We start from the raw sequence: 40,403 nt of genomic DNA, 5'->3' as shown, positions 1-40,403 counted from the left end.
GCCCGGCATTACGGAATTTCCGTCATATCTGCTTTATGCGCTACATCTGCCATTACAGATATATCCAACATATTTCCGCCATTATCGACATATCTGCCATTTCCGCCATATCCGCTACATCTACCGTTACCGACATATCTGCATTAACGCCGTATCTGTCATTACCGCCGTATCCGACATATCTGCATTAACGCCGTATCTGCTATTACCGCCGTATCTACCATTCCCGCCATTCCCGCCAATCCCGATACACCTGCCATTCCCGCCAATCCTCCCAGCCTCCCGCACAACTCCAGTTCATCCGAACAGCTAACCTGCCCGCTCCAGCCTCTCTTCACCCTCTATCCCTTAACCGCACCGCCCACCAGGCCTTTAATAATAAACCGCTGTACGAACAGGTACAGGAGGATGATCGGCAGCGCCACCAGCGCGGCACCGGCGAACATCTGCGGCCAGTTGGTGTTGTATTGGCTTTTGAAGGCCATCAGGCCGACGGGCAGCGTACGCATTTCCGGCGAGGACAGGTAGACCAGCGGGTTGAAGAAGTCGTTCCATGAGTTGATCGCCACCACAATCACGCAGGTAGCCGTAATCGGCAGGGTCAGCGGAAAAATAATCTGCACAAATGTCCGCCAAGGCCCGCAGCCGTCCACCAGCGCCGCCTCTTCAATCTCGGCCGGAACGGTTTTGAAGAAATTCACATACAGGAAGATCGGCAGGGCCAGCCCCGAAGCAATCTGGATCAGGGACAGCCCGATATGCGTATTGAGCAGATTCACCTGGCGCAGCACCAGAAATGCCGGAATCGTACCGGAGAAAGCCGGCAGAATGAGGCCCATCAGGAAAAAAGTTGACATGGCATCCGATTTGTAGCGTTTGCCGTGGTGCAGGCCGTAAGCGGCCAGTACCGAAACGCCGATAGCAGCGGCGGTGGTCATAACCAGTACGAGAATACTGTTACCGAAGTAGGGCAGCAGATTCCCGGTCTTGAAGGCCTCCGAATAATTGCTCCACTGCGGATCTTTAGGCAGACTAAGCGGATTAACCGTCGATGGGGTCTGAAGCGAGACGGAGACCATCACAGCCATCGGCACCAGCACGATAATCAGGGCGATAATGAGCACGGTATATATTGAGGTCTTTTGCAGGGTTGTTGTCAATTCGCCACCTCCATACGGCTGAGCAGTTTAATCTGTACATAGGTCACAGCCAGAATCATTACAGACAGAATCATTGCCATCGCGGTGCCGTAGCCCATTTGCGAGGTTTTGAAGGCATACTGGTAGATCATAATACCGAAGGTCTGGGTCGAGTTGGCCGGTCCGCCCTGGGTCATGATGAACACATGCTCGAACATTTTCATGCAGCCGATGACCGACAGCACGGTGTTCACAATAACGGAGGGAATCAGCAGCGGCAGGGTGACCCGCCAGAATTTGTTCCACGGCCCGGCACCGTCAATGCTCGCAGCCTCATAGATTTCACCCGAAACGGATTGCAGGCCCGCCAGATAGATCATCATCGAGTAGCCTGTGTACTGCCAGACCATGACGAGCGCAATGGCATAAATCGCTAAGGAAGGGTCACCCAGCCAGTCCAGCGCAGCCAGTCCGTGTAAACCGATTGCGTCAAAAAACTTCGGCAGAAACCCGACCATCGGCGCGTACATGTAGCTCCACACATACCCGATTACGACGGTGTTCAGAATGACCGGGAAGAAAATAACCGCCCGCATCCAGACAATCCCTTTAAGCTTCTGGTCAAGCAGCACGGCCAGCAGAATCGAAAAGCTGTGCTGCAGCACGATAACGACGACTGAGAGAATGAGCATATTTTTCAGCGCGGTGAGCAGCAGCGGATCACGGAAAGCCTCGCGGAAGTTCTCCAGCCCCACCCAATCCGCCTTAAAGGAAAAGCCGTTCCAGTCCGTGAATCCGTAATACAAGCCGCTGAAGATCGGTCCGGCAAAAAACAGCAGATAGATGAGAAGCGCCGGCAGAATGAACATTATATAGTTGCGGAAATTCATGAATTTCATGTTGCGCCTCCGTTTCTTACCCCAAAATGGGTAAAAAAAAGAAAAGCAGGCGAAAGACAGAGTCGTCCTTGTTCTGAGCCTTCGCCTATTCTTTTCTGTTTGTGTGTTGATTTCAGTTGTCTAAAAGACTCTAGATATCCTTATTCTGTGCAGCCTGCAGCTGCTCCAGCAGCTTGGACGTATCCACATCCTGCTTCAGCAGAATCTGCTGGAAGATCGGGAACATTACCGGCTCGATGGATGAGGTCATGCTCGGGAAAATCTGCGCTTCACTCGCATCCACCAGCGGCTGCAGCGATGATGCAAGCGGGCTGTAGGTTTCGGAGGTGCCTCCCTTGACAGTTACAGCCTGCTTCGTTTCATCGGACCAGATTTTGGCGATTTCCGGGTCAGCTACAAATTCCATGAACAGCTTGATCTCCTCCTGATGCTTACTCCAGGATACGCCGACCAGCAGATTGTCAGATACCAGACTCGTTACGAGCGGCTGATCGCCGCGGTTAACCGGAATCGGGAACGCACCCAGCTCAAAGGCGGAGAAGTCAGCATCAAAGTTCTCGCTGTAGCCCCATTCGCCCATCGGCCACATTGCCGCCTTGCCTTCCTTGAACACCTGAGCTACCTGGTCATAGCTTAGCCCGACGGAGTTCTCCAGCAGATAGCCTTTATCCGCCAGCTCCTTCATCCCGTCAAAATAAGTGCTGAACTCCGGATCGGTCCACTTCTTTTCCCCGCTGGCCACTTGTGCGAACACATCCGGATTATCGTGCTGGTATAAGCCGAATTGGGCGGTAGTGATGAACTGGGTAGCCCAGCCGTCCTTGCTGCCGATAACCATTGGTGCGGTACCGCTGCCCTTAATCTGTTCACTTACCGCGAGCAGTTCATCCCAGGTCTGCGGAATTTCAAGGCCCAGCTCACCGAACAGTGTTTTATTATAGAACATTACAATTGGCTGGCTGTTGTACGGAACCCCGTAGGTTTTTCCGTCCACCGTGCCGAGCTTCACTGCTGCTTCCAGATAATTATCCAGCCAAGGGCTGCCTGTAATATCCATCAGAACATCTTCTTTGGAGAACTCGGCTACCTGGTTAGGGAACAGCCAGAGCATATCCATATCGGACTTTGAGACAATCCGGGTACGGATGATCTCGCGGAATTGGTCATATACCTTGTCGTGCTCAATCGTGATGTAAGGATATTTCTCCTGGAATTTATCAACAACCGTCTGGCTGATCGGGTTCCAGGTTGTCAGCTTCAGCACAACCGGCTCTTTCTCGGAATCGCTGCCTGCGGCATTAGTTGCCGTTCCCCCTGCCGCGCCGTTGCTGTCCGATGCAGCATTGCTGCCGCAGCCGGCAAGTACGGCCAATAGACTGAGACTCCATACCGATGACCGCCAGAACCCTTTTTTTCTACTCATATGTTAGCCTCCCTGACATAAAGTAAATTTCTTAAGCCAATATTACCGTTTATGCGTCAGGTTAAATACCGTGCCAATTTGCTGCTTTATAGCTATTAATTGCTTACTTTATAGGATTCGGATGCTCTCCGGGCTAAATCCGGCGGAAAAATAGATGAAAATTGCTTTTTAACGCATAGATTTGCTATCCGTTGTTCAGCGGTTACTGGTTGCGGAACTCCAGCGGTGTCAACCCTGTGTCATCTTTGAATAATTTACTGAAATAATGCGGATTCGCATAACCCAGCTTTTCCGCCACCTCGTACACCTTGTCGTTGCTCTCACGCAGCAGCCTGCGGGCCAGCAGCATTTTTTTGCCTGTTACATATTCATTGAAATGCTGTCCGGTCTCCTTCAGAAACAGGCGGCTCAGGTGACTGACACTCACGTGTATCTGTTCCGCCGTACGGGCAAGCGTAAGATCCTCCAGCAGATGCTCATCAATAAAAGCCGTCGCCAGCCGGATTACTCCGCTAAGCCTTCCGCCGGTTTCAGGTTCCTGCGCGGCAGCAGCCCTGTACGCTTCCGGCAGCTCACGCGCTGTCCGGTGAATCCCGCTCCAGGTGTAGGCGAGGCGGATGCCGAGCATTTTATCCAGTCCCTGATGGAGCTGCTCCAGATCCTTGCGCATCGCCCCGGCATCCGCCTGCTCTGCATCCAGCGGCAGCAGCCAGACCAGCTCCCTGTCTTCCACGTTAAGCAGCTGGCCGCCCCATTCACGGGAGATGTATTCTTCCAGGTAATAACGGAAGGACATAAATCGGGCCAGGCCGGCCGGTTCTGCCGTATTCCCCTCAGCCATACGCAGCACAGCCAGCTGCCAGCCCCTGCTGTAACGCTGATCTAGCTGGGGCTGCTGCCATCTCCGGGCGCAATCAGCCGGTTGCTCGCCTGCTGTAAGCAGCTCCAGCAGCAGACTCTCACGGTCTTTGTCTGTATAGCCCTGCGGCTGCTCCTGCTGGTGCAGCTCCTCCAGCGTCGCCGCCGCTTTGCGCAGGGCAGCCGCAATCTCCTTCTCCGCCATCGTCGGCTTATGCAGATAATCGACGACTCCGATCCGTACAGCTTCTTTGACATAAGGGAAATCCTCAAAGCTGCTGAAAAAAATAATCTGCACCCTGCCGTACTGCTCTTTAATCCGGCGCGCCAGCTCAAGGCCGTCCATACCCGGCATGCGGATATCGGTCATTACGATATGGATCTCCTCCTCCGCAAGCACCTTGAGCGCTTCAAGGCCGTTCGAGGCCTCTGCCTTCCAGACGATCTCCAGCTCATCCCAGTTCAGCATATATCTAAGACCCAGCCGGACTATGGTCTCATCCTCCACCACAAGCAAATTCCACCTCATTGTCACTCCCCCAATCTGCTTAGATTGTTCTGCCCGTTCTCCGCCAGGTACGGCAGATGCAGCTCCGCCCTCGTTCCTGCTCCAGGTGTGCTCGTAAGCTTCAGCGTGTACGGCTCACCGTAGCGGAGCCGGATACGGTCGCGCACATTGGAGATGCCGATGCTGTCACCGGATCTGCCGGACGATGGCGGTACTCCCCCGCCGTTCAGCATATCCAGCGTTTCCGGCTCAATGCCTTGCCCGTTGTCACTGATCCAGATCAGCAGCTCCGTCCCCTCCGGATTCACTTCAGCTCCGACCTCAATCTGCAGCATTCCGCCGCCGCTGTGCAGAGACCCGTGAAAAATCGCATTCTCCGCCAGCGGCTGCAGAATCATCGGCGGCACCTTCGCTCCAAGCAGGTCCTCGTCCACCTTCCATTCCACCTCAAAACGGTTCGTATACCGAAGCTCCATAAGCCGCATATAATGCCGCAGCAGCTCAAGCTCTGCCTCCAGCGAAACCTGTTCACTGTCCAGCTTCATATTGGCCTGCAGCAGCTTGTTCAGTGACTGAAGCAGGCGGGCTATTCCTTCGGACTGCTGCAGCACAGCAAGCATACGGATGGAGTTAATCGTGTTGAACAGAAAATGCGGCGTAATCCGCGCCCGGAGTGCGTACAGCTCTGCTTCTCTTTTTTGCCGCTCCTTCTCTTCGATCGACTCGATCAGCATCCCCAGCCGTTTCACCATGGTTACGTAGCTGAGATGAAGCTGGCCGATCTCGCCCCGCATGGGCGGAGCAGCCGGAGCCACGAACAGCCCGCGTTCCACATCACGCATAGAGGAGATCAGGCTGCGGATCGGCTTCGCCAGCCCCCTGGCCAGCAGCAGCGACAGCAACCCCGCAAGCACAGTAATTATCAGCACCAGCACAATCGTAAAGTTCCGGATAACATTGGCATCGCCCAGCAGCTCGCCGCGGTCAATCAGCAAATAGCTGGTCCAGCCGAGATACTCGCTGTAGGCGTATACGCCGGTCGCCGCATCCAATCCGTCCCCTAGCGCAGGCACGGTAATCATGCCGCGCACCGCACCATTTTGCGCCGCCTGTCCGGCGGCAGCACTGAGGAACCGCTGATTGTCGGCGGACTTAGTCGAGTAGATCAGCTCCCCTTTTTCATCAGCCACCATCACATGCATGCTTTTCAGCTGAAAGGAACGGACGATCTTGTCCATAAAATCCGGCCGGATATCCACCGCCACCACACCCGCAGGCGTAAAATCATCATTCAGCAGTACGCGTGAAGCCGTAATCGTCTGAAAAGGGGCGCTGTTGAACTGCTTTTCCAGCCGCAATCCGGATATGGCGATTCCTCCGTCACGGCTCAGCGTCTCCCGGTACCACTCTTCATTCTCCGGACTGACTGCCTCATTGATGGAAGACCTGTCGCTGACCCTGTACCCGTAAGTGTTACCCGTGCTGCTGTAGAAGACGAGACCCTGAATCGTAGAAAAGATCGAAGGATATGTGACAAGAAGCTTGGCAAACTGCTGCTGGCTCTCAATCTCCTGATAGCTCCACTGGTCACGCGGCACATACGGCTGATTCAGAATCTGAAAAATTTCCGGTGTAAAATAAGGGAAGGTGCTGAACCGGTCCACATCCTCAACCTGCCGCCGGATCGCTTCATTCAGCTGTCCGGCGATAACACCCAAATCTTCATTTACCCGCGCTTCCAATGTCCCGACCGATTTGAAATAAGCCATCGTGCCAATCACCATTGACGGTATAATACCTAACAGGAAGAAGGCGAGCATCAGCTTGCTCTGATAAGTGAGATTATTCCACCGCCGCATTCTCCATCCCCCTCAGAAGGCTTTAAATTTCATTTATTATAAGGGATAAGTCCAGACCCTGCATGGGAAAAATCACTGTAAATCTCCAGCATCCCCCTTTCAGCTGAACGGTCGAGCAGTGAAACCCCCCGTCAGAACTGCCTTTATAACTGACATTGATATATCATAGGTTTACCGGTGAATATTTTTTGTTTGTTAACATTAATGACACATGTATAATAAAGCTTATATAAAATTCAAAATAAATCCAGCACCATATCCAGTATCAGAAAGGACTTATCCCATGAATGAACAGATTTCTGTTATTCCCTTGGACGGCTTAACGCCGCAAAGGCATTGCAGGTCTGCTGATCACTGCAGCTGAGCAGGCCGCGGCTGCACATGGCCGGACCCTGATTATCCTCGATACGCGGGAAGGCGATCCCTCCAACCTGCTCTATCAGTCACGCGGATACATAGAGGCAGGCAGAATCCCCGACTTTGTTATCTCTGCAGAGGGCGGACTCGACACAACGGTGCTTTATTACAAGAAACTGTAGAAGCAGACAAAAACAAGCGGCTTTGGTCCCGTAACGGGCCAAAGCCGCTTTATTTATTGCCGGATGCCAATCATTGCCGCTGATAAAGCTTATACAGCACCTGCGCAGCCTGTGCTCTGGTTGTCGAGCCTTTAGGATTCAGGGCTGCATTGCCCTGCCCGTTCATCAAGCCGAGCTCAACCATTGCTGCCAGATCCTCCGCAGCATACGCTGCGACTTGGCCGCTATCTGTGAATTTCTTGAGGTCTCCGGAGATATCAGCCTGTAATGCAAGACCTGCTGCACGCAGTGCTCTCATGGTCAGCACGGCCAAGTCCTGTCTGGTGATCTCTGCTTCAGCATTAAAAATGCCATTTGTACCTGTCGTTATCCCAAGTGCCCTGGCGATTCCGATTTCTTCGTAATACGTGTTTGTCTCCTGAATATCACTGAAGTTTGCATCAAATTCCGCCTTTAGCTCCAGTGTCCGTACAAGCCATGCCAGATACTCCATTCTTGTAACCGTGCTGCCCGGGCTAAAGCTTGTAGACGCGGTACCGTCTATGATGCCCTTGGAGGCCATTGTTTCTACCGCCGGCCGGTACCATGCATTTTGCACTACGTCACCAAAGCTCTTTTTGGTGTAGGCTACAGCATACGTCCCGGACTGTGCAGCGGTAAATACTACAGCTTTTTTGAAGGCATCATATTGGGCAAGCCTGATCTGAGCCGGTTTGCCGTCTGCATCAACGTGCCAGATAGTCAGGTATGCGGAGGTTGCCAGTTCATTAAGAGCTGCAATATATGGAATGCGCACCTCCACTGATGCATTTAGACTATCCTCTGCTACTGCTTTTCCGTCTATTTTGACAGCTACACTGATTACTGGTCTGCTGCCGGTCATGCTTTGGGTAACCGGATCAAGCGTAGTAGTGCCGGCACTGCCAATAGTCAGTTCAACATGTCTGGCATCCCCAGCCGCCTGATTTAGCATTGAGGAAGGCACCTGTATCGTACCGAAGCCTGTTATGATCTCTACTAGCATATTTGCTGTATCCGAGCGCAATGCAGCGGCAGGAAGCTTAACCGTATATCCGCCTGCGCCTTCCATAACCGGAACTGCCACTCTCACCGTCTTTACTCCATCGCTGTCAGCTTTGGCGTTTGATAATGCTATATTGAGATCTTCTTGCGTAATTGATAGCCCGGCAGCTATGCCGGTCACCGGATCAAGCAGCAGTGTTGAAGCCTTAATCACAGCTCCTTCAACTGTGTTGGTCACAGGTGCAGGTACGTACACTGTTGCCGGCGGCAAGGTTGGCACTGGTGTCGCTGTTGGCGCTGGCGTCTCTGTTGGCGCTGTTGCCGTTGGCGTCGCTGTTGGCGTTGGCGTCACTGTCGCTGTCGGCTCCGGTGTTGCCGTCGGCGTCGCTGTTGGCTCTGGCATCGTTGTCGGCGTTGGCGTCGGCGTCGCTGTTGGCTCTGGCATCGTTGTCGGCGTCGGCGTCGCTGTCGCTGTTGGTGACGCCGTCGGCGATGGTGTCGCTGTTGGCGCTGCCGTCGCTGTTGGCGTCACTGTCGGCGCTGGCGTCGGCGGCGCTGTTGGCGCTGGCGTCTCTGTTGGCGCTGGTGTCGCCGTCGGCTCTGGTGTCGCTGTCGGCGCTGGCGTCGCTGGCGCTGTTGGCACTGGCGTCACTGTCGGCGCCGGTGTCGTTGTCGGCTCCGGCGTCGGTTCTACAGCCGGACTGCCAATGACAACTTCAAGGGATGGACTCGCTTGATGCGTGGCCGTTTCCTTGTATCTCACCTCATAGGTTCCAGCATCAAGTCCTGTGATCTCTGTACCTGTGATGGCGGCCCAGATCTCTGTATCCGCTCCGTGCTTCAGGTATTCCATCGCGGAGCTTACTCCGGTGATCTTCCCGTCCTTAGCATCGGCTTCACTGACATCCCCACCTTTTACCTCTGTAGCAGATGGAGGCTCCTGCTCTTGCTTCTGCCCTTCCGGACGGATCACCTCCCATTCCCATAAGCCCACTCCGTTGTCCCCTGCCGCTGACTGCTTCGTCATCGTAACCCGCAGCGCCTTTACCTCAAGCGCGGGATCGAATTCATACGGGTTCACGGATTCTGCAGGATTATGCTCAACCACCTTGATGCCCCCGGTGACTGTTCCGGCTGTAACCCATTCATTCGTTACACTGTTCAGTGGAATATAAGAATACACATACTTGGTAGGAGGCGTGATTCCGCCTGCATCCGACCACAGCACCAGATTGGAGCTTTGGAGGGCGGCGCCCTGCGGCCAGTCATACTGCACCCACTCCGCTGCCCCTGCATTGCCCCAGGTTCCCCAGTGCGGCAGGCTAGTGCCTGTTTTTTTGCCGTCATTCACCGCGGTAAGGCTTTCCCATGGCGAGGTGTAGCTGGATGATACATTGGCCAGATAGGCCATATTGTTATCGCGCGGACTGAGCAGACGCAAGTCGGTCAGCAGCTTCTCCAGCGCCTGGGTAACTTCAGCGTCTGTGGCAGCCAGGTTTTTAATAACTGCAGTAGCATCAGCCTTGGCCGCTTCAACCGGCGTAAGACCCGGTGCGTTAAAGTTCGCAGCGTTCAAAGTATTAACGTAGTTATACACCTTGATCAGCTCTGCCTTATCTACTGCGCCTGTATAGCCGTAGACCTTCCATTCCAGAATCCCGCTTCCATTGGCTGCCGGCTTCATATCCATCCGTACGCCTGTAATATAAGCAGGCTCAAAGGTGGTTGTGTTGTATCTGTTCAGCTCATTGCCAAGCCCCTTCACGGCTCTCGGGGTGTACCATTTGCCGTCCCCGTCACGGAGCATCAGCTGCATTTCCTTTGGACGGAAGTTTCCGCCGCCGTCCTGGAATACGTAGACATCCATGGAGGAGGCCAGGAACGGCTGCTCCCATTCATACGTGACCCAGGCCGGATCACCTTCCCGGCCCCAGTTATGCCAGGCGCTGTTCGGTGCACCGCGGTTCGGAGAGAAATCGCCTGAGCTTTTGGGCTCGATGCCGTTGTTCATCGCTTCCGGATACCCGTCACCGCCGGAGAAGCTGGCGGACGGTTTAGCGGTCAGCGCGGCATTTGACAGCCCTGAACTCACGACATATACGGCAGCACGCACCTCTATATCACTAGCTGTGACTGTGCCTTTGGCTTCAAACTGACCCGCAGCTCCATAGCTGGCCGGATCAAGGGTATCCCACTGAATGTCCCGCTCCCCGTAGCCGTCTTCGGACAGGACATTCACCTTACCCGGAAGCACAGGGGCTGTGTCCTTTTTGGTCACTGTGCTGAGTGCCCGGTAAGCGTCTACAACATCTTCTTTAATCTCAATCGTGACGTCCTTGCTGCCTTGTTTGTCATCGTCTGACGCCGTAAAGGTAAACACATAGGTGCCTGCCTTGCTGACACGGGCATAGGCCGTTTCCTTGTTACCGGCCACAAAAGCCACCTCACCGGCACCCTCCGGCTTCTGCTTAACCGTCCACGCGTAGGTCAGCTCCGGCTCAAATACAGCGCTGTGCACCGGATCGGGAACGGCTGTGCCGGATAATATGACGATGCTGTTGTTCGCCACATCCTGAACGGCAGTCACCTGGCTGATCACCGGCGGCTGCTTCTCAGGCGGCGCAGCCAGCTGGAAGGTTACCTCGCCGGAGCCGGTCTTCGCCCCGTCACCTGCGGTAAGCCGGAGCGTATAGGTGCCTTCTTTTGAACCCGTAGCCTGTGTAATGTTTGCCTTCGGATGATTAAAGGTAAGCTTGCCGCCTTCCGGCGTGCTGACGATCTCCCACTGGTAGGTGAGGCTGCCGCCCGGCGCACCGTCATCGGTTACAATGCCGTTAAGCATAAACGGAATCAGTGCCTGCGGCTGTTGCACCGCAACTTTTGCCGTCACCTGCGGAGCTTCATTTGCGCCGGTATCGGCTTTTTCGATCACCAGTTCAGCCGTCTTTGCACTGCTCATATGGAACATGGCGGTACCCTTGTTGTTCTGTACATAGAACTGTCCGGCGTCTGCACCATCCAGCTTAATTGAATAGTAGCCGTTCCCGATGCCCGCCCCGTCAAAAGTAATCCGCGATGCATGCTCCTGCTCCGCCGTATTCTCAAGCTGCAGGGTAAACGCTTTACCGTCTTTGCGGATATCCGCACTTGTCACCTTATCGTTCCCGGACACCAGATACAGCTTCTCATCCAGCAGATTGATCCGTCTGCCGAACCCGTCCTTTGGCGTGATCTGATAGCTGTCTCCTCCGTCCGTAACCAGGGCGCCGTATCCGAACAGCCCGAATACCGGATCGGTCACAATATCGGCGCTGATGCTGAGCAGGGAACCGTACAGGCCTTCCTCCGCTTCGCCGGAAAAATCATTCCAGCCGTTATTCATTACCCGCGAGCCGCCGTCGAAGACATCCTTGGTGCCGGTTCCGCCCTTATACATGGAATATCTCCACGAGGTGCTGCCGACTGACTGCGCGGCTATCTGACCCATGTTGACGGCATTGAAGTTGGAAATCTTCGCTGCATAGTTGCGCTGCTGGGCGATGGCGGTCTGCTCCTCCGACCTGCCGTCATCCTCATAGCGCAGCCAGTCATCCATAATATAGCCTGCGAGTGAGGCAGTGTACTGGAAATTCCACCAGCCTTCGCCGCCGCGGAATACCGGAACGGAATAATGGAACCAGGTCGGCTGAATGCCGCGCATGGCGCGTGTCTTCCAGTCTGCCATTTCCATGCTTTGTTCAGCAGCGGCTGCGCGTCCGTCGTTCGGATAATAAGTCCGCAGCGCCTTGGCCGCCGCATATGCCCCTTCCTCGCCGGTGTTATCATACTCAAACTCGGAGCCGTAAGGATAATTGGCATTGGTCATATTCCGGCCTTTGTCCAGGGCGAACTTCCGCTGCAGATTAGCTGACTCTGTCAGCATACCCTCTTCCTTCAGCGCCTCGATCATATCCGGGATCTGCTGCTCGCCGTAGAATCCGATTGCTCCGCTGGACACCCGGTTGTAGTAGATGCCGTAGGCTTTTTCCAGATAATATTGCGGGGACTCCCGGTACTCGATCAGGCTTGGATAGGCCTTCTGAATACGGTACATGTTGAAGAAGCCGGTCGCTTCCATCATTTCCGAGAACGCACGGGTATACGGCTGCTCTTTACCCGTAAAAGCCCCCGAATCTCTGAGATAGTTCGCTACCGTATAGCTTTTCTGTGTATTTTTCATATAGCGTTCCCACATGAAGTCGATCAGGTACGTTTCGATGGAGCTGATTTCAGCAGGATCGGGATCAAGCACATTTTTCATCGTCATGAAATTGATATTATCGTGGCTCCAGTCATCCCCCCAGTGGCTGGTGTTCTTGTCGAGGCCGCCGGTGAGATACCAGTCGAAATAGTTGCCGTAGGTCGGACTGTCCGGGTCCTTATCCTGCGTCTGCTCCACCATAAATTCCGAATGAGCCTGTGACGTCTGGTCCAGCTCGGCCAGCACATTGAATTCATACTGGGTAAATTTATTGACCCATTCATTGCCAACCTTCAGCTTGTAATTCACCCGCACACTGTTATTGCCGATGGAACCGAACTTCAGCGAATAGATATGATGCTGTTCACCGTCAACTACCTTTGTCTCTACGAACTCGTAGGCTTCCTCGTAGCCCGGATTCCCGTCAGCCAGGCCGCGGCCTGTGCGGGAGTTGTTGACCATCTCCGCTCTAGTCTTGCCGGGCTTGATATCCGGGATATGCTCTTCGTCGAATGGATCGTTCTCGTCAACATTCTGGATATCGATCGACTGTACGTCGATAAGGCTGTCATCATAGTGCAGATCCAGCTTGGCTGGCATATTAATCGCTGTCTGGAAGCCCGGCACCGCCACGGCATCGATCAGGCCTGACTTGTACAGGATGGAACGCAGATTGGACTCGCGGTCCTCCATCGAGGTGGAGCTGTTGTTCGGGCTCTGGGCATTAGCCTGCGGCGTGTTGTCGCCTGCCCGGACGGCGGAGAATTTGAACTTGTATGTCTGCTCCTGATCCGGTCCCAGCACCAGGCTGGAGGCATCGGTGTAATAGCCCCGTCCGGTCTTCTGGATATCCTTCGAGTGGATGTACAGTACATTCAGCCCCGGATACCAGCCGCCGCTGTCGCCGGTCCAGTTCGCGAAGGTATTGCCGGCACGCAGCTCTCCGCTTTCCTGCATCCAGTAATCCACATATTCGATCCGCGCGCCGCTTTCCGGCACAGGGGTGAACAGCATGAAGTTGCCCTCGCCGCTGGTCCGGATTGCATAGGCATACCCGCTGTCTGCGCCGGCAAAATTATGCACGGTTACACGGTCATCATAAGTATCGGATAACGTCCGGTATTTGTTGTTCCAGGGCATCGGCAGGCCGATATCACCGAATTCAATATATTTGCTGCTCTTGTTCTTCAGCGTGATTTCCCACAGCAGTGAGCCGTCTTCGGTATCCATATCGAATACCGACTTGACGTCAAAGCCCTTCATCACCCGCTGGGCGGTTGAATCCAGGTTTTGTCCCAGAAAGTTGACTTCTACTTTTTTGCCGTCTGCTGAAGCTGTTTTTTGGATATAAGGGTTATCCGGGTTGATGGTGGAAACTCTGGTTGATCCGCCGGCGGCCAGTGTTTTATTGGTATCCACTTCTGTAAAGCCGTCTCTGTTATCGGGGAATTGCCCGCTGTCACCTGTACGGTACGAAAAGATCATTTCACCCATCCACTGGTGCTGGACATCATTCTGCGGTGAGGTCGTGTTCGGCAGCACAAAATTGATCGGTGCCCCTTTTTTATTGACGGGGTTATTGTTGATATACAGCTCCTCAATCTGGCCCAGATCACCGACTTTGGCAGACAGGCTGGCATTAGCGATGTCGTTCTTTACAGCAGCTGCCAGCAGCTCTGCACCAGCCGCAGATTCTGCACCTGCATACAGCGGCACTGCCTGGACAAGCATCAGCAGCGCAACCGCCAGCGGCTTCAGTTTTCGTGTAATCATTCCCATCATAACCTCCCGTTCGGACTAATTTTTTAATCCGGTGAGCGTGATTCCCTCTACAAAATATTTTTGGCCAATCAGGTAGAAGATGACGCCTGGAGCAAAGGAAAGACAAGTCGCGGCCATTGTCAGCGGCCAGTCGCTTTTGAGCTGGCCCCTGAAGTTGGTCAGCCCGAGCGCAATCGTATATTTATCGCTGGAGTTGATGTAGATCATCTGCTGGAGCAGATCATTCCATAGCCCGATGAAAATAAAGAGTGCAACAACGATCATAGCTGGCCGGATCGCCGGCATAATGATGCTGAACAGAATCCGGAAATAGCCGGCGCCGTCAATGGTTCCCGCCTGATCAAGCTCGCGCGGAATCGACACAATGAACTGGCGGATCAGGAAGATGTTAAAGGCCCCGCCCCCGCAGAAATAAGGCAGAATGAGCGGCCAGTAGCTGTCATTGAATCCCAGCCCCCGCGTCCAGCCAATATACAGCGGGATGAGCGTGACCATGGCCGGCAGCAGCATGGAGCCTACGCAGAGCGCCCATAGCAGGCTTTTCCCTCTAAACCGCAGCCTTGCAAAGGCATATCCGCACAAAGTAGCCGTAAAGGTCCCTGCCAGACAGGAGGGAGTAATGATAACCATTGTGTTCCATAAGTACTTCCAGAATTTAAAAATCTCCAGCGTCTTTTCATAGTTGGAAAACAGCCATTTGTCCGGTATTAGTGAAGGAGGGTAGCGATAGATTTCAGCATTCGTCATCAGTGAGGTGCGGAAAATCCACCAGATCGGGAAAAAGGCAATCAGCGCAAATACAACGACGACAGCAAAGGTTAGAATGTTCATGGTTCTGGTTCTGCGTTTTTTACTTTTTAATCTGCCGTATGCAGCTACGCTCATTTGTCGTCGCCTCCCTCGTTAAAAATCCACCGTCCGGACGTCTTGAACAGCACCGTGGTAAAGACAGCAAGAATAGCAAAAATAATCAGCGTGGTCGCGCAGGCATAACCGAGCTTATAGTTTACAAAAGCCTGATCGTACATCAGATAGGTCAGGAACCGCGACGAGTTACCCGGACCGCCATTGGTTAAGGCCAGCGCCGGTGTAACGATCTGGAGATTGGCAATCAGGCTCATCAGCAGATTATAAAAAATGATCGGAGTCATACAAGGCAGGGTGATATGCAGGAAGCGCTTCCATCCATTTGCTCCATCCATCTCTGCGGCTTCATGATATACCACCGGCACATTCTGCAGCCCGGCCAGGAAGATAACGATCAGATTCCCGGCAAGCCAGACTGATATCAGGGAGAGCGAAGGCACGACATAGCTGGAATCGGCGATAAAGAGGATTTTATTCAGGCCCAGCTCGGAGAGCAGGTAGTTAAAGAAGCCGAAGTTCCCCTCATACAGCCAGGACCAGCCTACGTAGATGGCAGTGGCAGGCAACACATAAGGCACATAAAACACAGCTCTGAAAAAACTCCGCGCCGGAATTTTACGGTTAAGCAGCATGGCGATGAACAGCGAATAGACCATGCTTCCAGCCACTGATAAGCCTGCAAAATAAAGCGTCGCCAGGATCGAATCCTTGATATAAGGATCGGTTGTAAACAGCTTGATATAGTTATCCAGGCCGATAAATTCCGGGCTCTTCAGCCCGGTCCAGTTCGTCAGGCTGATTCCCAGCACTCCGGCAAGCGGCAGATAGGTCAGAAAGATTAGTCCCAGAAAAGCAGGAATCAGACAGATATATGCGGTGCGCGCCTCGCTTGCATGAATACGGGAAGGCTTACGGGGACGGCGTTTCTGCAGCTTAGTAACGGTTTCCATATCTCGCTCTCCCTCACAGTTGGGAGCTGACCGCCGTAAGTGCTTTTGCAGCGATACCGGCGGTCAAGCTCCCTTCTCTATTAATTGCTGCCTGCGTGTACGGCTTTCAGCGCTTCGAGATTTTTGGTGATGGCTTCTTTGGCGGTCGTTTTTCCGGTCCAGACATCACCCAGAACGGAGCCGAGCAGCGTGTTGAAGTCTGTTGTATAGTTCGTATAGAACCATGCAGCCGGTCTTGCGGCCGGAGACTGGGCATAATCAACTACCGCGGACTTGTATTCGTCGTATGGCGGGAAGTTCGGATTTTCAACCCATTTGCGGGTGAGCGTCTCATCCTTATACCATTTATCCAGCGTCGGCATCCAGATGCCCGAGGAGATCAGCTCCCAGTTGTTTTCTTCCGAGTTGTACCATTTCAGCCATTCCATTGCTTCCTTCGGATGCTTGGTCTGGGAGAAGACGACGTTGGCGCCGCCTGTGCTGATCGTAACCTTATCCTTCATATATGGCAGAACGGCTACACCATAATTCAGCCCTTCCTCCTTGGCCGAGTTCAGGCTCGTTCCTACATTCCACTGGCCGTTTGTCGCCATAGCGACTGTACCGGCAATCACGGTACGCTGGATGCCGTCATCGGTCTGTCCGACGGACAACGGGGCAACATGATCCTTCAGGTACAGGTCAGCCACCCGCTGAATGGCTTCCATGCTGGCGTCCTCTCCGATACGCACCTCTGATCCGTCTTCGGAATAGAATCCGCCGCTATTACTCAGCGCCCAGGCTTCCAGCTGCCACGGAAGATTCTCAACAGAAGCACCGAACTGGACGATACCCTGTTCATCAAAGCCTTCCTCGCCGGGATGCTTGCCGTTCTTGTCGATGGTCAGCTTCTTAGCTGTATCTACGAACTGCTCCCAGGTCCAGGCCTGGTCCAGCACAGCCGGAGGGTACGCAACACCTGCCTTATCGAACATATCTTTGTTGTAGTAGAGCAAGAGAATTTCGTTAGCGGCAGCGTAGGCCACGGTATTACCCTTGTGTTTGTAGGCCAGACTGTCGAGCGGCTTGCTGTCACTGCCCTCATACATAGCGCTTACATCATTCAGCATGCCTTCGGAGGACCACTGAATGACGCCATCCTCCTTCAGCATTCCTGTATCGGGCAATTGGCCTGCCGTTGCCAGCGTGTTCAGCTTGGTCATGTAGTTCTCCCAAGGGATCGCCTGTACCTCGACTTCGATGGTGTCCTGCGACGCATTGAACCGGTCAGCCACCTTTTGTGTGGTATTCCCTTCTGCCGCGCTTCCCCACATGGAGTAGATGATTTTGACCTTTTCAGCAGAAGCTTCAGAGGTTTTGGCCGGCTCTGTACTTTTAGTTGGCGTATTTCCTGTGTTGTCCTTATTTCCTGTGTTTTCCGTGTTTGACGTGTTGTTTCCGCAGCCGGCGGCGCTCACCATTAAGGCAGTCAGGATCAGGCCTGCTGCAAGTTTTTTAGCTGTTTTCATTACTGTTGATCTCCCCTCATCGTTTACTTCATGAGCTTGATTACCTTAAAAGGACAACGAAATCATTCCTCCAAGCTTTTGTTAAACGTTTAAATTAAATCGAAAGCAAAGACCCTTCTACAGCTTCACAAGCCCTGTCACTTTTCCCCTAAAGTATATTTACAAGTCTGATCTTTATAACGCAATTATCAAAAGAAACCGGAATTCCGCAACTTCAAATCGCAGCTAACCTGATCTCAGCTTAAATTCCTCCCCCCTTACAACGGCTCAAGCTTCAAGATAATCGTTTAACAAAGAATCCAAGCTTCGTAATCTCCCCTGGTTTAATGGATTGCTACCGCTCTTCCCCTTCCGTTAAGGAAGCGCTTACCTAATTGTAGCACCCGCTATTTCAATTGAAAAACCGATATTACAACCTATATTTATATAATTTCAATCTTTTTACGCAGACGGGATGTGCTCTGGAAGCCGAAAGGGTCCGGAAGAGCCTGCCCATAAATAAATAGTTCAAAAAAAGAATAAATGATTATATATTTTCACTGCTCATCATAGCTCTTTACTTATACCGGGAGTTGGGATACATTGGGTGCAACCGGCAAGGCATAGCGGAATGCTTTTTCATAATTGCAACCTTTGTAGATGGAGGAGCTTATGATATGAATACGCCCATCCTGCATTTTATTTCGCCGCCGATTCCCTATTTTGTGGACTGCGGGCATGCATCGTACGACATTGGTGATTATCATATTGACCGCAACTGTATAGGGGTGTTTGATTTAATTGTGGTCGTCAAAGGCCTTCTGCCGGTCGGGGAAAATGGTATTTTGCGCGAGCTGGGTGAAGGTGAAGGCGTGATTCTCCTGCCGGACGGCCATCATTACGGCTTCGCCCCATGTACAGTGCCGACCAAAATTATCTGGATTCATTTCCAGACCTTTGGCAGCTGGCAGGAATGTGCCGATATGAGCGAGTGTCTGCTTAACCAGCAGATCTTGTTTGAAGAGCATAAGAATAAAGCCTATGTCCATCACACCGATCTCTGCTCGATCTTTCTGCCGAGGCTCCTGAAGATTTCCGCCAAGGCAATGGAGCTGCTGGAGTTATTTTTCGAACAGGAATCGGAGCCGAAATCACTGCGCAACTGGCGCCGCCAGGCCAGCTTTCAAGCCTTTTTACAGCATTTGGACCGGGATCTGGCCTCACCAAGCGATGCAACCGCGATTCATCTGGCCGAGCAGATCGAGCTGTACATCCGGAATAATTACATGCACGAGCTTACCAACCCCATCCTGCAAAAAGAGCTGAACTACCACCCTAACTATCTGGCCAAAAGCATGCTGAAGGTCTTCGGCATGACGCCGATAGCCTACCTGCAATATTACCGGATTGAACAGTCCAAGCGGCTGCTGCTCCAGACCTCCTGGCCTGTCGCACGAATCGCCGAGGAAGTCGGCTTTCACCATGTATCTCATTACTCTTCCAGCTTCGCCAAGAAAGAGGGGCTCTCCCCTTCGGCTTTTCGCAGCAGGTTTGTGAAAGAGCGGTAGTGTCTTGTTTGGGTTTGTTTTGACTGGATTTTTATAGATTGAACTCGTGATTTTCCTATTAGGGTTTGTCGCTGCTCCAGAGAATGTTTGGACTTCCGGCCGCTGTTGTCTGCAGATTTCTTCAATTGTACCGCTGTTCGCGGTTGAAATCCGCAGACTGCTTATGCTTCCGTAGCGAGCTTTTCTGCGAAAAGCTTTCAGGCGGTCGCTAACGCTCCTACAGTTCCAGAATTCTCCTCCGCCACTTTTCCCTTTATTTTAGTTTACAAATTCCATCTATAAGTCCAATACAGCTTAACTGCAGTTTGTGCAACTAAATCAGGCGTGAATTTGGTTTTATACGTTTTAAGTGTATTTTGTGCAGCTAAAAAGAGCCCGGCAGCGCCATTTAGCGTTCTTCCGAACTTTTAAGTGTACGAAGTACAGCTAAATGTCCTTTTCAGCAGAAAACAGCCGTTTTAGCTGCACAAAGTGCAGTTAAGCAACCAGTCAACCAAACAAATGCTCCTAAAGCAAAATCCCCCACAAGGCGCGGCCTTAATGGAAGCTGATGCAGCGGCTTCGCCGTAACCCGAAAGCCTATACACTCTTTTATCAAAAAAACACGCTCTCTTAGCAAAAAACACGCTCTCTTAGCAAAAAAAGCCGCCCCTCCCGGGAACGGCTTCTTTACAATACTAACAATTACTCTAGCACCTTACCTTATGCCCACCACATATCAATCGGCTGCTCGCGGATCAGGATCGACTGCAGGTTGGTAACGGCACGCTGGAAGCCTTCGTCTACTGACATCAGCGGGTCCTCATGCTCGATACTTACTACATAATCATAGCCGTAGGTGCGCAGCGCGCTCATCATATCCGACCACTCGGACAGGCTGTGGCCGCAGCCGACAGAGCGGAACGTCCACGCCCGGGTCTGCACATCACCGTAAGGCTGCATGTCGGTCAGGCCGTACATGTTAATATTGTCCTGATCGAGGTAAGTGTCCTTGGCGTGGAAGTGATGGATCGCTCCGGCTTTGCCGAGGATCTTGATTGCGCCGACCGGATCAATCCCCTGCCACCACAGATGGCTCGGATCAAGGTTAGCCCCGATAGCGTCACAGGTCGCTTCTCTCAGCTTCAGAATCGTGTAAGGGGTATGGCACAGGAAGCCGCCGTGCAGCTCGATGCCGATTTTCACACCGTGCTCCTCTGCCAGCTTACCGATCTCCTTCCAGTACGGAATCAGCTTCTGCTCCCACTGCCAGGTTAGAATGTCGCTGTATACCGTAGGCCAAGGGGATACCGGCCAGTTCGGCGCTTTAGCCTCTTCACTGTCTCCGGCGGTGCCGGAGAAGGTGTTAACCACCTGAACCCCCATCAGCGAAGCCAGCTTGATCGACTTGCGCAGAATCTCGTCGCCCTGACGGGCCTCCTCCTTGTCCGGGGAGATCGGGTTGTTATGGCAGCTGAATGCGCTGATCATAATACCGCGGCTCGTGAACTTCTCCAGGTAAGCCTTACGTGCTTCCCCGCTGGCCAGCAGCTCGTCCGTCGGACAATGCGGGTTCCCGGGGTTGCCGCCCGAGCCGATTTCGACGGCGTTCAGGCCGGCAGCTGCGAGTTTATCGAGCATCTCATCAAGAGTCAAACTTCCGAATACGGGATCAAATACGCCTAACTTCATTTATACGCCCACCTTTTCGCGAATTGGCTCCAGAGCCTGGGAATGGCCGTACACCGGATAATCGCGCTTGGTTGGTGCGCACCAGTTTACGCCATTGATAATAACCTGTTGAATTTCTTTATGGTAATACGTCGGATAAGATTCATGGCCCGGCTGGAAGTAAAAGATTTTGCCGCTGCCGCGCCGGTAGGTCGAGCCGCTCGGGAACACGTTGCCGCCCTCGAACCAGCCGACAAAGATCAGGCTCTCCGGTGCCGGCACATCAAAATGTGCCCCGTACATCTCTTCCTGCTCCAGATCGATATACTCGCCGATGCCTTCGGCAATCGGATGGCCCGGGTCCATCACCCAGAGGCGTTCCTTCTCGCCCGCTTCGCGCCACTTCAGGTCGCAGCTGGTGCCCATCAGCTTCATGAAGATTTTGGACATGTGGCCGGAATGCAGCACAATCAGTCCCATTCCCTGCAGTACGCGGTTATAGACCCGGTTCACGATCTCATCGCTGACCTCCTGATGGGCAATATGCCCCCACCATACCAGTACATCCGTGTTATTCAGCACTTCTTCCGTCAGTCCGTGCTCCGGTTCATCCAGCGTTGCGGTTGCCGTATCAAACCCGGCTTTCTCAAGAAATCCGGCGATCTGCTCATGGATGCCAAGCGGATACACCTGGCGGATTCGCTCTTCCTGCAGCTCATGACGGTACTCATTCCATACGGTTACTCTTGTCACTATAGGACACACTCCTAAATGGTTTTAAAATGGTTGACTGATGCTTACTATATAGGGATTGTCCGTAACTCCAGAGAATGTTTGGACTTCCGGCACGCTTCCCTTTATTATTTTCATATCAATTTACTTAATCTTCAAAAAATACCGGCAGCCCTGTCTCGGACGACTTATAGATCGCTTCCAGAATCCGGGTTACCACCAGAGCCTGCTCCGGTTTAACAACCGGCTCTGTATCATTTAGGATGCTGTCGATCCACTGCGCGGCTTCAACCAGCGCCGGATCTTCGCCCGCACCGTCATAGAAGTCTACGCCGGCGGCATCCAGCCCGATGTGCTTCTCATAGGTTTTGCCGTACTCTTCGCCGTTGATGCGCAGGCCCTTCTCCATATCGGCTCCGCCTTCTGTCCCGCAGAGCGTGGTCTTGGCTTCACCGACATCCAGGGTGTTCAGCGCCCAGCTTGCTTCCAGCACAATGGTTGCTCCGTTCTCCATCGTGATGAAGCCGATCGCCGAATCCTCCACCGTGAATTTCTCCGGGTCCCACGGGCCCCAGGCGTTGGCGGCGTTTTTGCGGCCGGACAGCTTGTGGTAAGCATTGCCTACCGCATATTTCGGCTTGTAATTGTCCATCATCCACAGCGTAAGGTCGAGCGCATGGGTGCCGATATCGATCAGCGGACCGCCGCCCTGTGCTTCCTCATCCAGGAATACGCCCCAGGTCGGTACCGCACGGCGGCGGATGGCCTTGGCTTTGGCATAGTAGATTTCTCCGAGGTCATGGTTCTCACACATCCGGTGGAGGTAAGCAGAGTCAGACCGGAAACGGTTCTGGTAGCCGATGGTCAGCTTTTTGCCGGTACGCTTGGCGGCATCGAGCATGGCCTGCGCTTCCTCAGTCGTCTTTGCCATCGGCTTCTCGCACATGACATGCTTGCCGGCCTCCATCGAGGCAATTGAAATTTCCGCATGGGAAATGTTCGGTGTACACACATGGATTACATCTATATTGGTATCTTTCAGCAGCTCTCTATAGTCTGTGTATACCGCTGCGTCCGCATCTCCAAATTCCGCTTTGGCCTGCTCGGCCCGTTCAGGTACGATATCGCAAAAAGCAACCATGACAGCGCCTTCCACCTTGCTCAGAGCCGGCATATGTTTGCCGGTTGCGATGCCGCCGCAGCCGATAATTCCCACTTTTAAAGTCATTCTCTATTTCCCTCCAACGAATGTTGTGAACTCTCTGCCTCTAATCATACAAATCCTGCGAAGCGCTTTCTTCCTGCATTCTTGCCCTGTTATTCCCGAATATTGTCTTATGATATTTCAGCGGCGAAATGCCGGTTGCCGACTTAAAAAAATGATGGAAGGTCTTCACGCTGCCAAACCCGGCGGCTTCAGCAACAGCAGACATCGGCAGATCCTCGTTGAGCAGAATCCATTTGGCTTTGTTCAGCCGGTATTCATTGAGGAAGGCGACAAAGGTCATGCCGGTGTGCTTTTTGAACAGCTTGGTAAAATAATACGGACTGAAGCCCATATGCCCGGCTACCTCGTTAAGGGTGATCTGCTCCTGGTAATGCTGCTCGACATAGATAAAAATCCGTTCAAGCCGCTCCATCATCTCCCGGGACTGGGACAGGCTGTCCTCTGAAAATTTTGGCAGCCTGCCGGCGTTATTCCTGGGAACCTCGCGCATAATTACGGTCAGCAGCTCAAATAAACGGGCTTTAATCAGATAGGCATAGCCTTCTCCCCGCCGGGTGTCCTCTTCATATATACTTTCGATTAGTCTAATGATCCGCCCGGCCGTCTCCTGAGGCCAGCCGGAGCTGGAATGCTCCATCGCCGTGAACACGTCCCGCAGCGAGAAGTCATTGCCGCAGGTTACCGACAGCTCCTGAAACAGGCTCAAATCGAACTGGAGAACAACCCGTTCGCTTTCCGGCGAAGCAAGGAAATAATGCACGTCCCCACCGTTGATAAACTGCACTTCCCCCTGCTCCATGCGGATTGGAGTATCATTTATTCCCAGATTTAGTCTTCCTTTCGTTACATAGATCATTTCAATTTCTTTATGCCAGTGCGGATAGCAGAGTTCATCCCCGCCGCAGATCAGGCTGCGGAAGGGAAAATGCTTGTCCACATCCGGAAGCTCGAGATAGATGCTCATAAGTGCGGCTCCTTGTGCGTGTGGTTCTTTTACCGGATCAAGGTAATTCGTGAACCGGTTACGGTAATCGTACCTTATCCCTGTGAGTAAAAACAAATTGCACACGGGCGGGGCTTTTGCCGGGATACGGACTCGCTGCCCATGCAGGGTTCCCTCCGAACGCAAAAAAGCCCGGAGTCCCTAGAACCCGGGTTTCTTTGCAGCGTCTTACACTAGCTTGACTGCCTTATTCGGAGCTGCTACAGCTTAATCTTCAGCACAACCTTGCGTACCGCTTCCTTGCTTCCGGCTTCGATGCCGGTCATGTGGCCGTCCTGCGGATAGCAGACCACCAGCGCTCCAGGGCCTGCGGTTACCGCAGACTGCAACTCACCGGTGAAGAACACTGCGTCCTTCTCGGCGCTGTATTCCTCTTTTACCGCCAGCTGTTCAATGGCTGCATAGCCGATCCGCTCTGTGCCTTCCAGAATGTAATGGAGATCCAGATTGATCCGGTGTGCTTCCCAGAAGCAATCCCCGGCAGCCTTCGTTTCATATTCATTAATGAAGTAGAACATATTCTCATCGACTTCATGGCGCCCTGCGGTCTGTCCGCTGAAATCCGTATCCCGCAAAAAATGCAGCCCTGCCTTGATTTTTTCCCCGTATGCTGCCTCATTCTCAAGTAAATGTCCCAGTGTGTCTACGATCAAGCCGATCATCTCCTGCATTCTCTGATTTATTGCCGCACCTGCGGCATACAAAAAAGAATAATGGATTTCATACGCCGCAGCTATGCATTTGTTCACGCTTACCCGGCATATTCTTTTAATAGAGTGACGATGAGGACGATTAGCTCCATATTCGGAAGTTCCTGCCGCTATTGAATCTAGTTAGGTGGAAATCCGCCAACTAATTCTCTAGTCTACCCGGCCGTAAGTGAATTAGTGGTAAAAAAGCAAGCTAATTTCATTAAAATTGGCTCCTACGCAGTAGATCCCCTGAAATAGATGGCGTTTTTCCATCTAATCGTTATAAATTCTGATAGACGCCGGAATTAAGTGGAGAAAATCCAACTAAGTAATCTAGGAGGCGGAAAAAATGCTGATCTTCCTCATGTACATGTTCGCCGCGCTGGGAGTAGGCCTGCTGCTGGCAGCAGCGCTGCTGAAGCTCCGGCTCTCCCATCCCTCTTCCGATCTGACCAGGCTGGCCCGGGCGCTCAGCTCCTATCACCTGGCCTTCCCCCGGCGGTACGTCACACCTGACCAGTCCCATATGATCGCTCTGGATGAAGCCGGCAGAATGCTGGCTATCGGCAGCTGTAATCCCGGCAAGGCAGAGCATGCAACGGCGCAGCTGTACACGTACGATACGATACTGGGATCAGAGATTGTGGAGAATGCCCTCACCCTCACCAAGGCCAGCAAGACAAGCCGGATTACAAGCAGCGCCGGTAAACCCGGGTTCAGCCGTCAAGGCGGTGCAAGGAACACTGGAGCGCCCGCAGAATCCAGCCCGTCAGATACAGAGGAGATCAAGGAGCTCACACTCCGAATCTATCTCAGCAGCGCCGATACGCCGGTCCTGTCCATCCCTTTTCTGCCAAACCTTGCTGCTTCCAAAAAAACAGATCCGGAATACTCTCAGGCATTCACAGAGGTTCAGCATGTGCATGAAGCGCTCCTGAAGATCCTCTCAGCGTAAGTATAATCCCGTCAGCTCCGGCTTGGTTCAGCGGACCGGAAAGGTCAGGCTGCCGAGCGTCTTCCCCTGCCGCAGTCTGGCGATAATGTTGAGCAGAAAGCGCTCCGCCAGACTGCCCTGCATGACGGCCTTCTCTGCTTCCTCCAGAGTGAACCAGGCTGCATGATCCAGCTCCTCACTGATTCCGCTCAGATCCTCTGAGTCCGCCACACTCATATAATTCAGCATAAGCGTATTGGACGGCGCAAAATATTCACTCCGCATATATTCGTAAGCGATGATATCCAGTCCGGCTTCTTCCTTCACCTCGCGGATCAGGGTCTCCTCGGCGTTCTCCCCTTTGTTCACATAGCCTGCGAGCAGGATATAGTGTTTGCGGTTATACTGCTGGATCAGCAGAATTTTGTTCATCTCGCGGTTGAGGACCGCAGTGCTCATCGCCGTACTGAACACCGGGAATCTGAACACCCCGCACTCCCCGCAAAAAGGCACCTCCCCCTCCCCGTTACATTCCTTCAAGACCAGCTTGGTTCCGCATTCCAGACAAAAATTCAAATCCATCTCTTCTTTCTATGTATGTTATAAGCAGTCTGAACTTATTGTAGTCCATTCCGTCAGCCCTGTGTAAAATTTGCAGCGGCCAGCCTCCTTTTGTGTTAAGCGGACAGGGTTTGCTGTCCTCATGTGGAATTACTGAATAGGTGCCTGTACAATTAAGATTAATGAAATCAATAAGCTGGAGGGAAACGTCACATGAACAGCATTATCAACTTTGCGCACCGCGGGGCCTCTGCAGTCTGCCCGGAGAATACGATGGCGGCATTCCGCAAGGGGCTGGAGCTGGGAGCAACCGGAATTGAAACGGATGTCCAGCTGTCACTTGACGGAGGGCTGGTGATTATACATGATGAGAGCCTTAAGCGCACTGCCGGGGCTGATGGCTATGTAAAGGACAAGACTCTTAGCCAGCTGCTGGAGCTGGATGCAGGTTCGTGGTTCGGGCCGGGGTTCGCGGGAGAACGTCTGCCGGTGCTGGAGGAGCTGCTGGATCTGCTGAAGGACCGGGATACGGTGCTCAACATTGAGCTGAAGAACGGGATTTTTATGTATCCGGGAATGGAAGAGAAGGTGATTGCCGCCGTGCGTGATTACGGTATGAGCGAGCGGGTGGTGCTGTCGAGCTTCAACCATTATTCATTGGCTCACTGCAAATCGCTTGCACCGGAGATCCGCACGGGAATTCTATATTCGGAAGGCTTATTCCGTCCTTGGAATTATGCCGCCACGCTGAATGCCGATGCGCTGCACGCCTATCACTATGCCGTACTGCCTGAGTTTGTTGCTGAAGCAGCGGAGCTGGGCAAGGCCTATCATCCCTGGACCGTCAATGACCCGCAGCGGATGAACGATTTAATAGATGCCGGGGTTGCCGGTATCATTACCGATTATCCGGATGTGCTGGCCGGACTGCTGACTGGCAGACAAGCTTAATATCCGGCAAAAAAAAGAGTCCGGGCGGCCGCGCCGGTTCAACGGCTGCGCTCCCGGACTCTTTGTGTTTAACCGCGGCTGCACTATACTTCACAGCACCTAGCCTGCTGATTAATTCGCTTTGGTTCTGCCCAGCCAGTTCACCGGCTGAATAACATTGCCTTGCTTGTGTACGGCATAACGTCCTCTGCCCAGCTGCTTGGCTGTATACATGGCTGAATCGGCCTCCTTCAGCAGCCGGATCGGATCGACAGCTCCCTGGCTCGCCGTAATGCCGATGCTGGCTGAGACGAATAACTCGTGCCGCTCAAGCTGGTAGTTACGGGTTGTACGCTCCAGCACCTTTAGAGCAAGCTGTTCAGCTTCCCTATAGCTGCAGCGCTTCGCTATAATCACGAATTCATCGCCGCCGACCCGGAATATATGCCGTTTTCCCTTGCTGGAGAACTGCTGTAATGAACCGCCTACAGCCTGCAGCAGCAAGTCGCCGATATGATGGCCGAGCTTGTCATTGATCGACTTGAAGCGGTTCAGATCAAGATATAACACGGCAAGCTGCTCACCGGATTTGCAGTGATTCCAGAAGTGATCCATGCCGTTCTTATTGAACAGGCCGGTCAGGCGGTCCCTGTAGGCCAGCTCCTTTAGCTGTTCACGCTCGGCCAGCATCTGGCTGATACGGTGGAACAGCCAGATCATCAGGGCCAGGGTCAGCGCATAAAGCGACAAAGAGATTAGCAGGCTGCTGCCCGTAAGGCTGATTCCTGGTGCAGCTTGTACACCAAACATATGCATGCCCGATATCCCGCCGGTGAAGATAAGAATGACCAGGCTCGTGCGCAGGGCACGGGCCTTTGGGCCTTTGTCCGCCAAATACTGTCCGGTCCACAGCACGGAATAAGCTGTACCTGCCGCCAGCAGAACAGAGAGTAATGCAAACATATAATTCCGCGCTTCTTCCATTTAAGGAGCACTCCCTTTTACTACTAAATAAGTAGGATCGTTGTCGCGTATGTGAATCGTATCTGTATAACACCTATTATCGGCAGGCAAGGCCTGATTCTCAATGGAATCTTTTGGATGACAGTACAGGCAGATCAGTAATGAATATGCTGAACCGGCGGTTCTGTTATCCGGCGGATTCCCCCTGATGCTTCACACAATTGTAAAGCTCGCAGGTCCACGTCTCCCCGTCCTTCACAATCCGGGTGAGCGACGTGTTCTTCAGCAGCCGGCTCAGATCAAGCCCGGGCACAAGCCCGCCAAGCGTACTGCGCAGAATTGCGCCATGACTGACCACCAGCACACGCCGGCCGGGATGCAGCGCAGCGACCTCTTCAATAGCCCTGCAGCCTCTCAGGCGTCCCGAATCATTTGTCTCCAGTCCAAGCTCCAGCGTTTTCCATTCCTGACCCCAGCGCTTTACCCGTTCCTGCTCTGTTGTACCTTCCAGCAGTCCGCCATCCATCTCACGGATTCCCGGCAGCAGACCTGCCACCGTAAGGCCGAGTCTGGCTGCAATTACCTCTGCTGTCTGCCTGGCTCTAATCATATCACTCGAGTAGACCAGCTCCCACTTCTCACTGCTAAGCCGTTCAGCAAGCTCTGCCGCCTGCAGCAGGCCCTCTTCATCAAGCGGATTATCCGTACGGCCCTGAATACGGCCTTCTTTATTCCATAAGGTGCTGCCGTGCCGGATCAGGCCTATAGTTGTTGTCATGAATACAAACCGCCTTTATGCAAAATAAAATAGAATAACTAGATTATATACGAACGGCCCTTAAGGCGCATGTGTCTGGTCACTCTAATGAAATCTCCGGTAGTTGACGATAAATATTGGCAGAGCCATGACTCCGGTACATCATTCTGGGGCAGGTTCCATATTCATCCTGATATACAGGAAATACTGTACTATGCAAAAGGAGATTCTGTTCATGCTTAAAAAATGTTCCACCCTCTGTCTGATTCTGCTGCTTCTGCTAACCGGACTGCCGTCCCTGCAGCCGGGTTCCCTGGCATCCGCTTCAGCAGCCCCAAAAAACGCCGTGTTCGTGGACAAATCCAGCCAGTCGTTCATTCCGCTTCGCTTCCTGAACGGCCTGTTCGGCATCACCTCGGTTCTGAACCCGGCTACAAAGGAAATTGAAATTTCCGGCGGGGACAGCTCCATTCTTCTTACCCTGGGCCAAGCCTCCGCTACCGTTAACGGAAAAGCGGTAACTCTTACCGCTCTGCCCTTCAGCGGGAACGGCACGACCTATGTACCGCTGTCTGCAGTCAGTACCGGTATGGGAATCGGTCTGAAATGGAATAAAGAAACAGCTTCCGTTACACTCTCAGCAGCTGGTGAAGAAGCCGTCCTGCCGGTGGTAAGCGGCGCACTGGTCAAGCAGGATGCACCTGCAGCAGTCAGCGGCAAGCATACATATAAGGTCGGCTCCAGATCGTTCAGCGTACAGACTGTAACGGTATCCCTCATGCATCCTTCCGTCCGCCTGGACGCAGTCCTTGCCGGCAATACTGTCGGTAAGACGGAAGCACTCGGCAGCATTGCCAAACGCAGCGGAGCCGTTGCGGCCATTAACGGAACCTTCTTTGACGCCTATACCGACGGAGCCTACAAGGCACCCTACGGATATATTGTCAGCGGCGGCAAGATGCTGAAGAACAGTCCCGGCGACAAGCGGGCTGTCTTTGCCTACGACCGCAATCTGCTTGCCGAGCTGATTCCGGGAAGTGAATTCAGCGCCAGGTATCAGAGCGGTAGTGTCGAGGGGGCAATCCAGGCCGGCCCAAGGCTGCTGGTCAACGGTGCTGTATCTCTGAATGTTGCCGCCGAAGGCTTCAAGGACCCGAAAATCCTCACCGGCGGCGGTGCCCGCAGTGCTCTGGGCATCACCCGTGACCATAAGCTGATTCTGCTGACAACCGGCGGGGCTACTATCCCGCAGCTGGCCCAGATTATGAAGCAGGCCGGCGCTTATCAGGCAATGAACCTGGACGGCGGCGCCTCCAGCGGCCTGTACTTCAACGGTAAGTATCTGACCAGCCCGGGACGGCTGATCAGCAACGCGCTTATCGTCACCAAGTAATCAAATACAAGGATAGCTTCCTTTAATAGGTGTTCCGCAGTCTGATTCAAGACGGCGGGACACCTTTTTTTGTGTTCATGCCACTAATCCTACAATGAAGGAAGAATAAGGAACGTACGCTCAGGAGATAATACTTCCACCTTATCCGGTTTCCGGTGCAAAGGAGGAGAAGCTTTTGACCGCCCGTTCCAGGCAAGGCCGCGAGCAAGACCAAGACCCTGCCGATACTCTTGTCCCTGCCCCCTGTCCGCTCAGCCCGTCGCTTGAAGAAAACCTGCAGGAGATCATCCGCAGAACCGGCGCAAGCCCTGGTATCATTATATTCCCTGGAGCAGCGTATCCCGGGAGAGGCATCGTTTCTGCTGGATGAAACGATGCTGTACCGCTACGCGCCTTACTTCCTGCTGCCCTACGGCCGTTCGCTGACGGTCCGTGTGCCTGCCGCATTGAAGCAAAAGCTTGCAGCTGTTGCCGCCGATACTTCCGCTTATTATGCGGAGCCGTAAGAATGGAATCACTGACCGCAGCTGTCAGTGATTTTTTGGTATATTGTCCGTGTAAGTGTAAGTGAGGCAAGCAGCAAGTATACCGAGGACATGCAGAAATTCCGGGCAACCGGAGCACAATGAAGGAGGGTTCAAATGAAAGCATTGAAGTATGAATTCTATATCGGCGCAGCACCTGCCGCAGTCTGGGACTGTCTCGTTTCGCCCGGCAAGGTGGCACAGATCTATTATGGCAGCACCATCCGCTCCAGCTTCAGGGAAGGGGAGCCGCTTGAATATGTCGGGCCCGGTGCCGACGGTGAGGAGACGGTGCATGTGTATGGTACTGTGCTTGAGTACAAGCCGCAGGAGGTGCTGCGCTTTACGCATCACGCCGGTCCTTCCTATGTGCAGGAGGGTAAAGATTATGAATCTGTTATCTGCTGGCTGCTTGCACCCGCCGGCGGGTGCACTAAGCTGACGCTGATCCATGAAGGCTGGCATCCGGACGATCCCTCCTACGGGCCGAGCGACAGCGCGTGGTGGCAGATTCTCAGCAATACCAAAACACTGGCGGAGACCGGCAGCACGCTGGATTTCGGCGGCTGAGGCTCATCACAATCTAAGTGGAAATTCGCCACCTAAATCACCAAAACTAGCCCAATTGAATACTTTAGTTGGAAAATGTCTGCTTAAATCCCCCGGATCTGCTCAAAATGCGGCATTTGGTGCGAATCAGGTGGCGTTTTTCCAACTAAATACAATTGGCGCTGTTCCTAAGTACAATTAGCTGGCGAAATTCCAACTAATATCCACTAATATTCTACCCAAGCACATATCCAATGCCCGAACCCTGCGTTAGCCCCTGATCTGCAAATCCCGTCCGGACATCTCACAGTAAGCCACTCCCTCCCCGGTTACTCCCTTAACATCAGCTCAGAGAGACAAGTCCCCATATACTTTATATTTCCGCTACCTGCCACTCAGCCACCAAGCCCGAAACCACTAACCCGCCGCCCTCCACTCCCTTCAACCCCGTCACTCCGTCATTCAGTCCGAAACCAATACCCCACCGCCCTTCACTCCCTTTAACCCCGTCACTCCGCCACTCAGCCCGAAACCAGTAACCCTACGCCCTCCATTCCATTCAACTTTTCCACCCTCCCATACCTTTCGGCTTACCCTCTACACGAACGCTCACAACTCTTCTTTCCCTAAGGAAACTTTTTTGTTGCAAGGACAAATTTGTTTACATATACTAATATTGTGGCAAGGAACAATTATTTATCATTTGTGCATAATAGCCGCTTAACCCAGCGCTATACCAATACATTTAAAGGGAAAGAAGGAACTGCTATGGCTGGAGCCGCTATTCCATTGTCTGAAGCATCGAACGGCAGCACGCTGCGCATCAGCGGCATTGAAGTCCAGGGTGTGCTGCGCAGAAGGCTGCTTGATCTCGGTTTTGTGGTCGGCAATGCCGTGGAGGTGCTGCGGCGCAGCCCGCTTGGAGATCCTATCGCTTTTCGGGTAAGCAATACAACGATCGCCCTGCGGCGGGAAGAAAGCTCGCTGATCTACGGGGAACCTGTAGGAGGTGAAGGGATATGAGCCGATACACGGTTGCTTTTGCCGGCAATCCCAACACTGGTAAGAGCACGCTTTTCAACCTCCTGACCGGCCTGCGCCAGCACACCGGTAACTGGGCGGGCAAAACGGTTACCACCGCAGAGGGGGAATTCACCCACAATCAGCATGTCTACCGTGCAGTCGATCTGCCGGGTACGTATTCGCTGTACTCTAATTCCGCCGATGAGGAGGCTGCCAGAGACTATATTATTTTTGAGCAGCCGGATGTGACACTGGTGGTACTGGATGCCACTTCGCTTGAGCGCAACCTCAATCTTGCCCTTCAGGTACTGGAAATCACGGGACGCGCGGTGGTATGCATCAATCTGATTGATGAGGCCAGGAAGCTGGGCATTGATATTAATCTAAAAGCTATCGCTGAGCAGCTCGGTGTTCCGGTTGTAGCGATTTCGGCACGCAACCAGATCGGAATCGGGGAGCTGCTGGATCAGCTTGAGCGTGTGGCAACCGGAGCCTTTACCGGTAAGCCGCTGAAGATTACTTACAGCGCTGAAATCGAGCAGGGCATTGCCGAGCTGTTGCCCCTGGTGGAGCAGACCGTAGGTTCACATTATCCGGCACGCTGGATTGCCCTGCGCCTGCTGGACGGTGACAGCAGCCTGCTGTCCTCGCTCAAAGCCCATCTGGAAACCGGCACAAGTCCTGTACCGAAGGAGGTAGCCCGTCATGGAGTCCCCGCATGTCATTAAAGGTCCGGACGCACTGGACTCCCTGCTCTCAGCAGCCAGGAATCTGGCCGACAAGGGCGCAATCAGAGATGAGATTGTCACCGGCATCTACGGGGTATCGGCAGGCATCTGCCGGGAGGCTGTCTCCTATCAGGATAAAAAGAAGCTGGGCAGCACCTATAAGCTGGACCGGATCGTCACCTCAAAAGTATGGGGCTTCCCGATCATGCTGGCCGGACTCGGCCTTGTTTTCTGGATCACTATTGCCGGGGCCAATTATCCTTCCGGCTGGCTGGCATCCTTTTTCAGCTGGATTGAGGGTTATCTGACCGCCGGCTTTGAAGCCGTTAATGCACCCTCCTGGCTGCACGGCGTACTGATTCTCGGACTGTACCGCGGCACCTCCTGGGTAATCAGTGTCATGCTGCCGCCGATGATGATTTTCTTTCCGGTATTCGCGCTGCTGGAGAATTTCGGCTATCTGCCGCGGGTTGCTTTTAACATGGACCGCTTATTCAAAAAATCAGGCGGACACGGCAAGCAGGCCCTGACCATGTCTATGGGCTTCGGCTGCAACGCCGCCGCTATTCTCTCTACCCGGATTATCGAGTCGCCGCGCGAGCGGATGCTGGCCATTCTGACCAACAACTTCGTTCCGTGCAACGGGCGCTGGCCGACGCTGATCCTGCTCTCCTCGCTGTTCATGGTCGGCGCCTCGGCAACAGGTGCACTGCGCACCTTCTCCACCGCTCTTGTGCTGATGGGGATTGTGCTGGTCGGCATCACCGTCACCCTGACTGTATCCTGGGTTATGTCCAAAACGATGCTGCGCGGCGTCCCGACCCACTATACGCTTGAGCTGCCGCCCTACCGGCGCCCGCAGATCTGGAAGACGATTGTCCGCTCCTCCAAGGAAAAATCGCTGAACGTGCTGACCCGTGCCATTATCGTAGCCGCACCAGCCGGGATTCTCACCTGGATTCTGGGCAACGTAGTGGTAGGCGGAGACAGCGTGCTTAACCATATGGCGGCGTTTTTTGATCCTTTTGCCCAATTGCTCGGCCTGGACGGCTTCATCATTATGGCCTTTATCCTTGGTCTGCCGGCCAACGAAATTGTGCTGCCGATCCTGCTTATGGGCTATATGTCCTCAGGAGCTATGGTTGACGTTGAGGGCATCAGCAGCATTAAGGAGCTTTTTCTGAGCCACGGCTGGACCTGGCTGACCGCGCTGAATATGATGCTGTTCTCGCTGCTTCACTATCCATGCGGCACCACGCTGGTCAATATTTATAAGGAGACGAAAAGCCTGAAATGGGCAGTGCTCTCCGCCGTTATTCCGCTCGGCATCGCTGTTGGTGTCACCTTTGCCATTGCTCAGCTCGCCCGCCTGTTCAGCTGGGTCTGATCCTTGATATGCGCCCGGCTTCTTCTATAACAGGAGGAGCCGGGTGTTTTTGCGTATGGGCGTATCCGTGGAAGACATCCTCCGGCAAGATCGTTCTCCGGTCATTTGACTCCGCTCCCCGCAGATGTTAGGGTGACAATGAAGCCAATATTTTCCGGGAGGGATTAGTAATGACGGAAGTAAAGCTCGCTGTCGGATACAACGAATATGAAGACGGCCAGAGAATGAATACGGAGATTGAGCGCCTTAGCGCCAGCCCTGAAGCTGCGCAGCTGACCAGTCTTATTATCGGGGATTGGGGACAGGCCTACGAGAACAGCTCAGACGAGGTTGTAGAGGCGCTTGTTAAGCACAGCGGAAGCTTTCCGTCCTTGCGCAAGCTATTTATCGGGGACATGAGCTATGAGGATTGTGAAATTTCGTGGATTACCCAGACTGATCTCTCCCCCCTGCTTGCTGCTTACCCGGAGCTTCAGTCGTTCACCATTCAAGGCGGAACCAACCTGGAACTGAGTAATCTGCAGCATGACAAGCTGGAGGAACTGATTATTATTACGGGCGGCCTCGGCAAAAAAGTGCTGTCACAGATTGCCGCCGGTTCTTTGCCGAATCTGCGGAAGCTGGAGCTGTATCTTGGCGTCGATAACTATGGCTTTGACGGCAGTCTGGAGGATATCCTGCCGCTGATCCAGCCTGGAAAATTCCCGAAGCTGACCTATCTGGGCCTGAAAAACAGTGAGATTCAGGATGAGATTGCAGCAGCGCTGGCTGATGCAGAGGTTCTGGATCAGCTTCATACGCTTGATTTATCACTTGGAACGCTCAGTGACACGGGTGCCGAAGCGCTGCTGGCCAGCGAACGGATCAAAGGCCTGCAGGCCCTGAATCTGAGCTATCATTATATGTCCGACGAGATGGTTGCACGCTGGAGAAAAAGCGGCCTGCCTGCAGATGTCAGCGACCAGCAAAAGAGCGATGACGACGAAGACTGGCGTTATCCTTCCATCACCGAATGATGCAAAGTGCGCTGCCGCTGATTCTGCTGTGCAGCCCCGGCGACAAGCGTACGGCCGGCATCCAGCAGGCGCGGAGCCGGCTCGGGCTGCCGCCGGCCCTGACCGTCCCTTACGGGGAGCTGCTGGAGGGCGTCCCGCTCAGTGAGCTGCTGGAGCGGCAGTTGCCGGATGCTGTGCTTTCCGGCGCGCTGGAGCAGTCGATGACGGGAATTCAGACGGCAGGACCTACGCCGGAGCGGCCGGAGCGGCAAAGGACAGAGGGCCGGACGCTGCTGCGTCTGGAATCACCCGGCGGCAGCTTCGCGCTTGAGCGGGCGCTCATCGCCCTCGGCGCGCCGGATGCCGGGGAGCAGGATGACTCGCTGCATCCCTTCGGCCAGCAGCATGATCCTTACCCGCTCAGCGTCCAGGCTGCCGGCCAGCTGAAGGAGCTGCCCGGCGTGCTGCATCATCCGTCCCAGTGGTTCCGCGGCTACTGCCGGCTGCTGGCCCGGGTTCAGTGGGAAGCATCCAGGATTCTGCCGGCTGCCCGCTGGCAGAATCATCCCGGCGATATTGCCGCGATGACCGACAAGCGCCGGACGCAGCAGCTGCTTGCCGCTGCCGGCGTCCCGGTGCCGCGGCCGCTGGGCGGCGCACAGCCCCCGGCGGATTATGAATCCCTCCGGGGGCTGATGCTGTCAGAGCGGATGCACCGGGTTTTTATCAAGCTGGCCTGCGGCTCTGCCGCCTCCGGCGTTATCGCTTATCAGATCAATCCTGCCACGGGGGCTGAGCTGGCCGTAACAACCATCGGGGTCGAGCAGTACATCACCCGGCCTCCCGTGTACTATAACTCCGGGAAGCTGCGGCGCTACACCGTCTCCTCCGTCTTATCCGGAATCATCAACTGGCTCTACAGCCACGGCGCTTATACGGAGCAGTGGATTCCCAAGGCCGGCTCAGCGGGAGTCTCCTTCGATATCCGCCAGCTTGTCGTTCTGGGAGAAGCCGGCCATTCTGCCGCCCGGGTCAGTACAACACCGATAACCAATCTGCATTTGCGCAGCAAGCGGATGACACCTGCTGAAGCCGGACTGACGGACGAGGAGCAGCATCAGGTACGGCGTACTGCCGTGCAGGCACTATCTGCTTTTCCCCGGTCGGCAATCGCCGGGATTGATGTTCTCGTATCCTCGGGAAGCAGCCGCCGGACCTACGTTGCTGACGTGAATCCTTTTGGCGACCTGCTGTATGATGTTGAATATGAAGGCTGCAGCACTTACGAATGGGAAATGAAAAAACTGATGGAACACCGGATTATATCCTCTTAGAAAGGGTGCTATTTAACGGTTATGAGGGATATGAATGACATTGTCGGCACCCACGACATTCTGATGATTACACTGGATACCCTGCGCTACGACGCTGCCGTTCTGGAGGAGGCTAACTGTCCCAATCTGTGCGGTACAGGCTCCTGGGAGAAAAGGCATACCCCCGGCAGCTTCACCTACGCAGCGCATCATGCCTTCTTCGGCGGCTTCCTGCCGACCCCTGCGAATACAGATAAGGCTTCACATGTGCGGCTGTTCCATTCCAGGAACACCGGCCTGAAAACGCATCCCCACACCTGGCTGTTCGACACTCCGGATCTTGTATCCGGGCTTGCTGCCGAGGGCTATCGTACGGTATGCATCGGGGGCGTTATTTTTTTCACCAAAAAAGTGCCCTTAGCCCGAATCCTGCCTGCTTATTTCCAGCACAGCTACTGGCGGATGACCTTCGGAGTAACGAACCCGCGGTCCACGGAGCATCAGGTGAACCACGCCCTTAAGGTGCTGGAGAATACACCGCCGGATGAGCGGCTGTTCCTGTTCCTGAACGTATCGGCCATACACGGGCCTAACCATATGTTTCTGCCGGGTGCCCGCAAGGATTCCGTGGACAGCCAGCGCGCCGCGCTGCGTTATGCTGACGGGGAGCTGGGCCGCCTGTTCGACCGTTTCCGGGAACGCGGCAACCCTGTTTTTTGCATGGCCTTCTCGGATCATGGCACAGCCTACGGTGAAGACGGCTACGAAGGGCACCGCCTTGCGCATGAAACGGTCTGGAATGTACCTTACCGGGAGTTCGTCCTGTAGAACGGATTACCTATTAAGTCCCGATGAAAGGAGAAACGTATGACGTCAACCGGCAACTTTTTGCAGCAATTCACTGACTATGGCGAAAGACCGTCTCTCTCTTCGGAGGAAGTCAGCGTGTGGAAAGATCAGATTACTGCACAGCCTTACCGTAATTATCTCTATTCTTATCCGCACAAGACGGCTTACCGTGAATTCCAGCCGCCTGTTTCTCTGGAGCAGCTGTGGCTGAATGAGCCTGCGGAGACTTTTTTTCTGTATATGCATATTCCGTTCTGCGGCGCACGCTGCGGCTTCTGCAACCTGTTCACGCTGCCGGATAAACGCGCAGATGTTCACGCCCGCTATGTTGATGCGCTGGAGAGGCAGGCGCGGCAGTGGTCGGCTTTTACCGGCCATAAGCCCTTCGCCCGCTTTGCTGTCGGCGGCGGCACACCGACTCTGCTGGCTGCGCCGCAGCTGAGCCGGCTGTTCCGGATTGCCCGGGAAATCATGGGGCTGGACACCTCCCGCGCCTCCATCTCGGTGGAAACCTCGCCCGAGACAATCTCAGAAGAAAAGCTGGCCATCCTGAAGGAGAACACCGTTGACCGGGTCAGCATGGGTATCCAGAGCTTCGTGGCAGCCGAATCGGCAGCTATATACCGTCCGCAGAATCCTGAGGTTGTATACCAGGCGCTGGAGCTGCTGGGCCAGTATAAGTTCCCCATCCTGAATCTTGATCTGATCTACGGGCTGCCCGGCCAGACGGTAGAGTCCTGGCTCTATTCGCTGGGTCAGGCGCTGCTGCATGAACCGCAGGAGATCTTTATCTATCCGCTCTATACACGTGAGCATACGATCGTGAAGCCGGGAGATCTGCTGCGCCAGCAGGACCTGCGGCATGATTGCTATACTGCCGCCTGCAGGCTTCTTGCCGAGCACGGCTACCGCCAGTACTCCATGCGCCGGTTCGCCAAGGAAGAGGCTGGCACGGACAAGTCTATTCTGGACTACAGCTGCCAGGAGGAGGGCATGGTGGGCCTTGGCTGCGGAGCCCGCTCCTATACCCGGGAGGTGCATTATGCCTCCCGCTACGGGGTCAGCCGCAAGGCAACGGAGAGCATCATTGCCGATTATGTGGCGGCTGAGCGTTATGACACCGCAGATTATGGTATCACACTGAGCCTTGCCGAGCAGAAGCGGCGGTTCATCCTCAAGGCTTTGCTGCACAGCGAGGGGCTGCGGCTGGCTGATTACAGCGGACGCTTCTCAGCTTCGCTGTGGGACAACCACCCTGAGCTGATCCTGCTGCTTGAAAGCGGGCTGGGTGAGCTGCAGACTGAGGGCCGGGAAGGCATTCTGCGGCTGACCTCTGAGGGTCTGGGTTACTCCGACTCGATCGGCGACTGGTTCATCTCCGGTGACATCAGGGACCGCATGCAAGGGTTCATTCTGCCATGAACGCCGTTCTCTACTACCGGGGTTCCCTCACCTCGTGCAACTATGACTGCCCCTACTGCCCGTTCGGCAAAACCCGAGACAGCGCAGCAACGCTCGCCAAGGACCGCGAGGGTGTTGAAGCCTTCGTCCGGTGGGCTTCGGAACAGGGTAAGGCCGGCCACCGGCTGTCTGTGTTCTTCAACCCATACGGTGAGGGGCTGATTCACCGCTGGTATAAAGAGGCTTTGATTACCCTCTCGCATATGCCCCATGTTGACAAGCTGGCGATCCAGACCAACCTGTCGGCAAGCCTTGCTTTTCTGCCGGAGCTTAACCCTTCTACTGCTGCCTTCTGGGCTACCTATCACCCGGGGCAGGTGCGGGAGGAACAATTCCTGGCCCAATGTCTGGCTGTGCACCGGCATGGCGTTCCTTTAAGTGTGGGCAGTGTGGGTATCCGGAGCGCTTTTCCGGCGATTGCCTCACTGCGGGCTGCCCTGCCGCAGGACATCTACCTGTGGGTGAACGCCTACAAGGACAAACCGGACTATTATACTCCGGAGGATCTCGCTTTTCTCGGCAGTATTGATCCGCATTTTTCGATTAATGCCGCCGACTATGACAGCCTGGGCAAAAGCTGCAACGCCGGCAAAAATGTATTCTATGTTCAGGGAGCCGGCACCGTAAAGCGCTGCTATAAGGACCGGGGAGTCATCGGCAACCTCTACCGCGACGGCCTCGAGGGCCTTTCTGCTGAACGGAGCTGCCGCATGAAGGTCTGCGACTGCTACATCGGGTATATTCATATGCCCGGATTAAGGCTGGAGCAGCTCTACGGTCCAGGCCTGCTGGAGCGGATCCCTTATGGAATACCGGAGGTGACGGGATGAGAACAGATGGCAAAGGCACCGGATTCGCTCATGACGGCGCCGGGTCTCTGGCGGTTGACGGCACCAGAGGTGCAGCAACTGAAGCGGCAGGTGCTGAGGCAAAAAGTCTAGGGATTGTTGAGCCTGTCCCCGCTTGCGGTGATGCCGCATATCCGGGTGATGACCAGGCTGGGACGGTATGCAGCGGTGGAGTTGCTCTTGGAACGGCAGGTCAAGGCATGACTATTTGGCTAACCGGACTCTCGGGTGCAGGCAAATCGACTATTGCCTCTATGCTGACAGACAGGCTGATCAGACTGGGCATTGCCGCTGAATGGCTCGATGGAGACGAACTGAGGCGCACCCTCGGCAAAGGCCTCGGATTCTGCCGGGAGGACCGGTTCGAGAACATTCGCCGGGCGGTATATCTTGCCGGAATGCTTAACCGTCATGGTGTAGTTACAGTAATCTCACTCATCAGTCCTTATGCGGAGATGCGTGATTACGCCCGCCAGACGCTTACGCAATTTGCCGAGGTTTATGTAGATTGCCCTTTGGATGTCTGTGAAGCCAGGGATGTTAAAGGCCTGTATGCCAAAGCCCGCCGGGGCGAAATTCCGGTTTTCACCGGCGTCTCCGATCCATACGAAGCACCGCCCAGCCCCGAGCTGACGCTCAACACTGCCGGGCAGACGCCGGAGGAAAGTGTAAACACACTATTTGCCTGGCTGACAGAACTCACTTCACTGCAGCAGAACAAATAACCAAACAGCGCCATGT

32 protein-coding genes and 1 pseudogene are annotated in these 40,403 nt (G+C 54.0%); 16 read left to right on the top strand and 17 right to left on the bottom strand.

The features are described 5' to 3' along the window. Positions 1–341: 341 nt before the first annotated feature. From BN3772_RS27345 to BN3772_RS27325, 5 genes are all read right to left on the bottom strand, one after another. Positions 342–1,160: a carbohydrate ABC transporter permease gene (locus tag BN3772_RS27345; RefSeq protein WP_042203521.1), complete on the bottom strand. Its 819-nt coding sequence runs from the start codon at positions 1,158–1,160 to the stop codon at positions 342–344. Beyond that, positions 1,157–2,038 (bottom strand): carbohydrate ABC transporter permease, encoded by an 882-nt coding sequence (locus BN3772_RS27340; RefSeq protein ID WP_052380724.1) that lies wholly within the window; start codon positions 2,036–2,038, stop codon positions 1,157–1,159. Before BN3772_RS27340 ends, BN3772_RS27345 begins: the two co-directional genes overlap by 4 nt. A 130-nt stretch (positions 2,039–2,168) precedes the next feature. After that, on the bottom strand, positions 2,169–3,461 hold the full coding sequence (locus BN3772_RS27335) for an ABC transporter substrate-binding protein (protein WP_042203519.1): 1,293 nt from the start codon (positions 3,459–3,461) through the stop codon (positions 2,169–2,171). A 202-nt stretch (positions 3,462–3,663) separates the two neighbouring features. Further along, complete coding sequence (locus BN3772_RS27330) at positions 3,664–4,848, bottom strand: response regulator (RefSeq protein WP_042203518.1); 1,185 nt, start codon at positions 4,846–4,848, stop codon at positions 3,664–3,666. A gap of 2 nt (positions 4,849–4,850) precedes the next feature. After that, complete coding sequence (locus BN3772_RS27325) at positions 4,851–6,686, bottom strand: cache domain-containing sensor histidine kinase (RefSeq protein WP_042203516.1); 1,836 nt, start codon at positions 6,684–6,686, stop codon at positions 4,851–4,853. A gap of 323 nt (positions 6,687–7,009) precedes the next feature. On the opposite strand from BN3772_RS27325, the pseudogene BN3772_RS31430 reads away from it, so the two are divergent. Continuing rightward, positions 7,010–7,225, top strand: a pseudogene (locus BN3772_RS31430) (N-acetyltransferase); the annotation flags it as partial. Positions 7,226–7,295: 70 nt separating this feature from the next. On the opposite strand, the gene BN3772_RS27315 reads toward BN3772_RS31430, so the two are convergent. The 4 genes from BN3772_RS27315 to BN3772_RS27300 form a co-directional block, all read right to left on the bottom strand. Then, positions 7,296–14,261, bottom strand: coding sequence for a DUF5695 domain-containing protein (locus BN3772_RS27315; protein ID WP_157643660.1), 6,966 nt, complete (start codon positions 14,259–14,261; stop codon positions 7,296–7,298). A 24-nt stretch (positions 14,262–14,285) separates the two neighbouring features. Next, positions 14,286–15,155: a carbohydrate ABC transporter permease gene (locus BN3772_RS27310; RefSeq protein ID WP_052380723.1), complete on the bottom strand. Its 870-nt coding sequence runs from the start codon at positions 15,153–15,155 to the stop codon at positions 14,286–14,288. Continuing rightward, positions 15,152–16,087 carry a carbohydrate ABC transporter permease gene (locus BN3772_RS27305; protein ID WP_052380722.1) on the bottom strand — a complete coding sequence of 312 codons (936 nt, stop codon included), beginning with the start codon at positions 16,085–16,087 and terminating at the stop codon, positions 15,152–15,154. Before BN3772_RS27305 ends, BN3772_RS27310 begins: the two co-directional genes overlap by 4 nt. A gap of 80 nt (positions 16,088–16,167) precedes the next feature. Further along, positions 16,168–17,595 carry an ABC transporter substrate-binding protein gene (locus BN3772_RS27300; protein WP_042203514.1) on the bottom strand — a complete coding sequence of 476 codons (1,428 nt, stop codon included), beginning with the start codon at positions 17,593–17,595 and terminating at the stop codon, positions 16,168–16,170. Between the two features lie 656 nt (positions 17,596–18,251). Between BN3772_RS27300 and BN3772_RS27295 the strand changes: the two genes are divergently transcribed. Then, positions 18,252–19,142, top strand: coding sequence for a helix-turn-helix transcriptional regulator (locus tag BN3772_RS27295; RefSeq protein WP_042203513.1), 891 nt, complete (start codon positions 18,252–18,254; stop codon positions 19,140–19,142). 702 nt (positions 19,143–19,844) lie between these two features. Here BN3772_RS27295 and BN3772_RS27290 read toward each other — a convergent pair. The 5 genes from BN3772_RS27290 to BN3772_RS27270 all read right to left on the bottom strand — a co-directional run bounded on the left by BN3772_RS27290 (position 19,845) and on the right by BN3772_RS27270 (position 24,417). Beyond that, positions 19,845–20,813, bottom strand: coding sequence for a sugar phosphate isomerase/epimerase family protein (locus BN3772_RS27290; RefSeq protein WP_042203512.1), 969 nt, complete (start codon positions 20,811–20,813; stop codon positions 19,845–19,847). Beyond that, entirely contained in the window at positions 20,814–21,545 is a 732-nt protein-coding gene (locus tag BN3772_RS27285) for a ThuA domain-containing protein (RefSeq protein WP_042203511.1), read from the bottom strand. 127 nt (positions 21,546–21,672) lie between these two features. Beyond that, positions 21,673–22,752, bottom strand: coding sequence for a Gfo/Idh/MocA family protein (locus tag BN3772_RS27280; protein ID WP_042203509.1), 1,080 nt, complete (start codon positions 22,750–22,752; stop codon positions 21,673–21,675). Positions 22,753–22,792: 40 nt separating this feature from the next. Continuing rightward, positions 22,793–23,716: a helix-turn-helix transcriptional regulator gene (locus tag BN3772_RS27275; RefSeq protein ID WP_042203508.1), complete on the bottom strand. Its 924-nt coding sequence runs from the start codon at positions 23,714–23,716 to the stop codon at positions 22,793–22,795. A gap of 239 nt (positions 23,717–23,955) precedes the next feature. Further along, positions 23,956–24,417: a NanQ anomerase/TabA/YiaL family protein gene (locus tag BN3772_RS27270; protein ID WP_244444857.1), complete on the bottom strand. Its 462-nt coding sequence runs from the start codon at positions 24,415–24,417 to the stop codon at positions 23,956–23,958. Positions 24,418–24,796: 379 nt separating this feature from the next. Between BN3772_RS27270 and BN3772_RS27265 the strand changes: the two genes are divergently transcribed. Then, complete coding sequence (locus BN3772_RS27265) at positions 24,797–25,402, top strand: hypothetical protein (protein WP_042203506.1); 606 nt, start codon at positions 24,797–24,799, stop codon at positions 25,400–25,402. A 27-nt stretch (positions 25,403–25,429) separates the two neighbouring features. Here BN3772_RS27265 and BN3772_RS27260 read toward each other — a convergent pair whose 3' ends face one another. After that, on the bottom strand, positions 25,430–25,963 hold the full coding sequence (locus BN3772_RS27260) for an NUDIX domain-containing protein (protein ID WP_244444856.1): 534 nt from the start codon (positions 25,961–25,963) through the stop codon (positions 25,430–25,432). 192 nt (positions 25,964–26,155) lie between these two features. On the opposite strand from BN3772_RS27260, the gene BN3772_RS27255 reads away from it, so the two are divergent. Beyond that, positions 26,156–26,893, top strand: a complete 738-nt coding sequence (locus tag BN3772_RS27255; protein ID WP_042203504.1) for a glycerophosphodiester phosphodiesterase — start codon at positions 26,156–26,158, stop codon at positions 26,891–26,893. Between the two features lie 111 nt (positions 26,894–27,004). Here the strand turns inward: BN3772_RS27255 and BN3772_RS27250 are convergent, their stop codons facing one another. Together BN3772_RS27250 and BN3772_RS27245 are read right to left on the bottom strand one after the other, a co-directional pair. Then, complete coding sequence (locus BN3772_RS27250) at positions 27,005–27,856, bottom strand: GGDEF domain-containing protein (RefSeq protein WP_052380721.1); 852 nt, start codon at positions 27,854–27,856, stop codon at positions 27,005–27,007. 166 nt (positions 27,857–28,022) lie between these two features. After that, positions 28,023–28,613: a histidine phosphatase family protein gene (locus BN3772_RS27245; protein ID WP_042203503.1), complete on the bottom strand. Its 591-nt coding sequence runs from the start codon at positions 28,611–28,613 to the stop codon at positions 28,023–28,025. Positions 28,614–28,827: 214 nt separating this feature from the next. Between BN3772_RS27245 and BN3772_RS27240 the strand changes: the two genes are divergently transcribed. The 12 genes from BN3772_RS27240 (at position 28,828) to cysC (ending at position 40,387) form a co-directional block, all read left to right on the top strand. Then, positions 28,828–29,985 carry a phosphodiester glycosidase family protein gene (locus BN3772_RS27240; protein ID WP_042203523.1) on the top strand — a complete coding sequence of 386 codons (1,158 nt, stop codon included), beginning with the start codon at positions 28,828–28,830 and terminating at the stop codon, positions 29,983–29,985. Between the two features lie 263 nt (positions 29,986–30,248). Beyond that, entirely contained in the window at positions 30,249–30,491 is a 243-nt protein-coding gene (locus BN3772_RS30800; RefSeq protein ID WP_157643659.1) for a hypothetical protein, read from the top strand. Between the two features lie 135 nt (positions 30,492–30,626). Further along, positions 30,627–31,079 (top strand): SRPBCC domain-containing protein, encoded by a 453-nt coding sequence (locus BN3772_RS27230; RefSeq protein ID WP_042203500.1) that lies wholly within the window; start codon positions 30,627–30,629, stop codon positions 31,077–31,079. A gap of 747 nt (positions 31,080–31,826) precedes the next feature. Beyond that, positions 31,827–32,081, top strand: a complete 255-nt coding sequence (locus BN3772_RS27225; protein WP_042203499.1) for a FeoA family protein — start codon at positions 31,827–31,829, stop codon at positions 32,079–32,081. Further along, complete coding sequence (locus tag BN3772_RS27220) at positions 32,078–32,809, top strand: FeoB small GTPase domain-containing protein (protein WP_042203498.1); 732 nt, start codon at positions 32,078–32,080, stop codon at positions 32,807–32,809. The genes BN3772_RS27225 and BN3772_RS27220 overlap by 4 nt, the downstream gene beginning before the upstream one ends. After that, positions 32,787–34,196 carry a nucleoside recognition domain-containing protein gene (locus BN3772_RS27215; RefSeq protein WP_042203496.1) on the top strand — a complete coding sequence of 470 codons (1,410 nt, stop codon included), beginning with the start codon at positions 32,787–32,789 and terminating at the stop codon, positions 34,194–34,196. Before BN3772_RS27220 ends, BN3772_RS27215 begins: the two co-directional genes overlap by 23 nt. A 170-nt stretch (positions 34,197–34,366) precedes the next feature. Continuing rightward, complete coding sequence (locus tag BN3772_RS27210; protein ID WP_042203495.1) at positions 34,367–35,212, top strand: STM4015 family protein; 846 nt, start codon at positions 34,367–34,369, stop codon at positions 35,210–35,212. Then, positions 35,209–36,525, top strand: coding sequence for an STM4014 family protein (locus tag BN3772_RS27205; RefSeq protein ID WP_244444855.1), 1,317 nt, complete (start codon positions 35,209–35,211; stop codon positions 36,523–36,525). Before BN3772_RS27210 ends, BN3772_RS27205 begins: the two co-directional genes overlap by 4 nt. Positions 36,526–36,546: 21 nt before the next feature. Beyond that, positions 36,547–37,332, top strand: a complete 786-nt coding sequence (locus BN3772_RS27200; RefSeq protein WP_042203492.1) for an STM4013/SEN3800 family hydrolase — start codon at positions 36,547–36,549, stop codon at positions 37,330–37,332. 39 nt (positions 37,333–37,371) lie between these two features. Beyond that, complete coding sequence (locus BN3772_RS27195; protein WP_042203491.1) at positions 37,372–38,775, top strand: STM4012 family radical SAM protein; 1,404 nt, start codon at positions 37,372–37,374, stop codon at positions 38,773–38,775. Continuing rightward, complete coding sequence (locus BN3772_RS27190; RefSeq protein ID WP_042203490.1) at positions 38,772–39,644, top strand: STM4011 family radical SAM protein; 873 nt, start codon at positions 38,772–38,774, stop codon at positions 39,642–39,644. Before BN3772_RS27195 ends, BN3772_RS27190 begins: the two co-directional genes overlap by 4 nt. Continuing rightward, a complete protein-coding gene (gene cysC, locus BN3772_RS27185) occupies positions 39,641–40,387 on the top strand; it encodes an adenylyl-sulfate kinase (RefSeq protein ID WP_244444854.1) in 747 nt (248 codons plus the stop codon). Before BN3772_RS27190 ends, cysC begins: the two co-directional genes overlap by 4 nt. Positions 40,388–40,403 lie beyond the last annotated feature (16 nt).

It is taken from the genome of Paenibacillus camerounensis (assembly GCF_000723885.1).
Classification (GTDB): Bacteria; Bacillota; Bacilli; order Paenibacillales; family Paenibacillaceae; genus Paenibacillus_AQ; species Paenibacillus_AQ camerounensis.
The sequence above is the reverse complement of the archived record's forward strand: the minus strand, read 5'-3'. Positions and strand labels throughout refer to the sequence as shown.

What these genes read in the sequence shown, in the direction of transcription:
- BN3772_RS27340 (WP_052380724.1), bottom strand. Translation starts at nt 2,038, where the DNA reads ATGAAATTCATGAATTTCCGCAACTATATAATGTTCATTCTGCCGGCG.
- BN3772_RS27335 (WP_042203519.1), bottom strand. Translation starts at nt 3,461, where the DNA reads ATGAGTAGAAAAAAAGGGTTCTGGCGGTCATCGGTATGGAGTCTCAGT.
- BN3772_RS27330 (WP_042203518.1), bottom strand. Translation starts at nt 4,848, where the DNA reads ATGAGGTGGAATTTGCTTGTGGTGGAGGATGAGACCATAGTCCGGCTG.
- BN3772_RS27325 (WP_042203516.1), bottom strand. Translation starts at nt 6,686, where the DNA reads ATGCGGCGGTGGAATAATCTCACTTATCAGAGCAAGCTGATGCTCGCC.
- BN3772_RS27315 (WP_157643660.1), bottom strand. Translation starts at nt 14,261, where the DNA reads ATGATTACACGAAAACTGAAGCCGCTGGCGGTTGCGCTGCTGATGCTT.
- BN3772_RS27310 (WP_052380723.1), bottom strand. Translation starts at nt 15,155, where the DNA reads ATGAGCGTAGCTGCATACGGCAGATTAAAAAGTAAAAAACGCAGAACC.
- BN3772_RS27305 (WP_052380722.1), bottom strand. Translation starts at nt 16,087, where the DNA reads ATGGAAACCGTTACTAAGCTGCAGAAACGCCGTCCCCGTAAGCCTTCC.
- BN3772_RS27300 (WP_042203514.1), bottom strand. Translation starts at nt 17,595, where the DNA reads ATGAAAACAGCTAAAAAACTTGCAGCAGGCCTGATCCTGACTGCCTTA.
- BN3772_RS27295 (WP_042203513.1), top strand. Translation starts at nt 18,252, where the DNA reads ATGAATACGCCCATCCTGCATTTTATTTCGCCGCCGATTCCCTATTTT.
- BN3772_RS27290 (WP_042203512.1), bottom strand. Translation starts at nt 20,813, where the DNA reads ATGAAGTTAGGCGTATTTGATCCCGTATTCGGAAGTTTGACTCTTGAT.
- BN3772_RS27280 (WP_042203509.1), bottom strand. Translation starts at nt 22,752, where the DNA reads ATGACTTTAAAAGTGGGAATTATCGGCTGCGGCGGCATCGCAACCGGC.
- BN3772_RS27275 (WP_042203508.1), bottom strand. Translation starts at nt 23,716, where the DNA reads ATGAGCATCTATCTCGAGCTTCCGGATGTGGACAAGCATTTTCCCTTC.
- BN3772_RS27270 (WP_244444857.1), bottom strand. Translation starts at nt 24,417, where the DNA reads ATGATCGGCTTGATCGTAGACACACTGGGACATTTACTTGAGAATGAG.
- BN3772_RS27265 (WP_042203506.1), top strand. Translation starts at nt 24,797, where the DNA reads ATGCTGATCTTCCTCATGTACATGTTCGCCGCGCTGGGAGTAGGCCTG.
- BN3772_RS27260 (WP_244444856.1), bottom strand. Translation starts at nt 25,963, where the DNA reads ATGGATTTGAATTTTTGTCTGGAATGCGGAACCAAGCTGGTCTTGAAG.
- BN3772_RS27255 (WP_042203504.1), top strand. Translation starts at nt 26,156, where the DNA reads ATGAACAGCATTATCAACTTTGCGCACCGCGGGGCCTCTGCAGTCTGC.
- BN3772_RS27250 (WP_052380721.1), bottom strand. Translation starts at nt 27,856, where the DNA reads ATGGAAGAAGCGCGGAATTATATGTTTGCATTACTCTCTGTTCTGCTG.
- BN3772_RS27245 (WP_042203503.1), bottom strand. Translation starts at nt 28,613, where the DNA reads ATGACAACAACTATAGGCCTGATCCGGCACGGCAGCACCTTATGGAAT.
- BN3772_RS27240 (WP_042203523.1), top strand. Translation starts at nt 28,828, where the DNA reads ATGCTTAAAAAATGTTCCACCCTCTGTCTGATTCTGCTGCTTCTGCTA.
- BN3772_RS27230 (WP_042203500.1), top strand. Translation starts at nt 30,627, where the DNA reads ATGAAAGCATTGAAGTATGAATTCTATATCGGCGCAGCACCTGCCGCA.
- BN3772_RS27225 (WP_042203499.1), top strand. Translation starts at nt 31,827, where the DNA reads ATGGCTGGAGCCGCTATTCCATTGTCTGAAGCATCGAACGGCAGCACG.
- BN3772_RS27220 (WP_042203498.1), top strand. Translation starts at nt 32,078, where the DNA reads ATGAGCCGATACACGGTTGCTTTTGCCGGCAATCCCAACACTGGTAAG.
- BN3772_RS27215 (WP_042203496.1), top strand. Translation starts at nt 32,787, where the DNA reads ATGGAGTCCCCGCATGTCATTAAAGGTCCGGACGCACTGGACTCCCTG.
- BN3772_RS27210 (WP_042203495.1), top strand. Translation starts at nt 34,367, where the DNA reads ATGACGGAAGTAAAGCTCGCTGTCGGATACAACGAATATGAAGACGGC.
- BN3772_RS27205 (WP_244444855.1), top strand. Translation starts at nt 35,209, where the DNA reads ATGATGCAAAGTGCGCTGCCGCTGATTCTGCTGTGCAGCCCCGGCGAC.
- BN3772_RS27200 (WP_042203492.1), top strand. Translation starts at nt 36,547, where the DNA reads ATGAGGGATATGAATGACATTGTCGGCACCCACGACATTCTGATGATT.
- BN3772_RS27195 (WP_042203491.1), top strand. Translation starts at nt 37,372, where the DNA reads ATGACGTCAACCGGCAACTTTTTGCAGCAATTCACTGACTATGGCGAA.
- BN3772_RS27190 (WP_042203490.1), top strand. Translation starts at nt 38,772, where the DNA reads ATGAACGCCGTTCTCTACTACCGGGGTTCCCTCACCTCGTGCAACTAT.
- cysC (WP_244444854.1), top strand. Translation starts at nt 39,641, where the DNA reads ATGAGAACAGATGGCAAAGGCACCGGATTCGCTCATGACGGCGCCGGG.